Origin of the sequence: Plantactinospora sp. KLBMP9567 (genome assembly GCF_033446045.1) — a bacterium.
Classification (GTDB): domain Bacteria; phylum Actinomycetota; class Actinomycetes; order Mycobacteriales; family Micromonosporaceae; genus Plantactinospora.
Genome location: NZ_JAWQRR010000006.1, coordinates 228,569 through 285,087, shown reverse-complemented (window position 1 = coordinate 285,087; position 56,519 = coordinate 228,569). Strand labels below are relative to the sequence as shown.

53 protein-coding genes and 1 pseudogene (2 of these 54 running past the window's edge) are annotated in these 56,519 nt (G+C 72.6%); 20 read left to right on the top strand and 34 right to left on the bottom strand.

What is annotated here, in order from left to right:
* The 4 genes from R6Y94_RS04105 to R6Y94_RS04090 all read right to left on the bottom strand — a co-directional run.
* Positions 1-461, bottom strand: partial view of a GntG family PLP-dependent aldolase gene (locus R6Y94_RS04105; protein ID WP_318394607.1) — the 5' end (the start) only. It extends 559 nt beyond the left edge of the window; the window shows 461 of its 1,020 coding nt (coding positions 1-461); the start codon lies at positions 459-461; its stop codon lies off the left edge, out of view.
* 22 nt (positions 462-483) lie between these two features.
* The gene (locus R6Y94_RS04100) at positions 484-1,890 is read right to left on the bottom strand and encodes a class II 3-deoxy-7-phosphoheptulonate synthase (RefSeq protein ID WP_318394387.1); all 1,407 of its coding nucleotides are present in this window, start codon (positions 1,888-1,890) and stop codon (positions 484-486) included.
* 216 nt (positions 1,891-2,106) lie between these two features.
* Complete coding sequence (locus tag R6Y94_RS04095; RefSeq protein WP_318394386.1) at positions 2,107-2,601, bottom strand: hypothetical protein; 495 nt, start codon at positions 2,599-2,601, stop codon at positions 2,107-2,109.
* 159 nt (positions 2,602-2,760) lie between these two features.
* Positions 2,761-3,951, bottom strand: coding sequence for an MFS transporter (locus R6Y94_RS04090; protein WP_318394385.1), 1,191 nt, complete (start codon positions 3,949-3,951; stop codon positions 2,761-2,763).
* Between the two features lie 70 nt (positions 3,952-4,021).
* Here R6Y94_RS04090 and R6Y94_RS04085 point away from each other — a divergent pair, with 70 nt between their 5' ends.
* Positions 4,022-5,026, top strand: coding sequence for a winged helix-turn-helix domain-containing protein (locus R6Y94_RS04085; protein WP_318394384.1), 1,005 nt, complete (start codon positions 4,022-4,024; stop codon positions 5,024-5,026).
* A gap of 76 nt (positions 5,027-5,102) precedes the next feature.
* Here the strand turns inward: R6Y94_RS04085 and tuf are convergent, their stop codons facing one another.
* Positions 5,103-6,290, bottom strand: coding sequence for an elongation factor Tu (tuf, locus tag R6Y94_RS04080; protein WP_318394383.1), 1,188 nt, complete (start codon positions 6,288-6,290; stop codon positions 5,103-5,105).
* A 525-nt stretch (positions 6,291-6,815) separates the two neighbouring features.
* Between tuf and R6Y94_RS04075 the strand changes: the two genes are divergently transcribed.
* Complete coding sequence (locus tag R6Y94_RS04075; protein WP_318394382.1) at positions 6,816-8,153, top strand: MFS transporter; 1,338 nt, start codon at positions 6,816-6,818, stop codon at positions 8,151-8,153.
* A 212-nt stretch (positions 8,154-8,365) separates the two neighbouring features.
* On the opposite strand, the gene R6Y94_RS04070 is transcribed toward R6Y94_RS04075, so the two are convergent.
* The 3 genes from R6Y94_RS04070 to R6Y94_RS04060 form a co-directional block, all read right to left on the bottom strand.
* A complete protein-coding gene (locus tag R6Y94_RS04070) occupies positions 8,366-8,689 on the bottom strand; it encodes a plasmid stabilization protein (protein ID WP_318394381.1) in 324 nt (107 codons plus the stop codon).
* A 28-nt stretch (positions 8,690-8,717) separates the two neighbouring features.
* The gene (locus R6Y94_RS04065) at positions 8,718-9,566 is read right to left on the bottom strand and encodes a glucose 1-dehydrogenase (protein ID WP_318394380.1); all 849 of its coding nucleotides are present in this window, start codon (positions 9,564-9,566) and stop codon (positions 8,718-8,720) included.
* A gap of 220 nt (positions 9,567-9,786) precedes the next feature.
* Entirely contained in the window at positions 9,787-10,332 is a 546-nt protein-coding gene (locus R6Y94_RS04060) for a hypothetical protein (protein ID WP_318394379.1), read from the bottom strand.
* A 196-nt stretch (positions 10,333-10,528) separates the two neighbouring features.
* Here R6Y94_RS04060 and R6Y94_RS04055 point away from each other — a divergent pair, with 196 nt between their 5' ends.
* A complete protein-coding gene (locus tag R6Y94_RS04055) occupies positions 10,529-11,071 on the top strand; it encodes a shikimate kinase (RefSeq protein WP_318394378.1) in 543 nt (180 codons plus the stop codon).
* Between the two features lie 19 nt (positions 11,072-11,090).
* Here R6Y94_RS04055 and R6Y94_RS45000 read toward each other — a convergent pair whose 3' ends face one another.
* The 6 genes from R6Y94_RS45000 to R6Y94_RS04025 form a co-directional block, all read right to left on the bottom strand.
* Positions 11,091-11,408, bottom strand: coding sequence for a hypothetical protein (locus R6Y94_RS45000; RefSeq protein WP_412102688.1), 318 nt, complete (start codon positions 11,406-11,408; stop codon positions 11,091-11,093).
* Positions 11,409-11,714: 306 nt separating this feature from the next.
* Positions 11,715-12,635, bottom strand: a complete 921-nt coding sequence (locus R6Y94_RS04045; protein ID WP_318394376.1) for a hypothetical protein — start codon at positions 12,633-12,635, stop codon at positions 11,715-11,717.
* The gene (locus R6Y94_RS04040; protein WP_318394606.1) at positions 12,628-13,257 is read right to left on the bottom strand and encodes an RNA polymerase sigma factor; all 630 of its coding nucleotides are present in this window, start codon (positions 13,255-13,257) and stop codon (positions 12,628-12,630) included. The genes R6Y94_RS04045 and R6Y94_RS04040 overlap by 8 nt, the downstream gene beginning before the upstream one ends.
* Positions 13,258-13,411: 154 nt before the next feature.
* Entirely contained in the window at positions 13,412-14,056 is a 645-nt protein-coding gene (locus tag R6Y94_RS04035) for a hypothetical protein (protein WP_318394375.1), read from the bottom strand.
* 111 nt (positions 14,057-14,167) lie between these two features.
* Positions 14,168-14,440, bottom strand: coding sequence for a hypothetical protein (locus R6Y94_RS04030; protein ID WP_318394374.1), 273 nt, complete (start codon positions 14,438-14,440; stop codon positions 14,168-14,170).
* Positions 14,437-14,811 (bottom strand): hypothetical protein, encoded by a 375-nt coding sequence (locus R6Y94_RS04025; RefSeq protein WP_318394373.1) that lies wholly within the window; start codon positions 14,809-14,811, stop codon positions 14,437-14,439. The genes R6Y94_RS04030 and R6Y94_RS04025 overlap by 4 nt, the downstream gene beginning before the upstream one ends.
* Before the next feature lie 238 nt (positions 14,812-15,049).
* Between R6Y94_RS04025 and R6Y94_RS04020 the strand changes: the two are divergent.
* The 4 genes and pseudogenes from R6Y94_RS04020 to R6Y94_RS04005 all read left to right on the top strand — a co-directional run bounded on the left by R6Y94_RS04020 (position 15,050) and on the right by R6Y94_RS04005 (position 17,761).
* Positions 15,050-15,848, top strand: a pseudogene (locus R6Y94_RS04020) (helix-turn-helix domain-containing protein).
* On the top strand, positions 15,845-16,039 hold the full coding sequence (locus tag R6Y94_RS04015; RefSeq protein WP_318394372.1) for a DUF397 domain-containing protein: 195 nt from the start codon (positions 15,845-15,847) through the stop codon (positions 16,037-16,039). The pseudogene R6Y94_RS04020 and the gene R6Y94_RS04015 overlap by 4 nt, the downstream one beginning before the upstream one ends.
* 398 nt (positions 16,040-16,437) lie before the next feature.
* Positions 16,438-16,845, top strand: coding sequence for a DoxX family protein (locus R6Y94_RS04010; protein WP_318394371.1), 408 nt, complete (start codon positions 16,438-16,440; stop codon positions 16,843-16,845).
* A gap of 181 nt (positions 16,846-17,026) precedes the next feature.
* On the top strand, positions 17,027-17,761 hold the full coding sequence (locus R6Y94_RS04005; RefSeq protein WP_318394370.1) for an RICIN domain-containing protein: 735 nt from the start codon (positions 17,027-17,029) through the stop codon (positions 17,759-17,761).
* 101 nt (positions 17,762-17,862) lie between these two features.
* On the opposite strand, the gene R6Y94_RS04000 is transcribed toward R6Y94_RS04005, so the two are convergent.
* From R6Y94_RS04000 to R6Y94_RS03985, 4 genes are all read right to left on the bottom strand, one after another.
* Complete coding sequence (locus R6Y94_RS04000) at positions 17,863-18,921, bottom strand: hypothetical protein (protein WP_318394369.1); 1,059 nt, start codon at positions 18,919-18,921, stop codon at positions 17,863-17,865.
* A gap of 300 nt (positions 18,922-19,221) precedes the next feature.
* The gene (locus tag R6Y94_RS03995) at positions 19,222-19,737 is read right to left on the bottom strand and encodes a 2'-5' RNA ligase family protein (RefSeq protein ID WP_318394368.1); all 516 of its coding nucleotides are present in this window, start codon (positions 19,735-19,737) and stop codon (positions 19,222-19,224) included.
* Between the two features lie 38 nt (positions 19,738-19,775).
* The gene (locus tag R6Y94_RS03990; RefSeq protein WP_318394367.1) at positions 19,776-20,219 is read right to left on the bottom strand and encodes a hypothetical protein; all 444 of its coding nucleotides are present in this window, start codon (positions 20,217-20,219) and stop codon (positions 19,776-19,778) included.
* A gap of 341 nt (positions 20,220-20,560) precedes the next feature.
* Positions 20,561-22,180, bottom strand: coding sequence for a glycosyl hydrolase family 18 protein (locus R6Y94_RS03985; protein WP_318394366.1), 1,620 nt, complete (start codon positions 22,178-22,180; stop codon positions 20,561-20,563).
* A gap of 351 nt (positions 22,181-22,531) precedes the next feature.
* On the opposite strand from R6Y94_RS03985, the gene R6Y94_RS03980 reads away from it, so the two are divergent.
* Positions 22,532-23,023 carry a glutathione peroxidase gene (locus R6Y94_RS03980; RefSeq protein ID WP_318394365.1) on the top strand — a complete coding sequence of 164 codons (492 nt, stop codon included), beginning with the start codon at positions 22,532-22,534 and terminating at the stop codon, positions 23,021-23,023.
* Between the two features lie 7 nt (positions 23,024-23,030).
* Here R6Y94_RS03980 and R6Y94_RS03975 read toward each other — a convergent pair whose 3' ends face one another.
* Positions 23,031-23,999 carry a TrmB family transcriptional regulator gene (locus R6Y94_RS03975; protein WP_318394364.1) on the bottom strand — a complete coding sequence of 323 codons (969 nt, stop codon included), beginning with the start codon at positions 23,997-23,999 and terminating at the stop codon, positions 23,031-23,033.
* Positions 24,000-24,119: 120 nt separating this feature from the next.
* Between R6Y94_RS03975 and R6Y94_RS03970 the strand changes: the two genes are divergently transcribed.
* The 4 genes from R6Y94_RS03970 to R6Y94_RS03955 all read left to right on the top strand — a co-directional run bounded on the left by R6Y94_RS03970 (position 24,120) and on the right by R6Y94_RS03955 (position 30,723).
* On the top strand, positions 24,120-27,959 hold the full coding sequence (locus tag R6Y94_RS03970; protein ID WP_318394363.1) for a S8 family serine peptidase: 3,840 nt from the start codon (positions 24,120-24,122) through the stop codon (positions 27,957-27,959).
* 25 nt (positions 27,960-27,984) lie between these two features.
* Positions 27,985-28,878 carry a hypothetical protein gene (locus R6Y94_RS03965; RefSeq protein WP_318394362.1) on the top strand — a complete coding sequence of 298 codons (894 nt, stop codon included), beginning with the start codon at positions 27,985-27,987 and terminating at the stop codon, positions 28,876-28,878.
* A 220-nt stretch (positions 28,879-29,098) separates the two neighbouring features.
* The gene (locus R6Y94_RS03960) at positions 29,099-29,974 is read left to right on the top strand and encodes a DUF4397 domain-containing protein (RefSeq protein WP_318394361.1); all 876 of its coding nucleotides are present in this window, start codon (positions 29,099-29,101) and stop codon (positions 29,972-29,974) included.
* Positions 29,971-30,723, top strand: coding sequence for a class F sortase (locus tag R6Y94_RS03955; RefSeq protein WP_318394360.1), 753 nt, complete (start codon positions 29,971-29,973; stop codon positions 30,721-30,723). The genes R6Y94_RS03960 and R6Y94_RS03955 overlap by 4 nt, the downstream gene beginning before the upstream one ends.
* A gap of 60 nt (positions 30,724-30,783) precedes the next feature.
* Here the strand turns inward: R6Y94_RS03955 and R6Y94_RS03950 are convergent, their stop codons facing one another.
* From R6Y94_RS03950 to R6Y94_RS03935, 4 genes are all read right to left on the bottom strand, one after another.
* On the bottom strand, positions 30,784-31,134 hold the full coding sequence (locus R6Y94_RS03950; protein ID WP_318394359.1) for a DUF2203 domain-containing protein: 351 nt from the start codon (positions 31,132-31,134) through the stop codon (positions 30,784-30,786).
* 47 nt (positions 31,135-31,181) lie between these two features.
* On the bottom strand, positions 31,182-32,000 hold the full coding sequence (proC, locus tag R6Y94_RS03945) for a pyrroline-5-carboxylate reductase (protein WP_318394358.1): 819 nt from the start codon (positions 31,998-32,000) through the stop codon (positions 31,182-31,184).
* Between the two features lie 203 nt (positions 32,001-32,203).
* Complete coding sequence (locus R6Y94_RS03940) at positions 32,204-33,232, bottom strand: 6-phosphofructokinase (protein WP_318394357.1); 1,029 nt, start codon at positions 33,230-33,232, stop codon at positions 32,204-32,206.
* A 331-nt stretch (positions 33,233-33,563) separates the two neighbouring features.
* Positions 33,564-34,073 (bottom strand): polyadenylate-specific 3'-exoribonuclease AS, encoded by a 510-nt coding sequence (locus R6Y94_RS03935; RefSeq protein WP_318394605.1) that lies wholly within the window; start codon positions 34,071-34,073, stop codon positions 33,564-33,566.
* Between the two features lie 491 nt (positions 34,074-34,564).
* On the opposite strand from R6Y94_RS03935, the gene R6Y94_RS03930 reads away from it, so the two are divergent.
* Positions 34,565-35,257 (top strand): Crp/Fnr family transcriptional regulator, encoded by a 693-nt coding sequence (locus R6Y94_RS03930; RefSeq protein WP_101367233.1) that lies wholly within the window; start codon positions 34,565-34,567, stop codon positions 35,255-35,257.
* A 355-nt stretch (positions 35,258-35,612) separates the two neighbouring features.
* Here the strand turns inward: R6Y94_RS03930 and R6Y94_RS03925 are convergent, their stop codons facing one another.
* On the bottom strand, positions 35,613-35,810 hold the full coding sequence (locus tag R6Y94_RS03925) for a hypothetical protein (RefSeq protein WP_318394356.1): 198 nt from the start codon (positions 35,808-35,810) through the stop codon (positions 35,613-35,615).
* A gap of 243 nt (positions 35,811-36,053) precedes the next feature.
* Here R6Y94_RS03925 and R6Y94_RS03920 point away from each other — a divergent pair, with 243 nt between their 5' ends.
* On the top strand, positions 36,054-39,608 hold the full coding sequence (locus R6Y94_RS03920; RefSeq protein WP_318394604.1) for an adenylate/guanylate cyclase domain-containing protein: 3,555 nt from the start codon (positions 36,054-36,056) through the stop codon (positions 39,606-39,608).
* 30 nt (positions 39,609-39,638) lie between these two features.
* Here the strand turns inward: R6Y94_RS03920 and R6Y94_RS03915 are convergent, their stop codons facing one another.
* On the bottom strand, positions 39,639-40,370 hold the full coding sequence (locus R6Y94_RS03915) for a lysophospholipid acyltransferase family protein (protein WP_318394355.1): 732 nt from the start codon (positions 40,368-40,370) through the stop codon (positions 39,639-39,641).
* 257 nt (positions 40,371-40,627) lie between these two features.
* Here R6Y94_RS03915 and R6Y94_RS03910 point away from each other — a divergent pair, with 257 nt between their 5' ends.
* Together R6Y94_RS03910 and R6Y94_RS03905 are read left to right on the top strand one after the other, a co-directional pair.
* On the top strand, positions 40,628-41,479 hold the full coding sequence (locus R6Y94_RS03910) for a DUF308 domain-containing protein (protein WP_318394354.1): 852 nt from the start codon (positions 40,628-40,630) through the stop codon (positions 41,477-41,479).
* Positions 41,480-41,642: 163 nt separating this feature from the next.
* Positions 41,643-43,058 (top strand): trehalose-6-phosphate synthase, encoded by a 1,416-nt coding sequence (locus R6Y94_RS03905; protein WP_318394353.1) that lies wholly within the window; start codon positions 41,643-41,645, stop codon positions 43,056-43,058.
* A gap of 89 nt (positions 43,059-43,147) precedes the next feature.
* Here the strand turns inward: R6Y94_RS03905 and R6Y94_RS03900 are convergent, their stop codons facing one another.
* Entirely contained in the window at positions 43,148-43,954 is an 807-nt protein-coding gene (locus tag R6Y94_RS03900) for an alpha/beta hydrolase (RefSeq protein WP_318394352.1), read from the bottom strand.
* Positions 43,951-45,351 carry a flavin-containing monooxygenase gene (locus R6Y94_RS03895; protein WP_318394351.1) on the bottom strand — a complete coding sequence of 467 codons (1,401 nt, stop codon included), beginning with the start codon at positions 45,349-45,351 and terminating at the stop codon, positions 43,951-43,953. Before R6Y94_RS03895 ends, R6Y94_RS03900 begins: the two co-directional genes overlap by 4 nt.
* 266 nt (positions 45,352-45,617) lie before the next feature.
* Here R6Y94_RS03895 and R6Y94_RS03890 point away from each other — a divergent pair, with 266 nt between their 5' ends.
* Positions 45,618-45,815: a hypothetical protein gene (locus tag R6Y94_RS03890; protein ID WP_318394350.1), complete on the top strand. Its 198-nt coding sequence runs from the start codon at positions 45,618-45,620 to the stop codon at positions 45,813-45,815.
* Positions 45,816-45,829: 14 nt separating this feature from the next.
* Here R6Y94_RS03890 and R6Y94_RS03885 read toward each other — a convergent pair whose 3' ends face one another.
* The 4 genes from R6Y94_RS03885 to R6Y94_RS03870 form a co-directional block, all read right to left on the bottom strand.
* Positions 45,830-46,591, bottom strand: a complete 762-nt coding sequence (locus R6Y94_RS03885; RefSeq protein WP_412102682.1) for an endonuclease/exonuclease/phosphatase family protein — start codon at positions 46,589-46,591, stop codon at positions 45,830-45,832.
* A 10-nt stretch (positions 46,592-46,601) separates the two neighbouring features.
* Positions 46,602-47,549, bottom strand: coding sequence for an ROK family glucokinase (locus R6Y94_RS03880; RefSeq protein ID WP_318394349.1), 948 nt, complete (start codon positions 47,547-47,549; stop codon positions 46,602-46,604).
* Positions 47,550-47,652: 103 nt separating this feature from the next.
* Positions 47,653-48,858: a hypothetical protein gene (locus R6Y94_RS44995; protein WP_412102691.1), complete on the bottom strand. Its 1,206-nt coding sequence runs from the start codon at positions 48,856-48,858 to the stop codon at positions 47,653-47,655.
* Positions 48,859-48,971: 113 nt separating this feature from the next.
* Positions 48,972-49,427 (bottom strand): SRPBCC family protein, encoded by a 456-nt coding sequence (locus tag R6Y94_RS03870; RefSeq protein WP_318394348.1) that lies wholly within the window; start codon positions 49,425-49,427, stop codon positions 48,972-48,974.
* A 163-nt stretch (positions 49,428-49,590) separates the two neighbouring features.
* Between R6Y94_RS03870 and R6Y94_RS03865 the strand changes: the two genes are divergently transcribed.
* Genes R6Y94_RS03865 through R6Y94_RS03855 form a run of 3 tightly spaced genes read left to right on the top strand, consistent with a single transcriptional unit; the run spans position 49,591 to position 53,790 of the window.
* Positions 49,591-51,405, top strand: coding sequence for an AMP-dependent synthetase/ligase (locus R6Y94_RS03865; protein WP_318394347.1), 1,815 nt, complete (start codon positions 49,591-49,593; stop codon positions 51,403-51,405).
* 14 nt (positions 51,406-51,419) lie between these two features.
* A complete protein-coding gene (locus tag R6Y94_RS03860) occupies positions 51,420-53,114 on the top strand; it encodes a GAF domain-containing sensor histidine kinase (protein WP_318394346.1) in 1,695 nt (564 codons plus the stop codon).
* Between the two features lie 7 nt (positions 53,115-53,121).
* The gene (locus tag R6Y94_RS03855; RefSeq protein ID WP_130460771.1) at positions 53,122-53,790 is read left to right on the top strand and encodes a response regulator transcription factor; all 669 of its coding nucleotides are present in this window, start codon (positions 53,122-53,124) and stop codon (positions 53,788-53,790) included.
* A 229-nt stretch (positions 53,791-54,019) separates the two neighbouring features.
* Here R6Y94_RS03855 and R6Y94_RS03850 read toward each other — a convergent pair whose 3' ends face one another.
* The 3 genes from R6Y94_RS03850 to R6Y94_RS03840 all read right to left on the bottom strand — a co-directional run.
* Entirely contained in the window at positions 54,020-54,502 is a 483-nt protein-coding gene (locus R6Y94_RS03850; RefSeq protein WP_318394345.1) for a DUF4395 domain-containing protein, read from the bottom strand.
* Positions 54,503-54,644: 142 nt separating this feature from the next.
* On the bottom strand, positions 54,645-55,232 hold the full coding sequence (locus R6Y94_RS03845) for a thioredoxin family protein (RefSeq protein WP_318394344.1): 588 nt from the start codon (positions 55,230-55,232) through the stop codon (positions 54,645-54,647).
* Positions 55,233-55,432: 200 nt separating this feature from the next.
* Positions 55,433-56,519: the 3' portion of a glycosyltransferase family 4 protein gene (locus R6Y94_RS03840; protein WP_318394343.1), read on the bottom strand. It continues 74 nt past the right edge of the window; the window shows 1,087 of its 1,161 coding nt (coding positions 75-1,161); its start codon lies off the right edge, out of view — the gene reads right to left on this strand; its stop codon occupies positions 55,433-55,435.

Sequence of the window (56,519 nt, the reverse complement as noted above, 5' to 3'; positions counted from 1 at the left end):
AGCTCACCGAGGGCGGCCAGCGGGATCACTCCGCCACCGCCCCGGTTGTGGGTCTGCTCGACGGCGATCGCCCGGGTCGGCACCGCGTGGTAGCCGTCCGGCCGGATCATCGCCGCGACCACCTCGGGGTCGACGTCGGCGCCGACCGGCGACCAGGTCCGGGTGGAGACGCCACCGATCGCGGCCGCAGCGCCGATCTCGTACGTCACGACGTGCGCGTCGGCGTCGCAGAGCAGTTCCTCACCGGGTGGCACCAGTAGTTGGATGGCGATCTGGTTGGCCATCGACCCGGTCGGGGCGAAGAGGGCCGCCTCGTGCCCGAAGAGCGCGGCGACCTCGGCTTCGAGGGCGTTGACGGTCGGGTCCTCGCCGTACACGTCGTCGCCGACCTCGGCCGCGGCCATTTCGGCGCGCATTCCCGGGGTGGGTCGGGTGACGGTGTCCGACCGGAGGTCGACCAGGGCCGGGGTGGAGGTGGGGTGGTCAGCCACGAAGCATCTCCGCTACCAGGAAGGCGAGTTCCAGCGACTGCTGGGTGTTGAGCCGGGGATCGCAGGCGGTCTCGTAGCGGTCCGGCAGGTGGATGTCCTCGATCGCCTGCGCGCCGCCGAGGCACTCCGTGACGTCCTCCCCGGTCAGCTCGACGTGCAGGCCGCCCGGGTGGGTCTCCAGCGACCGGTGCACCTCGAAGTAGCCGAGCACCTCGTCGACGATCCGGTCGAAGTGCCGGGTCTTGTAGCCGTTGGACGACTCGTGGGTGTTGCCGTGCATCGGATCGCACTGCCAGACGACCTTGGCACCGGCGGCGGTGACCTTCGCCACGATCGGCGGCAGCACCTCCCGGACCCGGCCGTTGCCCATCCGGCTGATCAGGGTGAGCCGGCCCGGGACGTTCTCCGGGTTCAGCTTCTCGCACAGCTCGATCGCCTGGTCGGGGCTGGTGGTCGGGCCGAGCTTGACGCCGATCGGGTTGGCGATCCGGGAGATGAAGTCCAGGTGGGCCCCGTCGAGCTGCCGGGTGCGCTCGCCGACCCAGAGGAAGTGCCCGGAGAGGCCGTACGCCCGGCCGTCGGAGACCCGGGTCAGCGCCCGGTCGTACTCCAGGGCCAGCGCCTCGTGCGAGCAGTAGAGGGTGACCGTGCGCAGCGCCTCGTCCTCGGTCATCCCGCAGGCCCGGATGAAGGCGAGCGCCCGGTCGATCTCCCGGGCGATGGCCTCGTAGCGCTCGCCGGCCGGGGAGTTCTTGACGAAGCCCTTGTTCCAGTCGTGCACGGCGTGCAGGTCGGCCAGCCCACCGGCGAGGTACGCCCGGAGCATGTTCATCGCGGCGGCCGAGTTCGCGTACGCCCGGATCATGCGCTGCGGGTCGGCGACCCGCGCCTCCGGCAGCGCCTCCAGCGAGTTGATCATGTCGCCCCGGTACGCCGGCAGCCCCAGCGCGTCGGTCGGCTGCGAGCGCGGCTTGGTGTACTGCCCGGCCACCCGGGCCACCTTCACCACCGGCAGCGACGCCCCGTAGGTCAGCACCACCGCCATCTGGAGCAGGGTCCGGGCGTTGGCCAGCAGGTGGCTCTCGGTGTTGTCGGTGAAGGTCTCGGCGCAGTCGCCGCCCTGGAGCAGGAACGCCCGGCCCTCGCAGACCAGCGCCAACCGCTGCCGGAGCTGGTCGACCTCGTAGGGCGCGACGATCGAGGGCACGTTCTGAAGGATCTTGCAGACCCCGTCCACCACCGCCTGGTCCGGCCACGGCGGTGTCTGGGCCCGGGGCAGTTCCCGCCACCGGTCCAGGCCGAGCGCCTCGTCCTCGGCGGAGTCCTCGGTCGGCCGACTGGTCTGCAACGCGGTGTTGCCCACCGCGGGGTAGGTCAACTGGTGCCACTCATGGCGCATGTCAGAAAGCGTACGGCGGGACCCGCACAGTGCCGGGAGCGAGGTACGCCCGTCCGCTTCGTGGGAGCCCGCGAGAGGCGGCCGGCGACGCGGCGCCGATCAGGTCGGCTCGGCTGGGTCGGAAACGCCCGACAGCGATCAGGTCGGCTCGGCTGGGTCGGGAACGTCCGGAGGCGATCACGTCGGCTCGGCTGGGTCGAGGAGGTCCTGAGGCGATCACGTCGGCTCGGTCGGGGAGCCGGACGGGGCCGGGGTGTGGCCGCCGATCGTCTCCTTGGCGATGCACCACTGCCCGTCGGCCCGGGCGACCGTGAAGAGGACCTTGGTCGGGGTGGCCTTGCTGCCGACCTTCACCGTGATCGACGTGCTGACGTCCTGGTCGGCACCGTTGGCCCGGACGTCGGTGATCTTCGCCGCCGAGACCGAGAAGTGCTTGGCGAAGTCGCCGTTCGGGCCGGTGGCCGCCTGGTCGAAGGACTCCCGCAGTGGTTCGCAGAGCTGTTCGCGGCCGTCCGCAACGCTCTTCGCCCTCATCGCGTCCAGATATGCCTGCACCCGCTCCCGCGCCCGGGCCGGGCCCTCGTCAGGAGTGGGGGTGGGCTCGGCGCCCTGCCCGACGAGCCCGTCGAGCGGGCCGCAGCCGGCCAGGCCGAGCGGCACCATCACCAGCACCGCGACCACGCCGACCACCCGCCGCCGTACGCCGACCATCGCGCTCCTTCCACCGAGGGGCTTCCCACCCTAGTCGAGCCACCCCCGACCGACCCGCCCCGACGCCCCGCCGAACCGGCCCGCCCCGACGTCCCGCTGGCCGACCGCCGGCCGACCGCCGGACGGGGTGCCGGCACGGACAGCCGGCCGGCCCCCGGGTCAGACCGGCGCCAGTTCCGGGGTACGGGCGTCGGCCGCGGTGCGCAGCCGGGGGCGGAGCAGGAGGGTGACCAGGAGGGAGAGCGTCGCCATCACGGTCATGGCGGCACCGGCCGGCAGGTACTGGGCGACGGTGCCGGCCAGCGTCGCCGCCACCGCCTGCATGGTCAGCATCCCCGAGGAGTGCAGCCCGAGCGCCTGACCGCGCATCTGTGCCGGGGTCAGGTCCACGAGGCGCTGCTGGAGCAGCACCCCGCCGCCGAATCCGGCCGAGGCGGCGGCGACGGCGAGCGCGGCGACCAGCAGCGGGATCGGCAGGACGAAGAGCAGGTACGGCACCCCGAGCGACAGTTGCAGCGGCGTGACGAGCCGCTGCCGCCACCGGGCCGGGACGAACCGCCCGACGACCGTGTCCCCGGCGAGCATCCCGAGGGCACCGGCCACGAAGAGAATCCCGGCGGATTCCGGGGCGTACGGGATGAAGAGCGCCTCGCAGCCGACGACGAGCCCGTTCGGCAGCCACAGCGCGAGGTAGACGTACCGGCGGGCGGGTGTCACCCAGAGCCGGGTGTTGACCTGCCAGGTCCGGCGGACCGACGGCCGGCCGACCGCCCTCGGCGGGCGGCGGGTGAGGCCGAACCGGGCGACCAGCGCGGCGCTGAGATACAGGCCGGCGCCGATCAGCAGCACCTGGCGTGGGGTGGCGACGGTGAGCAGGGCGCCGCCGAGCGCGAAGCCGCTGATCTGCATGGCCCCGACCGACATGTTCATCACCGACCGGCCGAGCAGGTAGCCGCCGTCGGGCAGGATCTCGCCGAGCAGCCCCCAGCGGACGCCGCCGCCCATCGAGCCGGCCAGCCCCATCAGCCCGATCACCACGAACATGGCCCAGATCGGCATGCCCGGCAGGGCCATCACCAGGGTGCTGGCGCCGAGGAACAGTTTGACGCCCACCAGCGCGGCGCGCGGCGGCACCCGGTCGGCCACCGAGAGCAGGGTGGTGGCACCGACCACCTGGGCGAAGGAGGGGCCGAAGAGGCTGAGCGCGGCGAGCAGTGGTGAGCCGGTGGCGGAGTACACCAGGGTGCCGAGGGCGAGCCCGTTGACGGTGCCCGCCGCGACCTGGGCGGAGATCGCCAGGAAGAGGGGACGGAATTCGGGGACCCGGAACAGCTGCCGATACGTACGCACGGCCAGCAGTCTGGGTGGGCCGCCCGGCGAGCAGATACCTTTTCACCTGGAGACGAAACCGGAGGTGGTCGTGGGGCTCTGGCTGCTCGACGCGGACGTCCTGGCCCGCAGCCGGTTCGCCGTCTCCCCGCTGGTCGAGACCGTCGCGGCGCTCAAGGCGCTGGACGGGCACCCGACGCTCCCCGGTCAGCGGGCCTGGCTCGACGCGCACTCCCCCGCGTACCGGGCCCGGCTGGCCGGCGACCCGTTCAGCGCGGCGTTCGTCCGGGCCGCCTTCCCGCCGCGCTGGCTGCCCGACTTCCTCGGCACGCCGGCCGACTTCCTCGGTGCGTCGGCCGGGGACGCCGAGGCGACGTTCGGCGGTGAACTGCGCCGGATCCGGGAGCTGCCGGCCGGGGTGGCCCGGGCAGACCTGCTGGCCGGGCTGAGCGGGCCGCTCCCCGCCGCACTGCGCGGCGCCGACCTGCCGGAGCGGGTCGCCGAGCTGCTGGAGTGGGTCTGGACCCGCACCCTGCGCCCGGACTGGCCGCGCCGGCAGCGGCTCTTCGAGGCCGACATCGTGTCCCGGACCCACCTGCTCAGTTCGGGCGGTTGGGCGGCCACCCTGGACGGGATGCGCCCGGGGATGCGCTGGTTGGGGCACGGCCGGCTCCAGATCAACACGTACGACCTTCCGCCGCTGGACCTCGGCGACACCGGGCTGCTCTTCGTGCCGAGTACGTCGGCCCGGGGCTGGGTCGGCTCCGACCGTCCGGACCGGCACACCGTGGTCTACCCGTGCCGGGGGATCCTGGCCGATCCGGCCCGGAGCGCCCCGCCGGCAGCGCTCCGCCGGCTGCTCGGCCCGGTCCGGGCGGAGATCCTGACCCGGCTGGAGTCGCCGACCAGCACCACCGGGCTGGTCGCCGCGACCGGACACGGGCTCGGCTCGGTCGGCGGGCACCTGCGGGTACTGCTCGACGCCCAGCTCGTGCACCGGCGCCGCTCGGGCCGGTACGTGCTCTACTTCCGCACCGCCGACGGTGACCGGCTGGTCCGGATCAGCCGGCGGTCCGACGAGCGGACCGCCGGCTGAGTTGCCGGTCGACGGGCCAGCCAGGCGTGCCGGGCGCCGGCCGACGAACGACCCGGCCGGCGCCCGACGCCGGTCCTCAGTCGAGCAGCGCGGTCACCGTGCCGGCGGCGACCGTCCGGCCGCCCTCCCGGACGGCGAAGCCGAGCCCGACGTCCATCGCGATCGGCTTGCCCAGCTCGACCGTGATCGCCACGGTGTCACCGGGGGCCACCTGGGGCAGTTCGCCCAGGTCCACCGCGCCGACCACGTCCGTGGTCCGGAAGTAGAACTGCGGCCGGTAGTTGGCGTGGAACGGCGTACGCCGACCGCCCTCGGCGGTGGTCAGCGCGTAGAGCTGTGCGGTGAACCGGCGGTGCGGCGTGACGCTGCCCGGCAGGGCCACCACCTGCCCCCGCTGCACCTGGTCGCGCTTGACCCCGCGCAGCAGTACGGCCGCGTTGTCCCCGGCCTGTGCCGACTCCAGCGAACGACCGAAGGTCTCCAGCCCGATCGCCACGGTCGACAGGGTCGGGGCGAGCCCGACCACCTCGACCGGGTCACCGGCGCGCAGCGAGCCCCGCTCGACGGCTCCGGTCACCACGGTTCCCCGGCCGGAGATGGTGAGCACGTTCTCGATCGGCATCAGGAACGGCCGGTCGAGTTCGCGCGGCGGCACCGGGACGTACCGGTCGACCGCGTCGAGCAGGTCCGCGATGGACCTGACCCAGGCCGGGTCGCTCTCCAGCGCCCGCAGCGCGGAGACCCGCACCACCGGCACCTCGTCACCGGGGAAGCCGTACTCGCTGACCAGTTCCCGCACCTCCAGCTCGACCAGGTCGAGCAGTTCGGGGTCGGTCACCGCGTCCGCCTTGTTCAGCGCCACCACCAGGTACGGCACGCCGACCCGCTGGGCGAGCAGGACGTGCTCCCGGGTCTGCGGCATCGCGCCGTCGAGCGCCGAGACGACCAGGATCGCCCCGTCCACCTGCGCCGCCCCCGTGATCATGTTCTTCACGTAGTCGGCGTGGCCCGGCATGTCGACGTGCGCGTAGTGCCGGGTGGCGGTCTCGTACTCGACGTGCGCGATGGTGATGGTGATGCCCCGGGCGACCTCTTCCGGCGCCCGGTCGATGCCGTCGAAGGCGACGAACCGGTTGACCGCCGGGTCCCGGTCGGCGAGCACCTTGGTGATCGCGGCGGTCAGCGTGGTCTTGCCGTGGTCGACGTGCCCCATCGTGCCGATGTTGAGATGCGGCTTGGTACGAACGAACTGGCTCTTGGCCATGAGAACTGTCCTCAATGGAGAGAGGGGTTGGCGGGCGACGAGCGCGGGCGGGTGCCAGACCGCGAGAGGGGGAACCGCGCCAGAACCGCGCATCCGGTGCCGAGAAAGGCGGCACCGGGAAACCGGGCCACCCTCCTCCGTGGGTTCTGCTGGTGCGGGAGGAGGGTCAGCTTCGCGCGCCGCTATCCAGCCGGCCGGGCTGGTGCGACGGGGTCGACGCCACGCACACGGCGGCGGGGCCCAGCAGGAGGAACCCTGCGGGCCACACGAAGCCGACCGTGCCGAACATGGCGATCACGCTAGACCGGAACGCCACCGACCGCGACTGATATTCCCGGCGGTAGACCACGCACCTTCCGGGTGGCAGTGGTCCCAGTTCGGCCGGTAGGCACCTACCTCCCTGATGGTGCGCGATCTTCAACTCTCGGCCGTGGCGGTGACGAGGGACACCCTGGCGGAGCGGGCGATCACTTCTCTACGGTCTACTGCGGCGGACTACTGGAAACAATCCTTACCGGAGGACGGGTGCGGGCGGCAGGGGCGTGGCTGCGCGACACGGCCGGTGGACTGCCGGCAGTCTTCTGGTTCCTCTGGTCGGGACTGCTGATCAACCGGGTCGGCGCGTTCGCCATGCTGTTCCTGCCGCTCTACCTCACCGACGCACGCGGGGCCAGCGACGCGCTCGCCGGACTGGTGGTCGGGGCGTACGGGCTCGGCGGGGTGGCCGGGGTCCTGCTCGGCGGGGTACTCGCCGACCGCTGGGGGCGGCGCCGCACCCTGGTCTGGTCGCACCTGGCGGCGTCGGCGCTGATGGCGAGCATGGCGATGGTGGCCAGCCTGCCGGCGATCGCACTGCTCGCCGCGCTGGTCGGGATCGCCCACTCGATGCCGGGCCCGGCCTTCGTCGCCGCGATCGTCGACGTGGTGCCAGCGCCCCGCCGCTCCCGCGCGTTCAACCTCCAGTTCTGGGCGTTCAACCTCGGTATGGCGGGCGCGTCGGCGCTGGCCGGGCTGCTCGCCGAGGCGAGCTATCTAGCGCTGTTCCTGGTCGACGCGGCGGCCACCGTCATCACCACGGTCATCATCGCCTGGAAGGTGCCGGAGACACTGGTCCGGACCGCACCGGAAACGCTGGTCCCGACCGCAGCGGAGACCAGGGGCGGGACCGCGTTGGAGACCCCGGTCCGGACGGCACCGGGAGCCTCGCCGGGTGGCCCGGGAGCGGCACCGGCCCGCCGTGTCGGGCTGCGTACCCCGCTCACCGACCGGATCTTCCTGGCCTTCGTCGCGCTGACCTTCGCGCACGCCGTGATCACCGCGCAGAACTCGACGGTGATGCCGCTGGCGATGCGCGCCGACGGCCTCAGCTCGTCGGCGTACGGGCTGGTGGTGGCGCTGGGCGGGCTGTTCATCGTGATCGGTCAGCTCTTCGTGCCCCGGCTGATCGACGGTCGCCGCAAGCATCGGGTGCTGGCCACCGCGCTGGGCCTGGCCGCCTTCGGGTACGCCGGCCTGGCCGTCGCCGACGGGCTGCCCGGTTACCTGCTGGCGGCGCTGGTCTGGACCGTCGGCGCGATGCTCGCCGCACCGCCGAACGCGGAGATCAACGCCGAACTCGCCCCGCCCCGGCTGCGTGGCCGTTACCAGGCGGTCTTCTTCCTCACCTTCCCGGCCGCGGCCTTCGTCGCCCCGGCGGTCGGTGGGGCGAGCCTTCAGTATCTCGGCGACGGTCACTGGCTGGCGGTCGCCGCGCTCGGCCTGCTCGCGGTCGCCGGCCATCTCCTCGCCGGCCCGCCCCGGGAACGCCGGGTGGCCCGCGTCGCCGCTTCACCCGCCGTGGTCAGCGATCCAGTTCGGCGCTGATCTCGGCGGCGGTGGCCAGGTCGGTGGCGAGCGCCGTGCGCTCGGCGGCGGAGAGTTCCACCGCGTCGACCTCGGAAGCCGAGGGCGGTGTAGAACGGCAGGACGTCGTCCAGGTCTCGACAGGGCAGGGCGGGGATGGCGAGTTCGGTGGACACGAAAACATCGTCCCCTGTTCGGAGTATTACCGGTGGAGCCGTACCCTCCTCCGGTTCTCAGCGCGCGAGCGCCTTCTCCAACTGGGCCTTGGACATGCTCGACCGGCCCTTGATGTTGCGCTTCTTCGCCTCGTTGTAGAGCTGCTCCTTGGTACGCCCCTGCGCGCCGGTGTGCGACCGCTTGCCGCCGCGGTGCCCGGAGGAGACGTCCTTGACCGAGGAGCGGCTGGCGGTCTTCGACTCGCCGGCCCGGGCGCGTTCCTTGTTGACCGTCCGGCCGGCGATCTCCTCGGCGCGCTCGGTCGACTCGCCGCGCTTGCGCGCGCTCTCCTTGATGTGCCTGTACTGGCGTTCCCGCTTCGGACTCGACCCTGCGGGCATGACGGGACTCCTTTCAGGGGGACGACGGTCAGAGGATGGGCTTGCCACCGGTGACCGGGATGATCGCGCCGGAGATGTAGCTGGCCTCGTCCGAGGCGAGCAGCACGTACGCCGGGGCGACCTCCTTCGGCTGGCCGGGGCGGCCGAGCGGGGTGTTCTTGCCGAACTTCTCGACCTGCTCCGGCGGCATGGTGGACGGGATCAGCGGGGTCCAGATCGGGCCGGGCGCGACGCCGTTCACCCGGATTCCCCGCTCCCCGAGCATCTGGGCGAGCCCAGCGGTGAAGTTCGCGATCGCGCCCTTGGTGGTCGCGTACGGCAGCAGCGTCGGGCGCGGCGTGTCGTAGTTGATCGAACTGGTGTTGATGATCGACGCCTTCTCGCCGAGGTGCGGCAGCGCCGCCTGGACCAGCCGGAACATCGCCGTGATGTTGACGTCGAAGGTGTGTTGCCACTCCTCGTCGGTCACCTCTTCGAGGCTCTCGTGCGTCATCTGGTAAGCGGCGTTGTTCACCAGTACGTCGATCCGGCCGAACTCCTCGACCGCCCGGTCCACCACCGCGCGGCACACCGCCGGCTCGCCGACGTCCCCGGCGACGAGTACCGCCTGCCGGCCCTCGTCCTCGACCAGCTTCGCGGTCTCCCGGGCGTCCTCATGCTCGCTCAGGTACGAGATCAGCACGTCGGCGCCCTCCCTCGCGTACGCGAGGGCGACCGCCCGACCGATGCCGCTGTCCCCGCCGGTGATCACCGCTTTCTTGCCCGCCAGTCGGCCGGAGCCCCGGTAGGAGTCCTCGCCGTGGTCGGGCTTGGAATGCATCTCCTGGAGGGTGCCGGGTGGCTGCTGCTGCGGTTCGGACTGCTGATCCTCGGGCATCGGGTCGCTCCTCGGGTTCGTCGCTCCTCAGGTTCAGGGACGCGGGCCGGGAGGGACGGAGCCTTTCCCGGCCGTCGGTGGCAAATGTCCCCATACCCGGCAGGTGGTAAACCCGTGGACCTGGCCTGGCCAGACCGGTCGGCTTCAGCCGCCCGTCACGTCGCCTCTGCCGCCCGTCGCGGTCGCCTCTGCCGCCCGTCACGGTGGCCTCACCCGTCCGTCAGGTGGTGGCGTGCTGCCGCGCGAACGCCTCGATCGCGTCCAGGTCGGCCGGGCGGAGTCCGCGCCCCGGGTCAGGTGCGATCAGCAGGGCGACACCCCGGGCGACCGCCCGGTCCAGGGTCCGGTCGCCGGCCGGGATCGCCTCGTCGTCGGTCCAGACGAGGGTACGGCCGGCCGCCAGCACCGCGTGTGCGGCGGCCAGCTTGACCGGCCAGCCCAGCTCACCGGTCGGCACCGGATCGCAGACGAGGGCCCGTCGGAGCACCGGCAGCCGCCACAGCCGCTCCAACACGTCCGCCTCCGGGCACCACGTGCTGCACCAGCGCACCTCCACCGCCCCGGACTCGTGCAGGGTACGGATCCGGTCGACGAGCGCACCGGCCCAGCGCAGCGGGTACTCGCACCGGTCGGCCTGGGACCAGACGTCGGCCCGGCGGGCCGCCCGGACCCACCCCGGCCGGCGGGCGTTGAGCACACCGTCGACGTCCAGCAGCCAGACCGGCGGCAGATCCGGTACGACCGGCAGGTCCAGCTCGCTGTCCATGTTGCCTCCGATGATCGGTCCTCATTGTGGACGCCGCCCGCCAACCCGGCGCCAGCCCCGCGAAATCGACCGGCCCGCAAAGGACGACCGGCCTCCCGACAGACCGGCCCGCAAAGGACGACCGGCTCGGCCCGGCAGGGCAGCGGTCGGCAACGGGACAGTCCGGCGGACCGTCGCCGGGTTACCGTCGGAGATTGTGCTGCGGGTGTCGGTGGTCGGAAACTCGGGCTCGGGCAAGAGCACCCTGGCCCGGGCACTGGCGGCCCGGCTCCGGGTGCCGTACGTCGAGCTTGACTCCATCCACCACCAGCCGAACTGGCAACCGCTGCCCGCCACCGAGTTGCGGGCCCGGGTCGACACGGTGACCGCGAACGGCGGCTGGGTGGTGGACGGCAACTACTCGGCGGTCCGGGACCTCGTGTGGCGCCGCGCCGACACCGTCGTCTGGGTCGATCCGGACCGGCACACGGTGATGCGTCAGGTCGTCTGGCGCACCCTGCGCCGGGCGGGACTCCGGGCCGAGCTGTGGAACGGCAACCGGGAACGCTGGGGCAACTTCTTCGCCACCACCCCGGACGAGTCGGTGATCGTGTGGGCCTGGCAGCGGCATTCGGTCTACCGGGCGCGCTATCTCGCGGCCTCTGCCGACCCGGCCTGGAGTCACCTGACGTTCGTGCGGATCAACTCCCGTGCGGCCGCCCGCCGGCTGGTCGCCGAGGCGACCGGGCCGGAGTCCTGAACGGCCAACGGTCCCGAAATCATCCGGTCCGCAGCCGGTCGGCGATGGCGGCGGCGATCTCCTCGCGCCGGTCGGCTGTCAGCCACTCACTCTGAGGGCGGGTGAGGTAGTGGAAAACCCGTGGCCCACGGTGTTCCGGGGGAAGGTCCGGCATCCGGGGTACGAGGTGGAAGTGCACGTGCCCGAAGCCCTCCGCCTCGGCGAACTGCATCACGTACGTCTTCGTGCAGCGTACGGCGCTGTGCAGGGCGGTGCTGAGCCGGTGGACCAGCGGGCCCAGCTCGGCAGCCTCGGCAGGGGCCAGCTCCGCGATCGAGGTGACGTGCCGCCGGGGCAGCAGGACCAGCCAGCCAGGCAGGCTGGAGTTGAACGCGTGCGCCGTACGCCAGTGGTCGGTAGGTGCAGCCGCTCGGCGAACGACGCGGTGGCGAGGTTGGTCTCCTAACGGCAGGAGTAGCAGTCGCCGGTCATCGCTCCATCGAACCTTTCTCAGCCACCCGACTCACCAGTCATCGATCCACTTTGACAGGTCGAAGACATGCTGTTCTCGACCTGGCCCGCCGGACCGTACCGTCGGCGCGGACGGCGACGAGGCGACCGGGGCCGGTTGCCCGGTCCCGGCGACTCAACGGGTGCGGGACGCTCAGGTGTTGGGGACCTCGACATCGACCGGCATGCCGTAGTTGGAGAACTCGATGGTGCTTGGGATCTTCCCATTCCTCATGCGGACGGCCTCCGAGGTCCCCGAGACCGTCGGGCGGTAGGTCACCGAGCTGACCTTGCCCGAGCGCACCTCGACGGTCCCGCTCACGGTCAAGTTCGACCGCGAGCCGGTGCGCGGGCGTACCTGCGTCGGGGCCGGCGTCACGCGCGGGAGCTCGTACTGGAACGTGTACGTCTCGACCCCGCCAGTGCTTCCGGTCTTGTCCACGGTGCCCGCCTCGGCCAGGGCGTTCAGTATCTCGGCGGGGTCAGTGGTCACGCCGTCCGGCAGTGGCCCGAACCCGATAGGCGCAGAATCCGTCTCTTTCCGCACGTCGACCGTCTTACCGTCGACGATACGGATCGTATAGGTGTGGTCGCCGACGACCCGGCGTTCAAAGCGATTGCCGTGTTGGTTGACCATAGCCACGAAGCCCCGCTTACCCACCGGGTCGTAGGCGCCTTCGTAGAGCGGCCGGACGCGGTCGTTCTCCTGGTCCCACACCTTGAAGGCGAAACTGGTCCGTCCGGTTGCCCGTGCAGCCGCTGCAAGTTGCAGCTTCGGCAGTTGCTCCGCCACCGTCGTGCCGCCACCACCCTCACCCGGACCCGCCTCGCCGACCAGCCCGGCGAGGGTCGCGCCCACCGCCACCACTGCGACTGCCGCCGTGGCCACCGCGACGCGTACCGCCGGCCGTGGCAACCACCGCCGCCATGCCCCGGCGCCAGCCGCCCGACCTGCCCCGATCAGGCTGGCCGATGCCATCGCCGCCGTCAGCCGCGTCTCCGCGCTCGCCAGTTGCGCGGGACCTGGAACGGGAATATCTGCCCGCATTGCTCGCAACTCCCTCATCTCATCCATTGGGCTCCCCCTCTTCGACGGTCATGGGATTGACTCCGCCAAGCGCTTTGCGCAACGTGCCGCGAGCCCGGCTGATCCGGGACCGGACGGTGCCGACCGGCACCCCGATAGCTGCTGCGACCTCCTCGTAGGTCAGTTCCGCCCAGGCAAACAGCAGCAGCGCGTCCCGGTGCCCACGGGGCAACCGGGCGAGGGCGGCCGCCAACTGCCGGCCTGTCGCACTCGCGCTCACCCGGGCGTCGCTACGTTCGGCGAACGCCTCCAGCACGGGGTCGACACCGCTCCGCTCGGTCGCCCGGAGCTGCCTCAACTCCGTACGTCGGAACCGTCCCATCCGGTTGGTGGCGATCCCGTAGAGCCACGGCCGGGCATCCGGTCGGGTGGAGTCGTAGCGGTGCCGTTGCCGGAACGCTTCCAGAAACGTGTCGGCCAGCACGTCCTCGGCGGCCTCCGGACCGATCCGGCGTCCGAGGTAACGCAGGAGCACGGCGGCGTGCCGGCGAAACAGGACGGCGAAGACCTCCGGATCGTCGTGCGACCTCCGGATAACCACAGCGTCGGTGGGCTCCTCGGCCTCGGCGACACCGGAGAGATCCCGTGGCGGTGCCCAGTTCTGTCCGATCACGTTGTCTCGGCCTCTCCACGATTTCCCTGACACCCGTTATTGCCGGCCGCCGCGCGGCCGGTTCCCGTCCGGCGCGAGAGCGTTCTGGGCACGTTCTCTCCGGCGCGGCACGATCCGCTGACGTCCAAATGCGGAGCGGCGAGGAGCGGGACTATGGCAGGAACGGAGCGAAGTGCGCGGCCACCAGCTCGGCGACCCCTTCCGCATCCCGGCTGCCGTCGACCTCGACTACCCGGATGCCGAGCCGGCGGGCGCCGCGTACGGCGTCCTCGGCGAGCAGGCGGTCCCGCTGGATCCGGTTGCGCTGCCCGAGTTCGGGGTCGCTGACCTGGTGGCCGAGCCGACCGGCCCGGGGCAGCTCGGCGAGCTGCCGCTGCCGGAACTCCTCGGTCGGCACCATCACCACCATCTGCCGGGTCGATCCGCTGACCGGCGCGACCAGATCGGGACGCAGCCCCCAGCCCTCGGCGAGGACGGGTCGGGGCGAGGCGAGCGCCCGTAGGTCGTCCTGCACCCACTCGAACCGCTCCGCGAACTCCACCAGCACCTGCCGGGCCATCTCCTCCGGCGTCGTACGGACCCAGACCGCCTCCCAGTCGGGTTCGGCCGGCTCGCCGCGCCGGATCCGGCGTACGACCCGGCGGTCGTTGTGGCCGCGCGCGTCGTGGTAGTCGTAGTGGTAGTGCGTCAGGCCGTACCGCTCGGCGAGGATTCCGGCCACCGTCGACTTGCCGGCCCACTGACCGCCGCCGATCCAGAGCGCCCGGCGCAGGGTACTGAAAGGGTCCCATGGCATGCCCAGAATCGTGAGCGCGTCACGGGCCGAATTCCAGTCTTGTATTTGGATATCCGCCCTGGTCAACTGAGGGTAGGGGTCGTGCCGGAGCGTCGCCGTGGGCGACGCGGGTCAGTGGCGGGACCGACCGGGTAGCCAGCCGAGGAAGCGCTCGCTGAGCACCGTCGCCGCCGGAGCGCCGCCCGGGTTGAGCGCGTGCAGATCGCGGTACGCCTCGGCGAGCGACGAGCCGAGACGGACGCAGAGCGCGACCCGGGTGTCCGGGTACTCCCGGACCAGGCTGAGCCGGGCGGCGGCGCACGGCCAGGGTTGCCCGTCGGTGCGACACAGCCAGAGTGGCCGCAGCGGCGTGTGGGGGCCGACCGGCGACTCCGGGTCCGTCATCTCCACGCCCCGGTGCCGGCGCGGCCACGCCGCCACTCCCCCAGCGTGCCGCGACTGCCGTCGACCAGCGCCGGCAGCGTCCGGTGGGTCGGGTACTCCGCGTTCCAGCGGGGGTGCTGGTTGCGCCCGCGCGGCGGTGTCGACGGCCGGGACGGTGACGGGTCGAGTGTCGGCGGGACGGTCGGCAGCGCGAGTTGGGGCGGCAGGTCGGGTGCCGGGACCGTCTGCGGCAGCAGGACCGAGAGTCCCCGGTACGGGCACGACGACCACCGCCGTCCGCACCGGCACCACAACCACAACCACAGTCGGCGCCAGTCGGGTCGGTGCCGGAAAACGAGTGGGACGGGCCGGATCGGACGTGATTTCCGCATCGTGTCTCCTTCCGAGTTGGAAGGGGGCCATCTCAATACGGGGGGAAGTGAGATGGCCCCCGCAGGTTCCGCCCGGCCGGTCACCATGCCATTTTAATTCCGAGCGGTTCCGCTAGTGACAGTCTGCTGTGGAGTGCACTACGGTCGATACGTGCTCGCGGCATCTGTGCAGGTCAGAACGGCAGGCGAGCGATTTTGTGGAACGCAACTTCGGCAGTGAGCAGAGGTGGGATTATCGATGGGACTAGTCACGGAATACGTCCTCGCCGAGCTTAGGCTGTTTCGCCCTGAGCAGCGACTCAGTCAGGAGGAGTTCGGGCGCAAGATCGGCTATTCCGGATCACACGTCAGCTCGGTGGAAACCGGCCAGCGTCCGCCGACCGACGAATACGTGGAAAAGATCGACCAGGCTTTCCAGACCGGCGGCACGTTCAGCCGGATGCTCAAGAAGCTCGCCAAGCTGGACAGCACCCCGGCCTGGCTCCGCGACTGGATCGAGTTCGAGCGCCTCGCCCGCTTGCTCCGCTGGTACGAGCCGGCCTTCGTCCCCGGCCTGCTCCAGACCGAGTCGTACGCCCGAGCGACCATGGCCGGCATGCACCTGATGCCTGAGCAGGTCGAACAGCGGGCTCAGAGTCGGCTGGAACGGCAAGCCGTGCTCACGGCCGAGACGCCCGCGCAGTTCGTCTTCGTGATTGACGCGATGGTCCTTCGACGGCCTGTGCGCGGGGAGCCAGGCGTGATGGTGCAGCAGCTTCAGCACCTGGCAACCCTGGCGGAGCTGCCGCACGTCCAGATCCTCGTGGTGCCGAAAGAGGTCGGGATCTACCCTGGGCTTCAAGGAGGGTTCATCCTGGCGACGCTGCCGGACCAAGTCTGTGGTGGCGCATCTTGACCACCAAGTGCGAGCCCAGATCGTCGATCGGGCCGAGGAACTTGCCACCCTCCAGGGGACCTGGGAGACGATCCGCAGCGAAGCATTCCCAAGGATGCAATCGCTCGAACTGATCAGGGAGGCGACGAAGGAATGGACATGACCGGCGCCAACTGGCGCAAGTCGACCCGCTCCGGCTCGAACGGCGGGTCCTGCGTGGAAGTGGCGGACAACCTGCCCGGCATCGTGCTCGTACGCGACACCAAAGACCGCGACGGCGGCACCCTCACCTTCGGACCGGCCCACTGGCGCGCGTTCGTCAGCCTCGCCAAGCAGCTCGGCCCGACTGCCTGACCACGCCCGGACCAGGCCCCGGCGACGATGCCGGGGCCTGGTGGTGGTTCGGGACCACTGACGCGGTTTCCGCGACTCGTCCCGCCCTTGACGTGCCGGAACTCCTGTTGCCGGTGCCGGCGGTGTACCGACCCGATCACTGCCCGCCGCCCAGGATCGGCCCATGATCGCTGACCTGGAGTGTGTGGTGCTGGACTGCCCTCGTCCGGCGGAACTTGCCGAGTTCCAGTGCGGCAAGCGCACTGAGTACATCAGGTGGTGCTCGCGCTCGACGACCGTGCACGGGCGGGCCACGGAGTCACCGATCCGTGGTGGATGTGGTGGCCGCCACGGATGCCCGTGTCCGGTTCCCGGCGACAGTCTCGACGTATCGACACCGACACGTCTAGGAGGCTCCGATGAGCACCATCACCAGCAACACCCGTACCCGGATCACGCCTCGCAGCTTGCTGTGGGTTCCGCAGAGCCTGCTCGGCCTGAGCATCGCCGGAGGCGGTCTCAGCAAGCTCGCCGGCCATCCGTCGATGGTGACCATGTTCGACGACATCGGCGCGGGGCAGTGGTTCCGGTACGTCGTCGGCGCGCTCGAGCTTGCCGGCGGGATCGGCCTGCTCGTTCCCCGGCTCGCCGCCCTGGCGGCGTTCTGCCTGGCGGGCCTGCTCGTCGGCGCCGCCTTCACCAGCGCGGTGGTGCTCGACGCAAGCCCACTGACTGCGATCGGGCATCTGGTGGTGGCCGCGCTCATCGCCTGGTTCCGCCGTCGTGACCTGGCCGTCCTGAGGGGCACGGGTCGAGCCCGCGGTTGAGACGCCAGCCGGTCTGGTCTGACGGGAACAACCGTCGTCGGCAGCCGGTCGGGTCCTGTTCGGATTCGGTCGGGATCCCGCCGGACAACCGGCCGGCGCCGGACAGTGAGGCGCAGGCGGGCCGCCGCCCATGCCGGTGGCACCGCCGCGTCCCACTCTCGCGTTCCCGGTTGGAGGAAGCATGCTCAGCGCTGGACTACCCTCGTTCGACTCGGACGACGACCCCGCCAGACCACGCCTCGGCAGGACGGTCAGCCGGCCCGGCGGGCTCGGAGATCTGCTGCACCGGTCGCGACCCGTGCGGCGCGGGGGGCACGGGACGAACAGCGTCCTGCGGGGCCTCGCCGTCGCGATGGCCCTGGTGGTCGCGTCGATCGTGATGACCGCGCCCACCCCGGCGTACGCGGACACCAACCGCAGAGAGCTCGTGAGTGGCTACGGCAGCCTTCGCGCCGACGTGATGTGGGCTTCCACGGCGACACATCAGGGTGTCTTCCTCTGGCCGGACAACACCAGCGCCTCGCAGGAGTTCGACCTGCTCGACAGCGGGGGCGGCTTCTTCCGGATCAGGGCTCGGCACTCCGGTCAGTGCCTGATGCTCGACTGGCGTGCCGGGTTCTACGCCAACGGCACGCCGATCATCCAGTACCCGCACTGTTCCGCCGGCTACGCCCCGGGCGAGTGGTTCACCCAGGAGGTCTTCCACAGGCCCTGTACGGGTCAGTGCTTCGGCTCCTGGTTCGTACTCATCAAGAACCGCCACACCGGCATGTGCCTGGACGCTGCCGCGCCGTCCGGGCGGCCCGCCGAGCAGGCGGTGTTGCAGCAGTGGGACTGCATCTCGGCCACCACCGACTGGAACGCCTTCAACCAGATGTGGAAGATCTACGATCCCACTCCAGTGATCATCGGCTAGCACGGCGGCGGCGATCGACCGGTGACGGTGGCGACCGGGCCGATCACCCGATCGGCGCCGACGGTGGGGCAGCCGGAACCCGGCTGCCCCACCCGCCCTTCTCAGTCGACGACCGGTGGCGCGGTCTTCGCCGCCTCCCGCAGCGCCGCCGCCGCGCTGGCGTACGGGTTGTAGGTGTACGACCGGGACAGGCTGCCCGGGATCGTGAAGTACTCGGCCGCCAGCTTCGCCGAGTCGGTGGCGATCTCGCCCCGGCCCGGCAGGTCGTTGCCGTCGTCCCAGCCCCACGGCGCGTTCGCCGAGTTGGTCGAGCAGGAATAGGTGCCGACGCCACAGTCACCGGAGTTGTCCCCGGCGAAGGTGCCGAGGTTGGCGAAGAGGCTTGCGTTGGCCCGCTGCGCCCAGAGCCCACCGGAGGCGAAGATGTCCACGAGCTTGTAGCGGACGTCCCGGTCGTTGCCGTTGCTCGGCGTCTCGGCCACCGTCGACGGGTAGTAGACGATGCCGTCCCCGTTGATGTTGTACTGCGGGTACGCCTTCAGCCCGTGCCCCTGTGCCTCCTGCGCGGTCACCGGATGCGGGAACGAGTCGTGCGGCGACGACTGCATCTGCAACGTGCCGTCGACGTTCTCCCGCCCGCCGGTCCAGGTGCTCCCGGCCGGGGTGTAGGAGTAGAAGTCACTGTGCGCCACGCTCACCGCCCCGCGCAGCACCCCGTAGTCCGAGCCGTCCCGCTCGACGGCGAACATGACGCCCTCGCCGTCGTTCTCGTGCTCGGTCTCGAAGAACGGGTGGTCGGTCCAGTCCCGGGGGTGGAAGAACAGGTACGTGATGTACCAGTGCGTGCTGGTCTCCAGCACCGAGTAGTACGCCTGGGCGGCGAACGAGGCGCCGGGCTGCCCCGCGCTGTCCCAGTTGTTCCGCCCGCTCAGGTCACCGTCGAAGTCGACCCCGGTGATGTAGTCGGACCGGCCGCCGAGCGCGTGGCTGCCGGTCGCGTCGACGTCCTGGTAGTGGATCGGGGCCCAACGCAGCGCCAGTTCCGCCCGGCTCACCGCCGCGCTGGCCGGTGCCGGCGCCGCCAGCCCCACGGCCACCAGCGCCGGCACCAGTACGGCCGCCGCCAGGGTTCTCCCGGCGGTCCTGAACCGATCAGGCATGTGTCCTCCCACGGTCGAGTTTGGATAGACCGCGGGCAATCTACGTGATCGACGTCGGCCGGCACATGTCCAACTGGAGACGAGCGATTTGAGCGCAGTCGACGGATTGGCTGCACCGCAACGCCGACCGGCGGCCCAGCCGTCGCCGGGCCGCCGGCACGCCCGCCCGGCGAAGTGCCCGGCCGACCGGCGTCACTCGTTGTGCAGCAGCTCGACGATCGGCAGTCGGGCCGCAGAGCGGGCCGGCAGCAACGCCCCCAGCATCGCGATCGCCGCCCCCGGCCAGCGCCAGTACGCCGGTCAGGACAGCGGGCGGACGATGTCCCGGGCGTGGTCGACGACCGCCGCGCCGACCACGGTCGCCTCGACCGGCAGCACCTCCAGGCAGCGCCGCACCGCCGCCGCCATCAGGGTGTTCGGCACCCGCATCGACAGGGTGCAGTGCGGCACCCAGCGGCCGGGGCGGTACAGCTCGCTGACCGGCACGTCGGCCCAGGTCAGCCGCTCGTGCACCATCGCCTGGTGGGCCAGCAGTTCCGGGGTGGGAGTCGGGCCGAGCCAGAGCACCCGGCCGACGAACTGGCCGGCGTACTGGAAGGAGAGCCGCAGTGGCGCGGCCACCACCGTCCCGGCCATCGCCTCGGCGACCTGTTCCGGATCGAGCCGGGCAGCGACGGCGAGGGAGACGTGTGGGCGGTGCCGCTGACCGAGCAACGAGCGGAGGCTCTGCACACCCTCGGATTCCAGGGCGTCCCAGAGCACTCGGATCCGTCGGGTGGCATCGGTGTCGAGATACAACTCCAGGGCGGCGACCACCCGAACACCCTAGGGGCCGGGCGTTCGCTTGCCCGCAGCTATCTCCGGACCGGTCCCGGGCGAGCGGCGGGAGCACCGGCGCCGCCGCCGACCGTGGACCGCGCCCCGGTGTCGCGGCCGGGAGCCGACCGCTCCGGAGCCGGATGCTCCGGAGCCGGCCGGGCCGGGCGGTTGGCGCGGGGCGAGAAGCGTGGCCGCGTACGTTCGACGGCCGGTGCGGGCCGCCGGGCGGGAGCACCGGCCGCCCGGGACGGACGTCCCGGGTTCGGCAGGTCGGCGGCGGGCGGTACCCGTCGCTCGCGGCGGCCAGCGGTGCTGGCGGCCGGAGTGCCGGCGTGCGACGGTGGGGCTTGCCTGCGACGCAGCACGAACCAGACCACCAGGCCGCCGAGTGCGGCGCCCATCAGCACCGCCAGCACGAGGCGTACGGTCCCGGTGAAGACGACCTGCCCGACCGCGGTGCCCAGCACCCAGCGCGTCACCCAACCCGTGGGCCCCGAATTTCCCCACTCGCCAGTGTTCGGCCCCGTCGGCATCGCCCCTCCGCCCGTCACGCGCGGTGTCGCGTCTCACCACCGTGCCCGGCCAGGACAACGGTGTCGCGTCTCACCACCGTGCCCGGCGGGACAACGGGAGAACCATCAGGGTGGTCCCCTTGGCACCATGTGAAAAGGATTCGGTCCTGATGGTGTCGCCGTTGCGGTACCGGAGCATTCCGGTCTCCGGTCGAGCGTTCCGGGCGAGCGGGGGCTGACTCCGTGTCCCGCCGGAGTCGGCCCCCGCCACCCGCCCTCCGGAAAGGTCGCCCGGCGGGTCCGGCTGCCTACCGCAGCCCGTTGGCGACCGCCGTGATGAGTTCACCGTTGCTGGTGTCGCCGGAGAGTTCCCAGAAGAAGGCGCCGCCCAGCCCTTGGCCCTTGGCGTACGACATCTTGCCGCCGATGGTGGCCGGGGTGTCGTAGCTCCACCAGTTGCTGCCGCACTTCGCGTACGCCGTGCCGGCGATGGTGCCGGTGGCCGGGCAGGTGTTCTTGAGTACCTTGTAGTCCTCGATGCCCGCCTCGTAGGTGCCCGGTGCCGCCCCGGTGGCCGTACCGCCCGGGGTGGCCTGGGTGACCCCGGTCCAGCCCCGCCCGTAGAAGCCGATGCCGAGCAGCAGCTTGCTGGCCGGGACGCCCTTGCTCTTGAGCTTCTGGATCGCCGCGTCGGACCAGAAGCCCTGCTGCGGAATCCCGGCGTACGAGGTCAGCGGCGAGTGCGGGGCCGTGGGGCCCTGCGCGGCGAAGGCGCCGAAGTAGTCGTACGTCATCGGCATCAGCCAGTTGAGGTTGTTGATCGCACCGGCGTAGTCGGCCGCGTCGATCTTGCCGCCGTTGCTGCCGTCCGCAGTGATCGCGGCGGTGACCAGGTTCGACGAGCCGAACCGGCCACGCAGCGCGGAGATCAGGTTCTTGAACGAGTTCGGGCCGCTGGCGTCACAGGTCAGGCCGCAGGCGTTCGGGTACTCCCAGTCGATGTCGATGCCGTCGAAGACGTCGGCCCAGCGCGGGTCCTCGACCAGGTTGTAGCAGGACTCGGCGAACGCGGCCGGGTTCTGCGCGGCCTGGGTGAAGCCGCCGGACCAGGTCCAGCCGCCGAACGACCAGATCACCTTCAGGTGCGGGTACATCCGCTTGAGCTTGCGGAGCTGGTTGAAGCTGCCGCGCAGCGCGCCCGCGTCCCAGGTGTCGGCGACCCCGTCCACGCTCTCCGCCGCCGAGTACGCCCGGTCGTAGTCGGCGTAGCTGTCGCCGATGGTGCACCGGCCGCCGGTGGTGTTGCCGAAGGCGTACAGGATGTGGGTCAGCTTGGCGGCCGAGCCGCTGGTGTGGATGTTCTTGACGTGGTACGCCCGCTGGTAGACGCCCCACTGGGCGAAGTAGCCGACCACCTTCTGCGCGCCCGGGTTCGGCGGCGGGGTGGTGGTCGGCGGCGGGGTGGTCGGGGTGGGGGTCGGACTCACGGTCGGCCGGGGCGTGGTGGGGGTCGGGTTGGGAGTGCCGCCACCGCCGCAGGCGCCGCCGTTGACGGTGCAGTTCGCCGGGGCCCGGTAGCCGCCGCTGCCGATGTAACCCCAGGTCGCCGAGGCGCCCGGAGCCAGGGCGCCGGCCCAGCTCTTCTGTACCGCCACGTAGCGGTTGCCGCTGCGGGTGACGTCGGCGTCCCAGGAACTGCTGATGGTGGTACCGGCCGGCAGGTCGAACTCGACCCGCCAGGTGGCGACCGGCGCGTCGGTGCCGTTGGTGACGGTGACCCTGACCTCGTGGCCGGAGCCCCAGTCGGAGGTGGCGGCGAAGCTGGTGGTCAGGCTGCCGGCGCCGAGGGCCGCGGTGATCGGGACCACGGCGACGGCCACCGTGGCCGCGACGCCGGCCCACAGCGCCCGGCGGATGGATCTCCTCATGGTGGCGTCTCCCTTATTGATAGGAAACTTTCCAGATAGTGAGGCGACGCTACTCAGCGGTTCACCGCTTCGTCAAGATGTCCATGTTTCGATTCGGTGCGCGGGGACCGGGGGCGCCGCCAGGGGAACGGGTTGGGCGACCGGTGACCGCGCGACGGTCGACGCGCGCTCGGCCCGACGGTCGACGCGCGCTCGGCCCGACGGTCGACGGGGCGGCCACGGGCAAGTGGGCGGGAAGTCGATCCTGTGGACGTCGGCGCCCGGTAGCCTCTGGGCCATGACCGAGCGGAAAGTGAATGCCAGTCGGGCACGGCGAGCGGGACGCGGCGACGAAGGTCGCGGGGACATCCGGTGAGCGTCTTCGACGTCCAGATCGGAGCGCTGACCGACGACGGGTTCGTCGGCCTGGAGCAGTTCCGGGGCAACGCCATGCTGGTGGTCAACCTCGCCTCCAAGTGCGGGCTGACCCCGCAGTACGTCGGGCTACAGACCCTGCACCAGAGGTACGCGGACCGCGGGTTGACCGTGCTCGGCGTACCCAGCAACCAGTTCGCCGACCAGGAGCCGGGCACCCCGGCCGAGATCGCCGAATTCGCCCGCTCCACCTTCGGGGCGACCTTCCCGATGACCGAGAAGATCGACGTGAACGGCCCCGGCCGGCACCCGCTCTACGCCGCGCTGGTCGACACGGCGGATCCCGGTGGACACTCCGGCGACATCCGGTGGAACTTCGAGAAGTTCCTGGTCGGCCCGGACGGCACCGCAGTCGCCCGGTTCGCGCCGCAGGTCGAGCCGGAGTCGCCGGAAATCACCGCCGCCATCGAACGGATACTGCCGAGGTAGCGGACCGCTAGAGCCAGCCGCGTTCGTGGGCCTGCCAGCCGAGTTGGAGTCGGGAGCGGGAGTTGGTGCGCTCCATCAGCACCTGCACCCGGCGTACGACGGTGCGACGGCTGATCCCGAGCCGGGCGCCGGCCGCCTCGTCGGTCAGGCCCGCCACCAGCAGCGACAGTAGGTGCCGGTCCTCGGCGGTGATGCCCACCGCCGTCGACACCTGCTCGGGCCCGGCCGCCGACAGCGGTGTCGCCTGGGTCCACAGCGTCTCGAAGAGCGCGACCAGGGCGTCCAGCAGCCCGCACGGGTGCACCAGCAGCGCGGCGTTGTGCGCCGACGCGGTCCAGGCCAGCGGCAGCAGCGCCAGGGTGCGGTCCGCGACCGCGAGCTTGGTGGGGAGCCCGACGGCGAGCCGGGCCAGTTCACCCGCGCGGATGTGCGCGGCCACGCTGGCCGCGAACTCGGGGTCGTCCAGCGCGCTGCTGTCGTAGACCGCCCGGTAGGTCACCCCGGCGGCCTCCCGGTCGAGCTGGGTGGTGTTCACCGAGGTCGGGATCGCGTACGGAGGCGCCACCAGCACCCGCATCTCCTGCCGCGCGCTGCGCTGCACCCGTTCGAAGGCCCGGCCGACCGCCGCCCGCCCCGACACGATCTCGATCAGCTCTTCGGTACGCCGGTTGCTCGCCCGCCCCTGCGCCTCGGCGGCGAGCCGGTGCGCCGCCTCCCGGGTCAGTTCCAGCTCCGCGTACCTGCGCCGGATCAGTTGTTCGACGGCGAGATCGGGCGGCACGGGTACGACCCGGTCGGCGGGTGGCGGGGTGCGGTGCACGAAGCCCTCGCGTTCGAGTACGCCGACCACCCGGCGTACCCGGGTCTCCGACAGCCCGAGCCGGTCCGCGAGGTCGACCAGCCGGGCGCCGCCCTGCCGGATCAGCGCCAGATACGCCGACTCCTCCACCGCGCTCAGCCCGGCGAACTTCAGCACGGCCGAACCTCCTGGCGCATCTAGGTCATGGCGCAGTTGCGCTCACTCCGGATCCTTTACCGACCTGGTGACGGAGTGTGACGCTGCCCGATGATCTAGCAGCACGTCAAGGGAGCTTTCGTGGTCAAGTCACCACGTACGGTCGTCGCGTTCGCGGTCACCGTCGCCATCCTGGCCGCCGGAGCCCCACCGGCCGCCGCCGGGCCGTACGGTGGCGCAGTCGCGCCAGCGGTCCCCTCCGGACCGGCGGCGGCGCACACCGTCACCCTGGTCACCGGGGACGTCGTCCGGCTCAGCACCTTTGCGGACGGTCGGCAGGTCGCCGAGGTGGACGACCGGGGCCCCCGGAAGGGGCTCGGCTTCCAGCTCTCCGAACGCGACGGTGACCTGCACGTCACACCGTACGAGGCGCTCCCGCTGGTCACCGCCGGGCGGGTCGACCCGGCCCTGTTCAACGTCACCGACCTGGTGGCCGAGGGCTACTCCGACGAGGCCCGGTCCACCCTGCCGCTGCTGCTCACCGGCGCCCCCGCCGGACCTGGGCTGCGGGCCGCCGCACCGGCGACCCCGGACGGCGCCACCCGGCACCGCGAACTGCCCAGCATCGGGGCGATCGCGGTCGGCACGGAGAAGTCCCGGGCCGTCGACTTCTGGTCCGCCGTGACCGGCGGTGCCGGCAACCGGTCGACGGCCGGCCCGACGGCGGCCGGGGCCGGCACCCTGGCGAGCGGGTTCGGCAGGCTGTGGCTGGACCGACGGGTCAGCGCCGACCTGGCCGAGAGCGTGCCGCAGATCGGCGCACCGCAGGCGTGGCGGTCCGGGTACGACGGCCGGGGCGTGAAGGTCGCCGTCCTGGACAGCGGCTACGACCCCAGCCACCCCGACCTCGCCGGCCGGGTCAGCGCGGCGGCCAGCTTCACCGGTACCCCCGAGACCACCGACCGGGTCGGGCACGGCACCCACGTCGCCGCCACCATCGCGGGCGCCGGCACCACCGTCGACCGGCGTACCGCCGGCACAGGTTCCGGCGGAAGCGGGCCGGGCGGCAAGGGAGTCGCACCCGGTGCCCGGCTGCTGATCGGCAAGGTCCTCGACGACCACGGGTCCGGAGACCTCTCCGGGGTGATCGCCGGCATGGAGTGGGCGGTGCGCCAGGGCGCCCGGGTGGTCAACCTCAGCCTCGGCGGCCCGGCCGCCGAGGGACCGGACCCGGTCACCGAGGCGCTCGACGCACTCTCCGCCAGCTCCGGCGCGCTCTTCGTGGTCAGCGCCGGAAACGCCGGCCCCGGCCGGCAGACGGTCAGCACGCCGGGCACGGCAGACCGGGCACTGACCGTGGGCGCGGTCGACGGCCGGGACCGGATCGCCGACTTCTCCAGCCGTGGCCCGCGACTCGGCGACGGTGCGGTCAAGCCGGAGATCACCGCCCCCGGGGTCGGCATCGTGGCGGCCCGCGCCGCCGGGACCACCCTCGGCGAGGTGGTCGACGCGGGCCACACCTCGATGTCCGGCACCTCGATGGCCGCCCCGCACGTCGCCGGGGCGGCGGCACTGCTCGCCCAGCGGCATCCGGACTGGCGGGCCGACCAGCTCAAGGCGGCCCTGGTCAGCAGCGCCGTCGAGAACCGGGACACCCCGGTCTGGGCCCAGGGCGCCGGCCGGGTGGACGTCGCCGAGGCCCTGGACCAGCCGGTCACCGTCGACACCGCGACGCTCGCCCTGGGCCGGGTCCCGGCCGGTACGCCGGCCCGGAGCGCCACCGTCGGCTTCACGAACCCCGGTCGCCGGCCGGTCACCCTCACCCTCTCCGCCGAGGCCCGCGACCTCGGCGCCGACCAGCGGCGGGCGGTGATCGGCGTCTCGCCGGCCCGACTGACCGTACCGGCCGGCGGGCGGGCCAGCGCGGTCGTCCGGCTCGACCCGGCCCGTACCGCCCCGAACCTGTACGCCGGGGTGCTGACCGCCCGGGGCGGCGGCACCGAGCTGCGTACCCCGATCGGGTTCCACGTCGTGCCGCCGACCCGGACGCTGACCATCGAGGCGGTGGACCGCCAGGGTCGGCCGCCGGCCGACTTCTACAGCCGGTCCCAGCTTTTCAACCTGGACACCGGCGAGGAGCACTGGGCGCACTTCGTCGGCGGGCGGCCCGCCACCGTCGAACTGCCGGCCGGGCGCTACGCCGTGACGACCTGGGTGTTCGGCCTGTCGGAGTCGGGCTTTGCCGAGGACGCCACGATGCTCGCCGAGCCGGAGCTGACCGTCGAGGCGGACCGGACGCTGCGGCAGGACGCCCGGAGCGGTCGGGAGATCCGGATCGACACCCCGGACCGGAGCACCGCCGCGCAGGCCGCGCTGGTCTGGCAGCGGGGTACGGCGGCGGCCACACTGCTCTCCGGCGAGTCGTTCAACCTGGACACCATCCGCCGGGTGTACGCGGCGCCGACCCGACCGGTGTCGACCGGCACCTTCCAGTTCTTCAGCCGGTGGGACCTGGCCGCGCCGACGCTCACCGCCGCGGTGACCGGCCCGGACGGCTTCCCGGTGCCGGAGCCACGGGCGGTCGAGGGCGCACCACTGCTGGACGGCCGGAGCAGCGCCCGGCTGGTCGACGGCGGCGACGGTACCCCTGCCGAACTGGCGAGGGCCGGTGCCCGGGACGCGGTGGTGCTGATCCGGCTCGACCAGGGCGGCGCGGAGGATCCCGGCGTCGCACAGTTGCGGGCGGCCGGTGCGGCCGGTGCCCGGGCGGCCCTGCTGGCCGGGCCGACGCCGGGCTACCACTACGCCAACGGGTACGGCTCTACGGTGCCGGCATACCGGGTGGACGCGGGCGTGGCGCAGCGGCTCCGGGAACGGCTGGCGGCCGGGCCGGCAACGATCGCACTCGACGCCGTCGCCCGGTCGCCGTACCGCTACGACCTGCTGCTGACGGAGCCGGGCCGGGTGCCGGAGGACCTGCACTACCGCGGTACCGAACTCGCGCTGGCCACGGTGGAGTCCGAGTTCCACCAGCACGCGCCGGAGATGGTCGCCCGGGAGACCAGGGCCGGCTATCCGGACGGGGTGTCGACCGGGTTCGGCTTCAGCCGGACCATCACCGCCGCGCACCGGCGTACCGACCGCGTCAGCACCCGGGGCGTCGCCTGGCGGAGCAGCGGCATCCTGGAGGCGTACCAGGTCGGCAACCCGCAGGGGCAGATGTGGGGGCCGCTGCGGGCCTACCGGGCCGGCGAGCGGGTCCGGGAGGTGTGGTTCCCAGCCCTGACCCGGCCCGCCGTGCCGGCGACGGTGACTCCGGACCACGCGTACGGGCTGCCGGTGAACCGGGCGTACGACGCGATCCGGGTCGCCGTCCCGCAGTACGCCGACGGCGCCGCCACCGCGTACGGCTGGGTCGACGGCCGCTCCGACCGCAGCGAGCTGACCCTGAGCCGGGACGGCAGGGTACTCGGCCGGAGCAGCGCCTCGTCCGCCCAGTTCACCGTGCCGGGCGGCACCGGTCGCTATCAGCTCCGGCTCGACGTCGCCCGGGACTCGTTCCCCGGCCGTCCCTGGTGGACCACCTCCACCGCCACCTCGACGACCTGGACGTTCCGCTCCGGGCGACCGCACGGCGACCGGCCGGTGGTGCTGCCGCTGCCCCAGCTCGGCTACGACATCGAGACAGACCTGGCCAACACGGTCCGGGCCGACCGGCCGTACCGGCTGGTGCTGCGCCCCGGCTACCAGCCCGGGGCGACCGGACCCGGCCGGTTCACGGTGCGGGTCGCGGTCTCGTACGACGACGGGGCGCACTGGCGGGACGCGACCACCCGGGGCGGCCGGGAGATACTGGCGACCCTGCCGGCGGCCCCCACCGGGGCGCAGTTCGGCACCCTCCGGGTGACCGCCGTCGACCGGGACGGCAACGGTGTCGAACAGACCGTCGTCCGGGCCTGGCGGGTGACCGGTCTGACCTGAGCCGCGGGTCTGCGACGCTGGATGGATGCGAGCGTCGGTCGGCCGGGAGTGCCGGGTTCTGGTGCACAGCCCCGTGCTGTGGTGCGGTCCGGTGCTGCTGGTCGCCGCCGCCGTGCTGCTGATGCCGGTCAACGCGGGCTACCACGACTTCTGGGTCAACTACGACCCGCAGGGCGACGACCAGCTCCTGGCCCGCTACCACACCGACGGTGTGCAGACCGCCACCTCCGGGTTCCTGGTCGGGCACCTGCTGGCGCTGCTGCTCGGTGCCGCGCTGGTGCTGGCCGACTACGCGCCGGCCCGACTTGCCGGTCCGGTGCCCGACCCTCGGCGGGTACTGCCCGGCAAGCTGACCGTGGCCGTCGGTGCGGGTCTGCTACTGGCCCTGCTCAACGCGGCGGTGAGTATCCCGCTGGCCGCCTCCGGCCTCGGCACGCCGCCGAGCCGGGCCCGGGTCGAGGCGGCCGGGCTCTCCTTCGACCCCGACCTGCTGGCCGATTCCGGGGTACGCCTGACCATCGCCGTCGGGCTCGCGATGTTTCCGCTGCTCGCCGCGGTCGGGGTGGGGCTGGGCGCGCTGGTCGGCACCTGGTCGAGGCTCTTCGCCGTACTGGTGCTCTGGGGGCTGGCGTCGATCGTGGTCGGCGGCGCGGTCAGCCTCTCCGCCCCGCGCCCGCCGGCCCTGGTGTTCGGGCTGTTGCTGGCGGCGTTGCCGATCAGCGGCCACGTCGCCATCGGCTGGGGCGCCCTCGCCGGGTCTCCGGTCGGCAGCGGCGAGGTGCCGACCGGGTATCCCGAACTGGCCGCCGTCGCCGCCCTGGCCGGCGGCCTCGGCTATGCGTCGTTCGGCTACCGGCTCGGCGCGGCGCTGCTCCGCCGCCGCCTCGCCGAACGGCAGCTCACCCGTCCGGGGCATTGACCCGGTCCGACCAGGCCCGGACGGTCGCCTTGGCGTTGCGTAACGATTGGGTCACTTAGTGTGGCAGGCTTGCTCCTCCCCCGGGTGCTCGGGACCCTGTCCCCGGCGCGCCCGGCCCCGCCGAACATCCACTCGCGACCACCGCCGGCCGGACGGACCGTGGGTGCGACATTCCGGGCCGCCGGGCCGATAACCTGCCGGCCACATCCCAGGAGGCGTGATGGAGCACCTCGATCGACCTGTCCAGACCGTGCGGCGGATCGTCGCGGCGGCCGCCGCCCTCGGCCTCGGCCTCGGCCTGTCCACCGCGGCCGCCAGTCCGGCCTGCGCCACTGCCACCGTCGGATACGTCCGGCTGGCCCACCTGTCGCCGGACACGCCCGCCGTCGACGTCTACCTCGGCCCGGCCAGCAGCTCGACCGAACCGCAGGTGTTCAAGGCGGTCGGGTACGGCGTGCTGTCGCCGTACCTGCCGCTGCCGACCGGGCCGTACGCCGTCGCGATGCGCCGGGCCGGCGCGCCGGCCAGCGACGCGCCGGTACTCACCACCGCCGTCTCGGTGAAGTCCGGCGAGGCGTACACGGTCGCCGGGGTCGGCCGGTACGCCGAACTCGGCCTGAAGGTGCTCGACGACGACCTGAGGGCACCCGCCGAGGGCCGGGCCAAGGTACGGGTGGTGCAGGCGTCGGTACGGGCACCCGTGATCGACGTCGCGGTGGCCGACGGGCCGAGCATCGCCGACGCCGTACCCTTCGCCACCACCACGCCGTACCACCAGGTCGAGCCGGGGCGGTCGACGCTGCGGCTGTCGGCGACCGGAGCGAAGGCGACCACGGCCGACGTGTCGCTGCGGGACGGGACGGTCTACTCGCTGCTGGTGCTGGACGCGAAGGCGGGCGGGTTGACCACCGAACTGCGCGTCGACGCGCGCGGCGGAGTGGTGGTGCCGAACGGCGGGGTGGACACCGGGGCCGGTGGCACGGCCGGGCCGGACGATCCGGCGTACCCGCTCGGGCTGGCCTCGGTCGGCGCGCTCGGCGTGGTCGTCGTCGCGGCGGCCGCCAGGTCCGCGCTGCGGCGCCGCCGGCACCCGTGACGGCGGCCCGGGCCGTGCCCGGCGGCGTCAACCTGCTGCTCTGCGCGGTCCTCGGGGCGAGCCTCGGCGTCGCGCTGACCGCCGACGCGCCGGCACCGCGCCCGACGGCGCTGCCGGGACCGGTCGAGCTGCCGGGGCCGGTCGCACCGCCGGGGCCGGTCGAACCGCCGGGATCGGTCCTGCCGCCCGGGACGGTCGCACTGCCGGGGCCGGCCGGGGGGCCGGGCTGCCCGGACGGCTGCCCCGGCACCCCGGCCGGCGCCACCCGCCGGGCACCCAGCGGAGCACCGACCCGGGTACGCATCCCGCGGATCCGGGTCGACGCCGCCCTGACCCGGCTCCGGCTGGACCGGTCCGGCCGGCTCGGCACCCCCCGCGACTTCGCCGAGGCCGGCTGGTACGCCGCCGGCACCGCACCCGGGGACGTCGGGCCGGCGGTGCTGGCCGGGCACGTCGACTCGACCACCGGACCGGCGGTCTTCGCCCGGCTCTCCGAGCTGCGCCCGGGCGACCGGGTCGAGGTGCGGCGCGGCGACCGGTGGATCCCGTTCCGGGTGACCGGGACCAGCCGGCACGCCAAGGAGGCGTTTCCGACCTACGCCGTCTACGGACCCACCCCCGGCCCGGAACTGCGGCTGATCACCTGTGGCGGCGCCTTCGACCGGCCCAGCCGGCACTACCGGGACAACCTGGTGGTCTTCGCCGTCGCCGAAGCGCCGGTGGTGATCCCCGGGTCGGCCGCCGGCTGACCCGCCCTACGACCGCCGGCCGAGTCCGGGCCACGACCGCCGGCTGAGGCCGGTGGGGGGTCAGATCGGGCGCCGCCCCGAGAAGCCGCACTCCACCCGGTGGTACCACCTCAGGTCGCTGTCCCCCTCCAGCCAGCACCAGAGCACCGGCCGGCGGTCCCGCTCGCCGGGAAAGTCGAGCAGTACCGGGGCGAAGCCCTTGACCTGGATGTCGTGCCCGGTCAGCTCCTCCAGGATGCCGAAGATCCGCGCCTCCAGCCCCTTGACCTCGGCCAGCCCGCCGAGCGGGCTCGTTCCCCGGTCGGTCAGGTCGGCCCGCATCTCGGCCAGGTCGGCGCGGAGCACAATCAGCTCGTCGATCCGTGGGCGCAGTGTCGCGATCAGGTGACGTGCCTGGGCAAGGGTGAACACGCGCACAGTATGGGGCACCCGGACCCGGATCGGACCGGACGTACGGCTCAGTCGTTCTGCGCCGCGATCTCCCGCGCCCGGTCCCGGGCCGCCTCCAGCGCGGCCAGCAGCGCCGCGCGTACGCCGTGGTTCTCCAGCTCCCGGATCGCCGAAATGGTGGTACCGGCCGGCGAGGTGACCGCCTCGCGCAGCTTCACCGGGTGCTCGCCGGAGTCGCGCAGCATCACCGCCGAGCCGATGGCGGTCTGCACGATCAGCTCGTGCGCCACCTGGCGGGGCAGCCCGAGCAGGATCCCGGCGTCGATCATCGCCTCGACCAGCAGGTAGAAGTAGGCCGGGCCGGAGCCGGAGAGCGCGGTCACCGCGTCCTGCTGGGATTCCGGCACCCGGATGGTCGCGCCCAGCGGCCGGAACATCTCCTCGGCGAGTGCCAGGTGCGCGGCGGTGGCGTGCACCCCGGCGGAGATCGCCGTCATCGCCTGGTCGACCAGGGCGGGTGTGTTGGTCATCACCCGGATCACCGGGGTGCCCTCGGGCAGCCGCCGGGCGAAGAAGTTCGTCGGCAGCCCCGCGCAGAGCGACACGACGAGCTTGTCGGCCGGCACCTTCGGGCCGATCTCGTCGAGCAGCGCGTCGGCGTCCTGCGGCTTGACCGACACCGCGAGGACGTCCGCCTCGGCGACCGCCGTCGGGTTGTCCACCACCCGTACGCCGTACCGGGTGGCGATCTCCTCGGCGCGGCTCTGCCGCCGGGTGGTCGCCAGCAGCCGGTCGACCGGCCAGCCCGCCCGGAGCAGCCCGGAGAGCATCAGTTCACCGATCTTGCCGGTGCCGATCACGGCAACGGTGTGCGCTCCCGGCGCCATCGCTCCTCCTCAGGTGGAAGCCGTCAAGCCATCGCGGGCAGCCGTCAGGCCATCGCGGGCAGCCGTCAGGCCATCGCGGGCAGCCGTCAGGCCATCGCGGGCAGGCGGCCACTCGGGCTGGGGGTGGCCGGCCGCAGCCGGCGGAGAGATCGAGCCCGGCCTCCCCGGGCCGGGTGCGGCGGCCACCCCACCACCACGAGTCGTCAGCTACCGAAGAAGACCTCGGCCTCGGTGTAGCGGTCCAGCGGCACGGTCTTCAGCTCCCGGGTCGCCTCGGCCAGTGGAACCCGGACGATGTCGGTGCCCTGCATGGCGACCATCTTGCCCCAGTCGCCCTCGTTGACGGCGTCGATCGCCTGCAGGCCCAGCCGGGTCGCGAGCACCCGGTCGAACGCGGTCGGGGTGCCGCCGCGCTGGATGTGCCCGAGTACGACCGTCCGGGCCTCCTTGCCGGTCTTCGCCTCCAACTGCTCGGCGAGCCACTGCCCGATGCCGCCGAGCCGGACGTGCCCGAAGGCGTCCAGTTCCTGGTTGTGCAGCACCATCTGACCGTCGAGCGGCTGGGCGCCCTCGGCGACCACCACGATCGGGGCGTACTGCTTCTGGAAGCGCTTCTCGACGTAGGTCGCGACCTGGTCGACGTCGAACTGCCGCTCGGGCAGCAGGATCACGTTCGCGCCACCGGCCAGACCGGCGTGCAGGGCGATCCAGCCGGCGTGCCGGCCCATCACCTCGACGACCAGGGTGCGGTGGTGGCTCTCGGCGGTGGTGTGCAGCCGGTCGATCGCCTCCATCGCGATGTTCACCGCGGTGTCGAACCCGAAGGTGTAGTCGGTGGCCCCCAGGTCGTTGTCGATCGTCTTCGGCACGCCGACCACCTGGACGCCGAGCTCGTGCAGCTTGGTGGCGACGCCGAGGGTGTCCTCGCCGCCGATCGCCACCAGCGCGTCCACGCCCTGCTGCGCCAGGTTGGTCTTGATCTGCTCGACCCCGCCCTCGATCTTGAAGGGGTTGGTCCGGGAGGAGCCGAGGATGGTGCCACCGCGCGGCAGGATGCCCCGCACCTCCGCGATGCCGAGCGGCTTGGTCAGCCCCTCCAGGGGGCCGCGCCAACCGTCACGGAACCCGACGAATTCGTGGTCGTAGCTGGCGACGCCCTTACGCACCACCGCTCGGATCACCGCGTTCAGACCCGGGCAGTCACCACCACCGGTGAGCACGCCGATACGCATGATCTGCTTCTCCTCCAGGAGCTTCGAGTGAGCCCGTCAAGCCCCAGGGTGAAAGTCAGGTCAGACCGTCGGCGTCGTTGCCGGCCCGGGGCGGGCCGTCATTGCGCACTGTAGTCGCCCGCCTGGGCCCGGACCACCGCGCCCCGGTCAGCGTCGGCGTGGCTGAACCGATGATGTCTTCGGGGTGAACGGAGTGCTCGCCCGCTCGGTACGTCGCCTCGGGAGGAGCGGACGGAGCGATAACCATGATCATCCGCCGAGCCGCCCGGTCCGGTACGGATGATCACGAGCCTCGTTCAGCCGGTTCGTCGCGGGACGATCACGAGCCGGTTCAGGACCGCGCCGGCCGGGCGTGCATCGCCTGCCAGCGGGCGAGGTTGTGCCGGGCGTCGACCAGCGCGTCGTGCCGGTCGGACGCGGCGTCCGGCAGCGGCGGGCTACCCCGGTCCTCCCAGCGCTGGCGCAGCTCCTTGGTGAACCGGGGGATCTCCCGGGGCAGTGCCGGCATGGCTCCCCAGAGCTGGGCGAGCGCCACGTGGTCGTACGCCGCGTACCAGGCCCAGAGCTCCAGCTTCTCCCCCGGCCGGTCCCGGACCGGCTCGATCAGGAACTCGTAGAGATCGTCCCGGATCCGCTCCCGGGAACGCCACGCCCCGTCGCCGGGCGAGGGCAGCTTGTCCAGGACGTGCCGGCGTACCCACGGCACCGCCCGGGAGTCGTCGAACTCGGTGGAGACCGCGTAGAACTCGCGACCGTACTCGTCGACGACACCGATTGACACGAGGTCGACGAGCCGGCCGTCCTCGATGAACTCGCAGTCGTAGAAATAGCGGTAGACCATCGCCGCCATCCTCGCCCATCCGTCCCGCCGTACGGGAATCGGGGGTGGATTTCCACCATTCGGCGCCGACGCGCCCGGCGGGGCTACCAGACGGGGCGGGTCGGCGTGGTGATCCCGAGGTGTCGGCGGATCACCACGCCCTCCCTGCCGGCCCGGCCGGCGCCCCCACGCCGGTCGGCACCCGGGTCCGCCGCGGCCGCCCAGCGGGACTGGCTCGCCCTCCGGCCGGTCGCGGCTCCCCCGCCCCCACGTATCCGCCACGCCCCCGTACGGTCCCCACCCAGTAGCGGATCTGACGTCAGAATGCCCGCTGGTCAGCGGCAGAACTGTCACAGAAGTGATTTGAGGGGTGTACAGCAAGCGACACGACCGTCATGATCTGATGTGTACCGCTACCGGACCCTACCGGTATCAGTTTCACCTTGCTTCTCCGGTCGGTTGCGGGTCGGCCGAGAGCAAAACTGGGATATTTACCGGGGAGGGGTTGAGCCGTGGAGGTTCGCCTGCCTGAGCCGGGCGACGCCCTCACCGGCGTCGACATGTTCGCCGGCCTGGAGCCCGAGGTGCGCCAACGGGTGATCGCCGCGGCGGTGCCCCGCACCTACCGCAAGGGACAACTGCTGTTCGTCGAGAACGATCCCGGCGAGTCCCTGATCGTGCTGCGTCGGGGAGCGGTCGCGGTGTTCCGCACCGCACCGACCGGCGAGCGCGCGGTGCTCAACGTCATCCGCCCGCCGGACGTACTCGGCGAGGTGTCCCTGCTGGACGCCTCCACCCGGTCGGCGTCCGCCGAGGCCATCGAGGACTGCACCGCCCTGGCGCTGTCCCGTGGCGCGTTCATGGAGCTGGTGCACTCCAACCCGCGCATCCTCGACGCGGTGATGCGGTCGCTGGGCGGGCTGATCCGCCGGCTGACCGAGCAGAACGCCGACCACGTCTTCCTCGACCTGCCGGGTCGGGTCGCCAAGACGCTGGTCCGGCTGGCCGGCGAGAGCCAGGCTCCCATGATCACCATCGAGCTCAACCAGAGCCAGCTCGCCGAGATGGCCGGCGGCTCGCGGCAGAGCGTCAACCAGGCCATCGGGTCGTTCGCCAGCCGGGGCTGGCTGCGTACCGAGGGGCGGCGGATCGTGGTGACCGACGTCGCGGCACTGCGCCGCCGCGCCGGCATGGCCGAGCGCTGACCCGGCCGCCGGCCGACGGCACCGGGCAAGCCCCGGCAGCCACCGGCAGCACCGTCGTCGCCGCGCACCGTCGACAGTGAACCCTCCCGGCCGCCCCTGGCGGTGAGCCCTCCCGACCTCCCCGGGCGGTGAAGCTTTCCGGCCTCCCCTGGCGGTCCGACGCGGCCGCGGGTATCGGTCGGGTGGCCGAACGCCGCGCTGTCCAGTTGAAACGTTCGGTGTCCGGCCGGCGGGAGCGGCCGGCGTTCCGGACGAGAGCAACGGCCGGCGTTCCGGACCGGAAAGCGACGGCGGGCGTTCCGGAGACCGACAACGGTTTCCGGAACGCCCGGTAAGGTGCTGGGCTCCGCGCCGATCAGGTCGCCCCGGGCCAGTTGGTCGTGTCCCGGCTGCCACTGCGGGTCGCCCCCGGCCAGTCGGGATTCTCTCCGCCGACGATCCCGGCGGCCTGGAGCTTCGCCAGGGTGGCGGCGTCCACGTCGATCATGTCCCCCGAGGAGTGGCCGACGCCGTCACCGTCGGTCCATTCCTTTTCCAGTCGGACGTACACCATTGCCCATCTCCCTGATAATCGTCGATCGGTAGGCGCCAATGACTGTATCTTGGATCACTATGGGTGGGACTGTCCGCTAGCTAACAGCCCGGTTCCCGACACCGGGCCGGACGCTGATACTCGGCGGTGGCGAACTCCCGCGCGCGACCGCCAGCGGCTCGCCGGAGCCTCCGGCCGGCGGCCACGGCCGGGCGGCAGCACCGGAGGTGGCCAGCACGTCCCTTCGACACGTAGGAGGACGGCATCTCCGCTACCTGCACCAGATGCGGCCGGATCGCCGCCGCCGGCGACCGTTACTGCGGCGGCTGCGGCACCGAGCTGACCCCAACCTGTCCGCAGTGTGACCAGCCACTCGCCGCCGATGCCGCGTTCTGCACCGCCTGCGGCAAGCCCCGGCCCACCCAGCCCGGCCGGCCAGCCCCGATGTCGCAGGAGGACCGGCGGCGGGTCAGCGTGCTCTTCGTCGACCTCATCGACTTCACCCCGTACGTCGAGCGGGCCGATCCGGAACTGGTCCGGGGCATGCAGACCGCCTTCTTCTCGGCGGCCCGCCGGGTCATCGGCCAGTACGGCGGGGTGGTGGAGAAGTACATCGGCGACGCCGTGATGGCGCTGTTCGGGGCGCCGGTGGCGACCGAGACCGACCCGCTGCGCTGCGTACGCGCGGGTCTGGAGTTGCAGCGGGTGCTGACCCGGTTCACCCCGACCGGCGCCGACCACCTGCGGTTCCGGGTGGGGGTGGCGACCGGTGAGGCGCTGGTGGACGTGGCCGCCGCCCGGGACGGCGGTCAGGCCATCGTGGCCGGTGACGTGGTGAACACGGCGTCCCGGATGCAGTCGGTGGCGCCGCCGGGCGGCGTACTGGTCTGCGGCACCACCTACGCACTGACCCGGGACGCAATCCGCTACTCCGAGCAGGCGCCGGTGACTCTGCGGGGGCGCTCCTCGCCGACCGAGGTGTGGTTGGCGGTGGCTCCGGTGGACCGGCAGCCACCGGACCAGGAGCCGGACACCACCCCGCTGATCGACCGGGAGCACGAGCTGGGGCTGCTGGTCAACGCGCTGCACCGGTCCATTCGGGACCGTCTGCCGCAGATGGTGACGGTGCTCGGGCACGCCGGCATCGGCAAGAGCCGGCTGGTGCGGGAGTTGTTCCGGCACACCGAGCGGTTGACCGACGAGCCGTTGACCTGGCGGGTCGGCCGCTGCCGGCCGTTCGGCGAGAACGTCACGTTCGCCGCACTGGCCGACATCGTCAAGGCCGAGGCGGGAATCCTGGACACCGATCCGGCGCCGGTCGCCACCCGCCGGCTGGAGTCGGCGCTGGTCGAGCTGGTCGGTCAGGGGCCGGCGGACCGGTTGATGGACGCGCTGCGCCCGGTGGTCGGGCTGCCGGGGCCGACGCTGCCGGCCGAGGAGTCCGAGTCGGCCTGGCGGCGGTTCCTGGTCGCGCTCGCCGCCCGCCAGCCGACCGTACTCGTCTTCGAGGACCTGCACTGGGCCGACGAGGCGATGCTGAACTTCGTCGAGCTGCTCGGGGCGTACGCGCAGAACGTGCCGCTGCTGCTGCTCTGCACCGCCCGCCCCGAGCTGGTCAACCGGGAGCCGAGCTGGGCCGGCACCATAACCGGCTCGATGAGTGTGACCCTGCCGCCGTTGCGGGACACCGGCATCGCCTCGCTCTACGGGCACATCTTCGGCCAGGCGGCCTTCTCGACCGACACGCTCAGCCCGCTGGTCGAGGTCGCCGACGGCAACCCGCTCTACGCACACGAGTACGTCCGGATGCTCATCGAACAGGGCGCGCTGCGCCAGTCCGGCCGGGGCTGGTCGCTGGAGAAGCAGCACGACCTGGCGATGCCGGACAGCGTGCACTCGGTGATCGCCAACCGGGTGGACCTGCTGGACGGTCCCGACCGGATGGTGCTGCTGGCCGCCTCGGTGGTCGGCATGCAGTTCTGGCCGGGCGCGGTCGCGGCGGCGCTCGGCCAGCCGGTCGAGTCGGTGGAGCGGGCGCTGCGCCGGCTGGAGCAGCGGGACTTCGTGCACGAGCAGGCCACCTCGGCGATGGCCGGCCAGCCGGAGTTCCGGTTCCGGCACGTGCTGGTCCGGGACGTCTGCTATCAGCGGCTGCCCCGGACCGAGCGGGTCGCCCGGCACGACCGGACGGCGGACTGGCTGGACGGCATGTCGCGGGGCCGGGACACCGACCTGGCCGAGGTGCTGGCCCACCACCGCTGGGCGGCGCACGAGATCGCGCACACCCTCGGGGTGGACACCGAGCGGTACGCTCCGCCGGCCCGGGAGGCGCTGCACCGGGCGGCCCGCCGGGCGTACGCGCTGCACGCGCTGGACGCGGCGGCCAGCCACGCCGGCCGGGCGCTCGGGCTGGCCGACGACAGCGACCCGGTCGGCCGGCTGCAACTGGAGCTGCTGCTCACCGAGATCTCCTACTTCCGGGACGGCACCGCCTTCCTGGCCGGCGGCGGCACCGACCAACTGCACGCCCTCGCGGACCGGCTCTTCGCGTACGACGAACCCGGCGGGGCCGCCCGGGCCTGGACGCTGCTCGGCAAGGCCGCCTGGCTGCGGGCCGACCGGGCCGAGGCACTGTCCTGTCTGGACCGGGCCGTCGAGCTGTTCGACGCGCTGCCGGACACCGCGCAGAAGGCGGACGCCTACGCCGAGCTGGGCCGGCTGCACATGCTCAACTACGAACGCGACCCTGCGGTGGCCGCGGCGGGCGCGGCGGCCGACATCGCCGAGCGGCTCGGCCTGGTCGAGACCCAGACCGACGCCCGGATCACCGTGGCGACCGCCCGTTACCAGTCCGGCGACCGGGCCGGGCTCGACGAGCTGCACACCATCCTGCGGTTCTGCCAGGACCACCAGCTCGTCGTGCTGCCCCGGGTGGTGCGCAACCTATCGCACGTGATGCGGGAGGAGGGCGACTGGATCCGCGCCGACGAACTGGTCGCGTCCTGCCCGGCGCTGGCCGAGGCCGAGGCGCTGTCGACCGGCGGCTCGGCGGAGGCGGTGCGCGCGTACTACGAGGGTGACGTCGGGCGGCTGCTGACCGTCGCCGACGGTTTCGTGGACACCCCGGCCGGTCGCTGGGACATGCAGGTCCGCGGAATGCGGGCGTACCTGCGGGTGCTGCGCGACGAGCCGGTGCCGGGCGGGACGCCCGCCGGCCGTCCCGGGGTGGCCGCCCCGGACGACGTGACGGACGCGCTGGAGACCGCCGGGCGCAGCGGCTTCCACCGGTTGCACTGGAACATGCTGGGCCTGGGCGCGCTGTGCCGGGCCCTACAGGGGCGTACCGGGCAGGCGGCGGAGCTGCTCGACGAGCTGGCCGAGTCGTGGGCGACCGTGCCGGCCCTGGCCAGCGGGGAGTGGATTCCAGCCGCCTCGTACGCCGCCGCGCTCACCGGCCGGGACTCGGCGGTACGCGTCCGGGAGATGCTGGACGCGGTCACCCACTCCACGCTCTGGGTGGAGGCGGCGGTGCGTACCGTGACAGCCGCACTGGCCGGCGCGGACGGTGACCATGCCCGGGCCGGGCAGCTCTACATCGCGGCGGCCGAGAGCTACGCGCGGATCCCGGACCTCACCGACCGGATGCTCGGGCTGGCGCTCGCCGCCGGTGAGCTGGCGCTGGCCGGTGACGACTCGGCCGCCGAGGTGGCGCTGGCCGAGGTACGCGCCTTCGCGCTGCGCAACCGGGTGCCCGGCCTGCTCCGGGTCGGCCACGGTCCACCGGCCCAGAGCGCCAGCACCCCGATGCTCGCCTCCTGAGCTGCCGGCCGCCGCTGCCCCGGATCGGGCTCAGGCGGCCAGCGAGTCGGTGGGCGACTCCGCGGCCACCGCGCCGGCCGTCGCCTTGAGCTGCTGGTTCTTGATCTTCTGAGCGTAGATGTCGACGTACTCCCGGCCGGAGAGTTCCATCAGCTCGTACATGATCTCGTCGGTGATCGCCCGCTCGACGAACCGGTCGCCGGACATCCCGGCGTAGCGGGAGAAGTCGAGCGGACGGCCGAACCTGATTTTCACCCGCTTGATCTTCGGCAGCAGCTTCCCGGGCGGCTGGATCTCGTCGGCGTTGAGCATCACCACCGGGACGACCGGGGCACCGCTGTCCAGCGCGAGCCGGGCCACCCCGGTCTTGCCGCGATAGAGCCGACCGTCCGGCGAGCGGGTGCCCTCCGGGTAGATCCCGGCGAGGTTGCCGGCCCGCAGCACCTTGAGCTGGGTGTCCAGCGCGGCCTGCGCGGCCCGCCCGCCGGTGCGGTCCACCGGGATGGTGCCGGTACCCACGAAGAACATCTTCACCAGCCGGCCCTTCAGCCCCTTGCCGGTGAAGTATTCGGCCTTCGCCACGAACGTCACTTTTCGCTTGACCATCAGCGGCATGAAGATCGAATCGGAGAACGACAGGTGGTTGCTGGCGATGATCGCCGGACCGGAGTCGGGTACGTTCTCCCTCCCCTCGACCTGTGGCCGAAAGATCAGCTTCAGCCAGGGCCCGAGGATGAGGTACTTCATCAGCCCGTACAGCACCAGTGTCCTTCCCGAGAGTCCCGCGCGTCCCCACGTCGGCCGCCGACCGGGCACCGACACGGGTACGCGTCGAGCCGGGCGTCGATGGCCGCGGGCGGGAACTGTCGGCAAGAAGCCTACGAAGCGGGTACGCCGCGCCACAACGCACTCCCGCAACCCGTGCCCGCCGTGTCACGATTCATTGCACGGCACATGCGGCGCAGCGGCGGTCGGCAACACGGCCGCGCGCGCCACGGGCCGGTAGGGAGGGTGTCGGGGTGTCAGCGGGTGGCGCCCGCCGGGGACGGCGGGACAACGGGCTGGAGGCGACGGAATACGCCGTCGCCGGCGACGTGGACCCGCGGCTGGGCGAGCACCTGCTCGACGTGCTGGCGGCGGGCGGCATCGCCGCCTACCTGCAACCCTCGGCCGACCTCAATCCGGTGACCCGGACCACCACCGTGCCGCCCCGCCCGGTGGACCGGCTCTATGTCGACCGCAGTTTCCTGGCCACCGCCCGGGACTACCTGACCCAACTCGCCGACGAGGACCCGCCGGGCCAGCCCCCGGCACCCCGCCCCGACCCTGACCCGGACGTGGAGGCGGAGTGGGCCCGGATCGTCGCCGGCTACCACACCGAGGTCGCGGCGGAGGGCCGGTCCTGGCCGGCCGCCGAGGACCTCGCGGTCGGCGAGCCGACCGACCGGGCCGCCGGGACGACGACCACCCGCCCGGGAGCCGACCTGCCGGGGCCGGCCGATCCGGGCGTACGCCGGCTGCCGTCCGCCACCGACATCTCCGGGATCTCGGTCGGCGGCCGGGCCGACGACCCCTCGCTGCTGGACGGGCTGGACACCTTCGGCGCTGACCTGCCGGACGACCCGGAGGAACGCTACGTCCCGCCGCCACCGCCGCCGCTGCCCCGGCTCTCGAAATACGCGGTCGTCGGGGTGCTGGCCATCGTCGCCGGCTTCGCGCTCTTCCTCTTCCCGCACCTGCTCCCGATCGACCGGGGCCTGGTCACCATGCTCGGCTTCGCCGGCATCCTCACCGGTTTCGTGACGCTGATCTGGCGGCTCCGGCCCGGCAACGAGGAGGACGACGACCCCGACGACGGAGCGGTGGTCTGAGCCCTGCCGTCCAGATCGCGAGATTCATCACCCCGTGGAGGCGAGGCGTAACACTCGCGTAATTTCCCGTCAGTAGGAATACTGCTGTAAGTTACCTTCCCCTCACGACTACCCCGATCGCTCCTATTCGCGGTGGTCGCCTCGCCCGGAACGAGGTGCCCGATTGCGACAGAGTTCCCTCGTGGTGGTGGCCAACCGGCTGCCCGTCGACGACAGCGTGGCGCCGGACGGCGCCTGTGAATGGCGCCGCAGCCCTGGTGGGCTGGTCAGCGCATTGCACCCCCTGCTCCAACACACCCCGGCGACCTGGGTGGGCTGGGCCGGCGGTACCGGTCCCGCCCCCCTGCTCGCCGACATCGACGGCGTACGCATGCACACGGTGGCACTCGCCGCCAACGACGTACGGGACCACTACGAGGGCTTCGCGAACTCGACGCTCTGGCCGCTCTACCACGACGCGGTGGAGCAGCCGGTCTACCACCGCCGCTGGTGGGAGGCGTACCAGCGGGTCAACCAGCGGTTCGCCGAGGCCGCCGCGGAGGCCGCCGAGCCGGGCGCCGTGGTCTGGGTGCAGGACTACCACCTGCAACTCGTACCCGGCCTGCTCCGGGCGATCCGCCCCGACCTGCGGATCGGCTTCTTCATGCACGTGCCGTTCCCGCCGCCGGAGCTGTTCATGCAGCTTCCCCGCCGCGCCGAACTGCTGCTCGGGATGCTCGGCGCCGACCTGGTCGGCTTCCAGCGCCCGCAGGCGGCGCACAACTTCGCCCAGCTCGCCACGAAGGTGCTGGGGTTGGCCGCCACCGACCGGCGGATCGCCGTGGACGACCGGGTGGTGCGGATCGGCGCGTTCCCGGTCTCCATCGACATGGCCGAGATGGAGGCGCTGGCCGGCCGCCCGGACGTGGTCGCCCGGGCCGCCCGGATCCGGCGGGACCTCGGAGATCCCCAGCACATGCTGCTCAGCGTCGACCGGATGGACTACACCAAGGGCATCGAGCAGCGGTTGAAGGCCTACAGCGAGTTGCTCGCCACCGGGCACGTCAAGGTGCGGGACACCGTGATGGTGCAGGTCGCGGTGCCGAGCCGGGAGCGGGTCGAGCAGTACCAGATCCTCCGGGATCGGGTCGAGCGCGAGGTCGGCCGGATCAACGGCGAGTTCGGCCGGGTCGGTGAGCCGGCGATCCACTACCTCACCCAGCCGTTCGACCGGGCGGAACTCGCCGCGCTCTACCGGGCCGCCGACATCATGGCGGTGACCCCGCTGCGGGACGGGATGAACCTGGTCGCCAAGGAATATGTCGCGGCCCGGGTCGACAACGGCGGTGCGCTGCTGCTCAGCGAGTTCGCCGGTGCCGCTGCGGAGTTCCCGGAGGCGTTCCTGGTCAACCCGCACGACCTGGAGGGTCTCAAGCTGACCCTGATGCACGCGCTCCAGGCCATCCCGGCCGACCTGACCGCCCGGATGAGCGCGATGCGCGAGCAGCTCCGGGTGAACGACATCCAGGCCTGGGCCCGCTCCTATCTGACCGCGCTCGACCAGACCGGGCACCTCGTCCAACGGCTCACCCCCACCTGACCGGCGATGATGATCCGGGAGCGTTCGGCCCGCCATGGCGAGCTCAACGCTCCCGGATCATGTGCGGGTCAGCCGCGCGGCGGTGGGGTTCAGCCGGCGGGGTCTTTGTCGAGCCAGTCGAGGATCGCGTCGATCGGCTCCCGCCACCGGGCGTCCAGCATCATGTCGTGCCCCATGCCGGGAAAGAGCAACGGAGCGACACCGTACCGGCCGGCCGCCCGGGTCAGCGCCGACGGCGGCACCACCCGGTCGTCCGGGCTGCCGACCACCAGCATCGGCGGCCTGCCCACCGCCGGCTCGACCGGTCGCTGCCGGAGCAACTGCCACTGTGCCCGGGCCGAGGCCCGGCCGAGTCGCGCGGCGTATTCCCGGGCCGCCGCGTCCGGCAGCTCGCGGCTGAACAACTGACGGTGGTGCAGCCGCAGCCGGCCGCCGAAGACCGCCGGCAGCGTACCGGCGAGGTTGCGGCGCAGCGCGGCACCCAGCGTGCCCCAGCCGCCGAAGACCGGCGCGATCAGCACGCCGGCCCGGGCCGGGTAGCGGGCCAGCGCGTGTGCCACCACGAGCGCGCCGGCACCGTGCCCGACCAGCACCGCCTGCCGCTCCAGGCTGGTGGCCACCTGGACCACGTCGTGCGCGTACGCCCGCAGCGTCGCCTTCGGCGCCGGGCCGCTGCCGCCGTGCCCGCGCAGGCTGACCGCGTGCGCCGGGAACGCCCTCGACGCGGCGTGTTCGAGCCAGTGCTCGGCGAACGCCCAGGCCCCGTGCCCGAACCCGGGTACGAAGAGCAGCGGCGGCTTGCCCTCCGGCGCCTCCGGCGTGGCGGCGCGTACCTCCCGGAACACCGCCGGCACCGGACGGGTCCAGTCCCGCACCCGTACGACCCGGGTCTTCACGCCGCCACCTCCAGTTCGTCCAGGGTGCGCTGCAACACGCGCAGATAGTCGATGTGCCCGATCTCGAACCAGTGCCGGGTGCTCTCCTTCACCTTGGCGGAGTGCCACCGGGTGCCGGCCTCGGCGTCGACCCGGGCGGCGAAGGAGCGGGCCCGTTCCGGCGCGGTCTCGCGCAGCCGGAGCCAGCGGGCGATCACCACCGCCTGCCAGTGCACCAGCGGCAGCAGGCCGGAGTCCGGCTGGAGCAGGCCGGCCACGGCCAGCGTCGGATGCCGCCGGGGGAAGGCGTTGAGATAGAGGGAGGGTCGGCCCGACGCGTCCGTGCCGAGCAGCTCGGGCGCCAGGAACTCGAAGCGCGGCAGGTAACCGGTGGCGAAGACCACCAGGTCCGGCTCGATCTCCTGCCCGTCGACCAGGGTCACGCTGTTGCGGCGGAACCGGCCGACGTCCGGCACGGGCGTGATCGAGCCGTGCCCGAGCTGGTAGACGAGGTGGCTGTTGACGATCGGATGGGTCTCGAAGACCCGGTGGTCGGGGCGGGGCAGCCCGAACCGGGTGAGGTCGCCGACGGTCAGCTTCAGCACCCGGTGGAACAGCCACTGCCGCAGCCGCAGCGGCAGCCGGTATGGCGCCAGTGAGTCGTTGACCTGGTCGGCCGGGCGGCCGAAGGCGTACTTCGGGGCGTACCAGTAGCCGCGCCGGGTGGAGTGCCAGCACTTGGCCGCCTGCTGGCCGGCCTCGACCGCGATGTCGCAGCCGGTGTTGCCGGCCCCGACCACCAGTACCCGCTTGCCGCGTACCTGGGTGGCGTCCTTGTACGCCGACGCGTGGATCACCTTGCCCCGGAACTCGTCCAGCCCCTCGTACGCCGGCATCTTCGGTGCCCAGTTGTGCCCGTTGGCCACCACCACGGCGGCGTACCGGGAGGTGCGCTCGGCTCCGTAGCCGCCGGTGCTGCGGGTGGTGACGTCCCACCGGTCCCCGTCGGCCGGCTCGACCCGGACGACCTCGGTGCCGAACCAGATGTGCGGCCGCAGGTCGAAGTGGTCGGCGTAGTGCTCCAGATAGGACAGTAGCTGGCTGTGGTGCGGATAGTCCGGCCAGCCGTCCGGCATCGGGAAGTCGGGATATTCGGTCAGCGGGCGGGACGAGATGAGGTGGGTGCTGGCGTAGACCGGGCTGCGGTCGTGCCGCCAGTTCCAGGCCCCGCCGACCCCGGTCTCCCGTTCGTAGCAGTCGACGCCGAAGCCGTACTCCTTCAGGTTCTTTATCGCGGTGAGGCCGCTGGCCCCGGCGCCGATCACGCAGACGGTGCCGTCCCGGTCGTAGACCGGGCGTCCGTCCCGCCAGAGGGTCGCGCCCGGGTCGTTGCTCTCCTGGTCACTGAAGGTGGACACCGAAGAATCTCCTTTTGTCCGGCACGAGTGCCGACGTGCGGGGGAATCCTCTCGGCTGCCGTCGCCTTTTGTCCAGCCCAACGCGCGCCGTTGTGCGGGGAGCACGACCGGATCTGGTGTCGGCCGCGATTGCTCCGCTCGACGGTTCTGCCGCTGACAGCGTGGGCTGCTCACTACTCAGCAGGGATACGGTCACGTAACGATCCAGAGCGAGGGCTCAGGTCACCGGACGGTGCACGGGCGTGTGCCCTGGCACACTCGGCACCGTGTTGCCCACCATCACGTTGCGGAACGCCGGCACCGCCGCCATCGTGGTCGGACTGCTCGTCGCCGTCCTCACCCTCGGCACCAGCACCGACCGTCCGTTCGTCCTGGCCCTGCTCCTCGTGCTCGTCGGCACCGGCCTACGGCTGGAGGCCGCCATCCGGGCGCGGAACGTACGCCCCCATGACGCCGACCGCTGACCCGAGGTGAGGATTCAGCCGGCGGCCGGCAGCAGCAGGTCGGCGCGGATCGGGAAGTGGTCGCTGGCCCGCCGGGTCTGCTCGGTGTCCACCACGTCGTAGCCGAGCACGCTGATCCGGGGGTCGACGAAGAGCGCGTCGATCCGGTCGCGCGGTTGCCGGCAGGGATAGGTGAACCGGGACCCGCCGCCGGCCACCACGGCCGCGTCGGTCAGCCCGTCGGCCACGGTACGCCAGGCGCCGCCGCCCGAGTTCTCGTTGAGGTCCGCCCCGACCACCACCGGCAGCCGCGTCGCGGCCAGCTCCTGCTTGAAGAGGTACGCCTGGCCGGGGCGCTCGGTCGGGTCGGTGGAGAGGTGCGAGCCGGCCAGAGTGAACCGGGAGGCGCCGATCCCGCAGTCGGCGAAGACCGCACCGCGCATGTGCCGGCCCGGCGTCAGCGGAAACTGCCGGCACCAGCTCTGGTAGACCCGGACCCGGAGGCTGGTCAGCAGCAGGTTGCCGAGGGCCGGCAGGCCGCCGCCCGCGACCACCAGATCGAGCCGGTCGGCCAGGGTCGCGCACTTGTGCCGCCAGCGGAACCGGCGCGGCGCCTCCTGCACGATCACCACGTCCGGCTCCATCGACCGGACCGCCTCGGCCAGCGCGTCGACGTCGTCGCGCTGCCCGTGCACGTTGTAGGAGAGCACCCGAAGGCGCACCGGTGACGCCTCCGCGCCGGAGGACTGCTGCTGACCCACGCCGTACCCCTTGCTCTGCTGTTCCCCGGCCCGCATGCCGGCCCGGCTAGCGGCGCCGGGCCAGGTCGGCGGCGCCGACCATGCCGGCCGAGTTGCCCAGCTCAGCGGGGCGGATCTCGGCCACCGGAATCTTGGCACGCGCGGCGAGAGCGTCCATGAAGGACCGACGGGTCGGGCCCATCAGCAGGTCACCGGCCTCCACCACACCGCCCCCGACCACCAGCACCTGAGGATCGAGGATCTGCGCCATGTCGGCCAGCCCGATGCCGAGCCAGTGCCCGATCTGCGCGAAGGCGGTGCCGGAGACCGGGTCGCCGGAGCGGGCGGCGGCGGTCACCATCGGGCCGCTGATCGCGTCAACGTCGCCGCCGGCCAGGTCGAGCAGGATGGTGGCCCGGGCCGGCTCCTGCCGGGCACCGGCCCGGGCGAACCTGACCAGGGCGTTGCCGCTGGCGTACTGCTCGATGCAGCCGAGCCGGCCGCAGCCGCAGACGTGGCCGTCCGGCACCGAGAGCATGTGCCCGAGTTCGGCGGCGATGCCGTGCGCGCCGCGCAGCAGCTCCCCGCCGAGCACGATGCCGCCGCCCACTCCGGTACCGATGGTGAACAGCACCATCGAGTCGTCGGCGTCCCGGGCCGCCCCGTACCGGAACTCGGCCCAGGCGGCGACGTTGGCGTCGTTCTCCACGATCACCGGCAGCCCGACGGCGTTGCCGACGAAGTCGCGCAGCGGTTCGTCCCGCCAGGCGATGTTCGGGGCGAACAGCACCGTCGACCGGTCGGCGTCGATCCAGCCGGCGGCCCCGATCCCGACGGCGTCCACCTCGTGCTCGGCCGCCAACTCCTTGACGACCTCGACGATCACGTCGCGGGTCCTGGCGACGTCGTCCGCGGGAGTGTCCCGGCGTATCCGCGCCCGCACCTCACCGTCGACGTCGACGACCCCGGCGGCCACCTTGGTACCCCCGACGTCGACTCCGATGGTCAGCGTCACCGAGCCGCTCCCCTCTGCCACACCGCACCTCGCGGTCACTGTCCCGCCACTGCCGCCGTACCGTGCCGTTCCCACCCGGCGACCGGCGGACCCGTCCCGGCGGTCAGCCGTCCTCGCCGGGCGCGGCGTGCTCGCCGGAACCGGTGGCGACCGGTCCCTCCGGGGTCCGCGACGCGGGTACCGGTGGTCGTCCGGTGGCCGGTGACGCGGCGGGCCGGGCCTGCTCCGCCCCGGCCGGGGTCGCCCGGTCCGGACCGGCGGTCGTCCCGGTCTCCCGGGTTCCGGCCTCGGCACGGGTGGCGGCCGCCCAGACGTCGTCCGGCTCGTCCGCCGGCCACGAATCATGCCTGGTACTGGTCGCTTCGCGCCATACGGTGTCGCGCCACGGGCCCGGTACGTCGGCCGACCGGGTCTCAGCCGCGTCAGCCGACCGGGTCTCAGCCGCGTCGGCCGACCGGGTCCCGGGCGTCTCGGTGGTGGTGGCGCGAGTGGCGGCCGCCCAGTTGTCCCCGGTCGGGGCGTCCTCGGCCGACGGGCCTCCGGTACGGGACCCGCCGGAACGGCGCCCGGTGGGGCCGGTGACCGAGGAGAGGGCGCGCAGCAGACTGGCCACGCCGGCCGCGAAGTCACCGGCCCCGGTGGCCAGCCGCTCGGCGAGTTCCGGACTCGGATCGCGGAGTGCGGCGATCGACCGGCAGACCGGGCAGACACAGCACTCGGAATCACCGGTGGCGAACCCGGCCCCGAACGACGCTCCGGCCCTGGCTCGGTCCGGCTGCGGCGGCACCTCGCCGGCCGGCGGCCCGGTGTGGTCGGTACGCGGCGGCCCGTCCTCGTCAGATGGCGCCGCGTCGTCGGTAGCCGGCGTCGGGTCCTCGACACGCAGACCGGTGTCGTCGGTAGCCGGCGGCCGGTCCTCGACACGCGGGCCCGTGTCGTCAGTAGCCGGCCGATCCTCGGTAGCCGGCGTCGTGTCGTCGGCAGGTGGCGCGCCGGCTACCGGCCCGGGTTCCGCCGTCGCGCCGTGCGGTCGGGCCGTCCGGGGCGGGTCGGCAGGGGGCGGCGCTGGACCGTCCGTCGGCGGCGTACCGGGGGTGGCCGCTCCCGGCCGGCTCGGTCGGGGCACCACCCCGGTCTGATCCAGTACGTCGGAGATCACCTGGCCGAGCGGGCCGAAGGCGCCCGCCCGGTCCCGGGCCTCCGACGCGGCCGACCGGGCCATCGCGAGCGCGGCGGCGACCAGCCGCTCGGCCTCCTCCCGGGCGGAACCCGGATCGGGCGCTCTCCCGTACGAACCACTGTCTCCCATGATCGGCTCCTCTACGCCCGCCCCGCTCCGGGCGAGGCCCGCCCCGCTCCGGGGAGGCCGGCATCCCGCCCGGTGCGGTCACCGCACTCCGGACGGCCGTCCCGCCCGGACCGTCACCGCGTTCCGTCAAGAGTTTCCACCCGCCGCTTGAGCTGCGTCAGCGCGGCATCCATGATCATCTTCTCGGCCTTGCGCCGGAACATCCCCAGCATGCCGACCGACAGCTCGACCTCCAGGGTGTAGGTCACCGTCGAGGTGCCGTCCCCGTTGTCCCCGATGTCGTACGACCCGTTCTGGACCTTCTGCATCCGCGAGGGCTCCACCAGGTGCCACTCGATCCGCGAGATGTCCTCGGCGTACTCGTACGCCAGGGTGTACTCGTCGGTCATCACCGAGGCGTCCAGTACGAACCGGACCCGGGCCGGGTAGCCGTCCTCGTACTCCTCGACCACCTCGACCCGCTTGACCGCGTCGGCCCACTCCGGATAGCGCGGGAAGTCGCAGATCACCGCTGTCACCTCAGACGGCGGCGCGGCGATGACGATGGACTGGGTGGAGGAATCCGCCATGCCCGGCAGGCTACCTCGCAGCGGGGTGACTCCGGCTGAGCACCTCGACCCATTCATGCCCGCTCGACCCACCTGGCCGGGCAGTCCCGTTCGGTCGAAGGTAGGTTGCGGGTAGTCCGACCGGCCGAGCTGGCCGGGTCGATACGAGCACGAGGGAGTGCACGTGCGCGAGTTCTCGGTTCCCCCAGCGGTCACGGTCGGGGACGCGGCCAACCTCACCGACCCGGTCTGGGACAACGCCGAGGAGACCCCGGACAGCGTGCAGTTCGTCCGGCGGGCCGTCGACGCCGCCGGCGGGCAGGACGGCTGGACCGACGTGACCTGCCGACAGTTCCGCGACGAGGTGGTCACGGTGGCCCGCGGCCTGATCGCCGCCGGGATCAACCCCGGTGACCGGGTCGGCCTGATGAGCCGCACCCGGTACGAGTGGACCCTGATCGACTACGCGATCTGGGCGGCCGGCGGGGTGACCGTGCCGATCTACGACACCTCCAGCCCGGAGCAGATCGCCTGGATCCTCTCCGACTCCGGAGCGGTGGCCTGCGTGCTGGAGACCAACGGGCACGCGATGGCACTGGCCGGGGTCCGGGACCAACTGCCGAAGCTGGAGCAGGTCTGGCAGATCGAGGTCGGCGGCATCGACGAACTGGTGGCGCTCGGCGGGCGGATCGATCCGGCCGAGGTGGACGTGCGGCGTCAGGCGGTCAACGCGGCCGACCTCGCCACCATCATCTACACCAGTGGCACCACCGGACGCCCCAAGGGCTGCGTACTGACCCACCGGAACCTGCTCTCCGACATCTGCAACGCCATCCCGGTCCTGCCGAACCTCTTCAACGAGGGCGCCTCGACACTGCTCTTCCTGCCGCTGGCCCACTCGTTCGCCCGGCTGATCCAGATCGGCACGGTCCGGGCCCGGGCCACCGTGGCGCACAGCGCCGACGTGAAGAACCTGGTCGACGAGCTGAAGGAGTTCAAGCCCAGCTTCGTGCTCTCGGTGCCCCGGGTCTTCGAGAAGGTCTACACCGGCGCGGTACAGAAGGCGACCGACGAGGGCAAGGGAAAGATCTTCGCCAGCGCCGAACAGGTGGCGATCGCGTACAGCCAGGCCCTGGACACCCCGTCCGGACCAAGCCTCGGCCTGCGGCTGCGGCACCGGGTCTTCGACCGGCTGGTCTACCGCAAGCTCCGGGCCGCGCTCGGCGGGCGCTGCCAGAACGCGATCTCCGGCGGAGCCCCGCTCGGCGCCCGGCTCGGGCACTTCTTCCGGGGCGTCGGGGTGCTGGTCTACGAGGGGTACGGCCTGACCGAGACCTCCCCGGCGGTGGCGGTGAACCTGCCCGGCGCCATCCGGATCGGCACCGTCGGCCGGCCCCTGCCCGGGGTGACGATCCGGATCGCCGACGACGGCGAGATCCTGATCAGGGGTGACGTGGTCTTCCAGGGCTACTGGAACAACCCCGAGGCGACCGCCGAGGTGCTCACCCCCGACGGCTGGTTCCACAGCGGCGACCTGGGCGAACTCGACAACGACGGCTACCTCTGCATCACCGGGCGGAAGAAGGAGATCATCGTCACGGCGAACGGCAAGAACGTCGCCCCGGCCGTGCTGGAGGACCGGATCCGGGCGCACCGGCTGGTCAGCCAGTGCATGGTGGTCGGCGACCGACGGCCCTTCGTCGCCGCGCTGGTCACGGTGGACGAGGAGGCGCTGCCGGGCTGGCTGCGTGAGCACGGCCGCCCGGACGGCACTCCAATCGGGGAACTCCGGGACGACCCGGAACTGCGCGCCGAGATCCAGACCGCCGTGGACGAGGCGAACCAGGCGGTCTCCCGGGCCGAGTCGATCAGGCAGTTCCGGATCCTGCCCCGGGACTTCACGGAGACGACCGGCGAGTTGACCCCGTCGATGAAGGTCAAGCGGAGCGTCGTGGAGCAGACATACTCGGCGGAAATCGCCGAGATATACGGCAACTGACTACCATCCGTCAGGTGCCCGCCTCGACCTCCGGCCTTCCCCGCCCGCACCCGCTCGCGGCGGCGGCGCGGGTCGTCATGCTCGCGCTCGTCGCGGTCCTCACGCTGATCGCCACCCGGGAGCCGGGCCAACTCCGCTGGGTCGCCCTGCTCGCCGTCGCCGGCATCCCGGCGGTGGTCGCCCCCCGGCACCGGGTGCTGGCCCCGCTGGGCCGGTTCGCCGAGGTCGTCCTGGTGGGGCTGGCCGCCGGCCAGGTCGCCGCGGCGGCGAACATCGGTACCCCGATGCCCGGGGTCGGAGCGTCGGCGATCCTGCCCTACCTCGCCGTACCACTCACCGTGGCGGCCCTGCAACGGCGGATCCGGGAGGGCATCTGGCTGATCGTGGCCGCCGCGCTGACGCTGCTGGTCAGCGGCGTCTTCACCGCCAGCGACGGCGGGCCGCAGATCGGCCAGGTCGGCTACCTGACCGTGGCGGCCCAGTGGATGATCCTGGCCGCGCTCGGGCTCTTCGCGGCGGGTTCGCTGCAACGGATCATCCAGGCCCGTGGCGAGCCCCGGCCGCAGCCGTACACCGAGGCGACCCGGCTACTGACCCAGTTGCGCAGCGTCGCTCGACAACTACCTGGAGCCACCCTTGATCCGGGCAGCATCTCCGAGCACCTGATCGAGGAGTTGCGCGGGGTCACCCGGGCGGACCGGGCGGCGGTGCTCTCGGCCAGCGGCGGCGGCCGGCTGGTCGTACTCGCCCAGGCCGGGGTGGACCGGGTCGACTGGGAGACGACGCTGGACGCCGATTCGGCAATCGCCGACGCCTGGGCCAGTCAGCAGCCCCAGACGGCACACCGGTCACAGGCCCGCTCGCACTCCGGCGGTGAGGTGTCGGCGCTGGTCGTACCGCTGGTCGCCGGGGTCCGGACGGTCGGCCTGGTCACCCTGGAGGCCGACATCGCGGGCGCCTACCCGCCACCGGTGGTGGCCCAGGTGACCGGACTGACCCGCCCGGCGGCGCTCCGGCTGGAGGCGGCACTGCTCTTCGACGAGGTACGGTCGCTGGCCACCAACGAGGAGCGGCAGCGACTGGCCCGGGAGATCCACGACGGGGTGGCCCAGGAACTGGTGATGGTCGGCTACGGCATCGACAACGCCCTGGCCAGCCTCCCGGAGGAGGCCAAGGAGACCGGCGAGGAGCTGCGTACGCTGCGCGGCGAGGTGACCCGGGTCATCACCGAGTTGCGGCTGAGCCTGTTCGAGCTGCGCAGCGAGGTCGACCGGCACGGCGGGCTCGCCGCCGCCATCGCCGAGTACGCCCGCACCGTCGGCGCCTCCGCCGGTCTGCGGGTGCACTACACGCTCGACGAGTCCACCGCGCGGTTGCCGGCGGCCACCGAGGCGGAGTTGCTGCGCATCGCGCAGGAGGCGATCACCAACGCTCGGAAGCACGCCGGAGCGTCGAATCTTTGGGTCACCTGTGCCATCGACCCCCCATTCGCCCAGATTGAAGTGTCGGATGATGGTCAGGGCATCGCTGACCAGCGGCCCGATGGCAGGTATGGTCTTGCGATCATGGCGGAGAGGGCGGAACGTATCCGGGGCCGGCTAGAGATCAGTCCGCGACACCCCAGCGGCACGACGGTGGCAGTGGTGCTCGGAACCTCGCCCCGGCGCGATAACGTGCGCGATAGCGTCACCGCATCAGAAGGGGAGTAACCCGAGCATGACCACCAGCCCCACGCCGACCACTCGGACCAAGGTCCTGCTCGTCGACGATCACGACCTGATCCGTAAGGGCCTGCGGCACGCGTTCGAGCGGGACCGGCAGTTCGAGGTCGTCGGCGAGGCCGCCACCGCAGCCGAGGGGGTCCGCCAGGCCGGCGCCCTGCAACCCGATGTAGTGATCATGGATCTCCGCCTTCCCGACGGCAGCGGGCTGGAGGCGACCCGGGCGCTGCGCAAGTCCAGCGCCACCATGGGAATCGTGGTGCTCACCATGTACGCGGGCGACGACCAGCTCTTCGGCGCCCTCGAAGCCGGTGCGAGCGCCTTCGTACCCAAGACCGCCCCCGCCGACGAGGTCGTCGCCGCCGCCCGGCACGCAGCCTCCTCACCGAGCGCGTTCACCGCCGCCGATCTGGCCGAGGCGATGAAGCGCCGACTCGCCCCGTCCGGCCCGCAGCTCTCGCCCCGGGAGGGGCAGGTGCTGCGCCTGCTGGCCGACGGGATGAGCGTCGCCGGCATCGCCAAGCAGCTCTTCGTCAGCGAGTCGACGGCCAAGACGCACATCTCCAAGCTCTACGAGAAGCTCGGCGCGGCCAACCGGGCCCAAGCCCTGATGACCGCGCTCCGGCTGGGCCTGCTCGAAGCGCCGGACGCCCCGAAGTTCTGACCGTTGGCCGGTGGGGTCGCCGGGCCAGACACCAGCGCCGTGGTCGCCGGTGTCCCGGTAGACGGCGACCCGCCCGCCACCAGGCCACCCCGCCTACCGCCATCGACCCCGAATCCGTGCCACAGAGGGCCCACACGTGCGCGTTCGCCGCAAACGTCCTCCTGACATCTCCGGCCACCTCCGCCACAACGCAGCACGGGCAACCGGCGGGGATGCCCGTAGACCAGGGTCAGTTCGACGGGTTGGGTACCCGGGCCGGGATCGCCCGGCCGGTCATCCGGCGGAACGCCAGGTAGATCTCGCAGCCAAGGCAGAGCCCGAACGCCCCGTTGAGGAAGGCGGCGGCCAGCGCCAGGCACGACACGACCAACCCGAGCCAGGTGGCGCCGGAAAGATAGCCTGCGGCGGCCACCAGCATGAAGCCCAACCCGAGGAGTTGGGCGAAGCGTACCGGCGCCACGGGTTCCAGCTCGGCGGGACGGGCCAACCGGGACGCCACGACGGCCCGGAACAACAGGCCGTACGGGCTGCGGCGCGGGTCGACGGCGGCGATCGCGAACACCACCGCCTGAGCCAGGGCCAGCCAACCGGAACCGGTGAGCAGGACGACGACCAGGACGAGCGTGGTGACGACCGCGGCGAAGCGCGGTCCGCGGGGGTCAAGCAACATGTTCACCTCGGTGGGCAGGGGCGGCGCCTGGTCGTCGGTCACGGCGCTCGTCGGACGGGTACGCGGGGTTGCCGCTGGGTCGTGAGGGCTGGTCAGTGCCGAAGGCGGGCGGGCGGACGGCCGGAGCCGAGAAGCCGGCGCCGGTCCGGTAGGGCCGGCCGAACCCTCCCGGCGGCCCGCCCGGTCATGACGGTCCCCGGTCGAGCAGCGGCGCCACCGCCGCGAGGACCTGAGCCCGGGCAGGCACTCCGGCGGCACGCTGGACGATCCGCCCGTCGGCGTCGACCACCAGCACGGTGGGGGTACGCCAGATGCCCAGTGCCCGCACCGCCGGCAACTGGCTCGCCGCGTCGACCTCCACGTGCCGCACCCCGTCGAGGGTGCCGGTGACGTCGGCCAGGACCCGCCGGGTGGCCTGACACGGCGCGCAGAACGCTGACGAGAACTGGAGCAGGGTGGCGGGAGCGCCCGGCCGGACCCCGAGCGCGGCCAGCAGTCCGGGGTCGACCGGCAGCCCACCGACGAGGCCGGAGCCGTCGCGACCGGCGGGACCCGCTGGCGGGGCACCGTCGAGAAGGGCGCCCGACCGGCGCGCGGAGCCGGCCCGATCCGACCGGCTGGCCGGCGACTGCCGCCGGAGTCGCCCGTCACGGCGGCGGCGCCACAGGCCGAAGCCGGTGGCCAGCAGCAAGGTGGCCACCACCGCGACGGAACCGCTCAGTGCGGCGTTCTGCACGACTACAGACTGCCACGCCGAGGCGTCGATGACCATCGTTGTGATGTCACCTGTTCCCGGCCAGGTCCACCGCCGACGGTGCCGCCGCCCGGGCCGACCTCGCCGCCCGCCCCGCCGGTCGTCCTCCGTCCACGTGATCGCCGTCCCACGCTAGGTGCGGTCCGACGCCTCCTGCGGAGGGTCGAGCGTCGGGGTGAGCACGGAATCGCCGACGGTGCGGCGGGGCGCCACCCGGCTCACCCCGGAGCTGGCTGGCCGGGGCCGGATCCCGGCCGGCCGGTCAGCAGCTCCGTCATCCGCCGCGCCTGCCGCTCCCAGCGCCACTCCCGCTCCACCCAGGCTCGGCCGGCAGCACCCATCCGGCGGGCCAGCTCGAGGTCGGCGAGCAGCGCCGCCACCCGGTCGGCGAGCTGGCCGACATCCCGGCCGTCGACGACGTACCCGGTCTCGCCCTCCCGGACGGCGTCCGGTGCGCCGCCGGAGTTGCCGGCCACCACCGGCAGTCCGGTCGCGGACGCCTCCAGATAGACGATGCCCAGGCCCTCCACGTCCAGCCCGGCGTTGCGGGTCCGGCACGGCATCGCGTAGACGTCTCCGGCCGCGTAGTGGGCCGGCAGTTCGACGGTCGGCACCGAGCCGGTGAAGACCACGTCGCCGGCGACTCCGGCCCGGCGGGCGAGCCTCTCCAGCGCCGCCCGGTAGGGCCCACCGCCGACCACCAGCAGCGTCGCCCCCGGCACCCGGCGACGGATCTCCGGCAGCGCACGGATCAGCGCGTCCTGGCCCTTGCGCGGCACCAGCCGGGAGACGCAGACCACCACCGGCCGGCCGGCGAGGCCGTGCCGGGCGCGAACCTCGGACCCGTCCACGTCCGGGTGGTAGACGTCCACGTCCACCCCGGGAGCCAGCCGGCGCAGCTCGGTGCGACCACGCAGCACCCGGTCCAGCCGGACCCGCGTGTATTCCCCCAGGTAAGTGGTGACGTCGACGCCGTCACCGATCCGGCGCAGCGCCGCGCGGGCACCCGGCAGCGCCGCCCAGCCGACCTCGTGACCGTGCGTCTGGGCCACCGCCCGGCCGATTCCGGCCCGGCGGCGCAGCCCGGCGGCGAGCAGCCCCAGCGGGGCCGCCGCGCCGAACCAGACGGTGTCGCAGTCGTACGCCCGGGCCAGCTCCGCCGCCCGCCGCGCGACGTGCCGGGTCGGCAACAGCACCCCGGTCGGTTCCCGGACCACCTCGAACGGCTGGTCGGCGTCGAACTTGTCGGCACCCTGCCAGGTGGAGGCGTAGACCACGACCGATCCGGCCGGTTGCCGGACCGCG

Excerpts from the sequence above, each read along its gene's own strand:
- R6Y94_RS03925 (WP_318394356.1), bottom strand. The coding sequence starts at position 35,810 with ATGGTGTACGTCCGACTGGAAAAGGAATGGACCGACGGTGACGGCGTC.
- R6Y94_RS03855 (WP_130460771.1), top strand. The coding sequence starts at position 53,122 with ATGACCACCAGCCCCACGCCGACCACTCGGACCAAGGTCCTGCTCGTC.
- R6Y94_RS04010 (WP_318394371.1), top strand. The coding sequence starts at position 16,438 with ATGAGCACCATCACCAGCAACACCCGTACCCGGATCACGCCTCGCAGC.
- R6Y94_RS04005 (WP_318394370.1), top strand. The coding sequence starts at position 17,027 with ATGCTCAGCGCTGGACTACCCTCGTTCGACTCGGACGACGACCCCGCC.
- R6Y94_RS03985 (WP_318394366.1), bottom strand. The coding sequence starts at position 22,180 with ATGAGGAGATCCATCCGCCGGGCGCTGTGGGCCGGCGTCGCGGCCACG.
- proC (WP_318394358.1), bottom strand. The coding sequence starts at position 32,000 with ATGGCGCCGGGAGCGCACACCGTTGCCGTGATCGGCACCGGCAAGATC.
- R6Y94_RS04100 (WP_318394387.1), bottom strand. The coding sequence starts at position 1,890 with ATGCGCCATGAGTGGCACCAGTTGACCTACCCCGCGGTGGGCAACACC.
- R6Y94_RS04070 (WP_318394381.1), bottom strand. The coding sequence starts at position 8,689 with ATGCCCGCAGGGTCGAGTCCGAAGCGGGAACGCCAGTACAGGCACATC.
- R6Y94_RS04065 (WP_318394380.1), bottom strand. The coding sequence starts at position 9,566 with ATGCCCGAGGATCAGCAGTCCGAACCGCAGCAGCAGCCACCCGGCACC.
- R6Y94_RS03965 (WP_318394362.1), top strand. The coding sequence starts at position 27,985 with ATGCGAGCGTCGGTCGGCCGGGAGTGCCGGGTTCTGGTGCACAGCCCC.
- R6Y94_RS03960 (WP_318394361.1), top strand. The coding sequence starts at position 29,099 with ATGGAGCACCTCGATCGACCTGTCCAGACCGTGCGGCGGATCGTCGCG.
- tuf (WP_318394383.1), bottom strand. The coding sequence starts at position 6,290 with ATGGCCAAGAGCCAGTTCGTTCGTACCAAGCCGCATCTCAACATCGGC.
- R6Y94_RS04095 (WP_318394386.1), bottom strand. The coding sequence starts at position 2,601 with ATGGTCGGCGTACGGCGGCGGGTGGTCGGCGTGGTCGCGGTGCTGGTG.
- R6Y94_RS04030 (WP_318394374.1), bottom strand. The coding sequence starts at position 14,440 with ATGACGGACCCGGAGTCGCCGGTCGGCCCCCACACGCCGCTGCGGCCA.
- R6Y94_RS03935 (WP_318394605.1), bottom strand. The coding sequence starts at position 34,073 with ATGGTCTACCGCTATTTCTACGACTGCGAGTTCATCGAGGACGGCCGG.
- R6Y94_RS04060 (WP_318394379.1), bottom strand. The coding sequence starts at position 10,332 with ATGGACAGCGAGCTGGACCTGCCGGTCGTACCGGATCTGCCGCCGGTC.
- R6Y94_RS03845 (WP_318394344.1), bottom strand. The coding sequence starts at position 55,232 with ATGGTCATCGACGCCTCGGCGTGGCAGTCTGTAGTCGTGCAGAACGCC.
- R6Y94_RS04035 (WP_318394375.1), bottom strand. The coding sequence starts at position 14,056 with ATGCCATGGGACCCTTTCAGTACCCTGCGCCGGGCGCTCTGGATCGGC.
- R6Y94_RS04000 (WP_318394369.1), bottom strand. The coding sequence starts at position 18,921 with ATGCCTGATCGGTTCAGGACCGCCGGGAGAACCCTGGCGGCGGCCGTA.
- R6Y94_RS04045 (WP_318394376.1), bottom strand. The coding sequence starts at position 12,635 with ATGGATGAGATGAGGGAGTTGCGAGCAATGCGGGCAGATATTCCCGTT.
- R6Y94_RS04015 (WP_318394372.1), top strand. The coding sequence starts at position 15,845 with ATGACCGGCGCCAACTGGCGCAAGTCGACCCGCTCCGGCTCGAACGGC.
- R6Y94_RS03940 (WP_318394357.1), bottom strand. The coding sequence starts at position 33,232 with ATGCGTATCGGCGTGCTCACCGGTGGTGGTGACTGCCCGGGTCTGAAC.
- R6Y94_RS03885 (WP_412102682.1), bottom strand. The coding sequence starts at position 46,591 with ATGCGGGCCGGGGAACAGCAGAGCAAGGGGTACGGCGTGGGTCAGCAG.
- R6Y94_RS04025 (WP_318394373.1), bottom strand. The coding sequence starts at position 14,811 with ATGCGGAAATCACGTCCGATCCGGCCCGTCCCACTCGTTTTCCGGCAC.
- R6Y94_RS44995 (WP_412102691.1), bottom strand. The coding sequence starts at position 48,858 with ATGGGAGACAGTGGTTCGTACGGGAGAGCGCCCGATCCGGGTTCCGCC.
- R6Y94_RS03870 (WP_318394348.1), bottom strand. The coding sequence starts at position 49,427 with ATGGCGGATTCCTCCACCCAGTCCATCGTCATCGCCGCGCCGCCGTCT.